58 protein-coding genes, 2 tRNA genes and 1 rRNA gene are annotated in these 57,494 nt (G+C 39.3%); 3 read left to right on the top strand and 58 right to left on the bottom strand.

From position 1 onward, the window contains the following. Window positions 1-478: 478 nt before the first annotated feature. The 16 genes from lysS to spoIIE all read right to left on the bottom strand — a co-directional run bounded on the left by lysS (window position 479) and on the right by spoIIE (window position 17,701). The gene (lysS, locus tag ACQKMR_RS22425) at window positions 479-1,978 is read right to left on the bottom strand and encodes a lysine--tRNA ligase (RefSeq protein WP_427699299.1); all 1,500 of its coding nucleotides are present in this window, start codon (window positions 1,976-1,978) and stop codon (window positions 479-481) included. Window positions 1,979-2,166: 188 nt separating this feature from the next. Continuing rightward, on the bottom strand, window positions 2,167-3,165 hold the full coding sequence (gene dusB, locus ACQKMR_RS22430; protein ID WP_427699300.1) for a tRNA dihydrouridine synthase DusB: 999 nt from the start codon (window positions 3,163-3,165) through the stop codon (window positions 2,167-2,169). A 24-nt stretch (window positions 3,166-3,189) separates the two neighbouring features. Continuing rightward, entirely contained in the window at window positions 3,190-3,402 is a 213-nt protein-coding gene (locus ACQKMR_RS22435; RefSeq protein ID WP_427699301.1) for a helix-turn-helix domain-containing protein, read from the bottom strand. Beyond that, window positions 3,354-3,881, bottom strand: a complete 528-nt coding sequence (gene folK / locus ACQKMR_RS22440; protein WP_427699302.1) for a 2-amino-4-hydroxy-6-hydroxymethyldihydropteridine diphosphokinase — start codon at window positions 3,879-3,881, stop codon at window positions 3,354-3,356. Before folK ends, ACQKMR_RS22435 begins: the two co-directional genes overlap by 49 nt. A gap of 2 nt (window positions 3,882-3,883) precedes the next feature. After that, a complete protein-coding gene (gene folB, locus ACQKMR_RS22445) occupies window positions 3,884-4,243 on the bottom strand; it encodes a dihydroneopterin aldolase (RefSeq protein ID WP_427699303.1) in 360 nt (119 codons plus the stop codon). Next, complete coding sequence (folP, locus tag ACQKMR_RS22450) at window positions 4,236-5,081, bottom strand: dihydropteroate synthase (protein WP_427699304.1); 846 nt, start codon at window positions 5,079-5,081, stop codon at window positions 4,236-4,238. The genes folB and folP overlap by 8 nt, the downstream gene beginning before the upstream one ends. Before the next feature lie 163 nt (window positions 5,082-5,244). Next, on the bottom strand, window positions 5,245-6,171 hold the full coding sequence (gene cysK / locus ACQKMR_RS22455) for a cysteine synthase A (protein WP_427699305.1): 927 nt from the start codon (window positions 6,169-6,171) through the stop codon (window positions 5,245-5,247). A 129-nt stretch (window positions 6,172-6,300) separates the two neighbouring features. Next, complete coding sequence (locus tag ACQKMR_RS22460; RefSeq protein WP_427699306.1) at window positions 6,301-7,197, bottom strand: peptidyl-prolyl cis-trans isomerase; 897 nt, start codon at window positions 7,195-7,197, stop codon at window positions 6,301-6,303. Window positions 7,198-7,216: 19 nt separating this feature from the next. Continuing rightward, window positions 7,217-8,098 carry an Hsp33 family molecular chaperone HslO gene (hslO, locus tag ACQKMR_RS22465; protein WP_427699307.1) on the bottom strand — a complete coding sequence of 294 codons (882 nt, stop codon included), beginning with the start codon at window positions 8,096-8,098 and terminating at the stop codon, window positions 7,217-7,219. Between the two features lie 35 nt (window positions 8,099-8,133). Beyond that, window positions 8,134-8,913 (bottom strand): type III pantothenate kinase, encoded by a 780-nt coding sequence (locus ACQKMR_RS22470; protein WP_427699308.1) that lies wholly within the window; start codon window positions 8,911-8,913, stop codon window positions 8,134-8,136. 180 nt (window positions 8,914-9,093) lie between these two features. Next, the gene (gene ftsH / locus ACQKMR_RS22475; RefSeq protein WP_427699309.1) at window positions 9,094-11,154 is read right to left on the bottom strand and encodes an ATP-dependent zinc metalloprotease FtsH; all 2,061 of its coding nucleotides are present in this window, start codon (window positions 11,152-11,154) and stop codon (window positions 9,094-9,096) included. Between the two features lie 117 nt (window positions 11,155-11,271). Further along, the gene (gene hpt, locus ACQKMR_RS22480; protein WP_427699344.1) at window positions 11,272-11,811 is read right to left on the bottom strand and encodes a hypoxanthine phosphoribosyltransferase; all 540 of its coding nucleotides are present in this window, start codon (window positions 11,809-11,811) and stop codon (window positions 11,272-11,274) included. 32 nt (window positions 11,812-11,843) lie between these two features. Beyond that, complete coding sequence (gene tilS / locus ACQKMR_RS22485) at window positions 11,844-13,238, bottom strand: tRNA lysidine(34) synthetase TilS (protein ID WP_427699310.1); 1,395 nt, start codon at window positions 13,236-13,238, stop codon at window positions 11,844-11,846. A 92-nt stretch (window positions 13,239-13,330) separates the two neighbouring features. Beyond that, window positions 13,331-14,314, bottom strand: a complete 984-nt coding sequence (locus ACQKMR_RS22490; RefSeq protein ID WP_427699311.1) for a protein kinase domain-containing protein — start codon at window positions 14,312-14,314, stop codon at window positions 13,331-13,333. Beyond that, window positions 14,280-15,017 carry a VWA domain-containing protein gene (locus ACQKMR_RS22495; RefSeq protein ID WP_427699312.1) on the bottom strand — a complete coding sequence of 246 codons (738 nt, stop codon included), beginning with the start codon at window positions 15,015-15,017 and terminating at the stop codon, window positions 14,280-14,282. Before ACQKMR_RS22495 ends, ACQKMR_RS22490 begins: the two co-directional genes overlap by 35 nt. Before the next feature lie 209 nt (window positions 15,018-15,226). Next, window positions 15,227-17,701: a stage II sporulation protein E gene (spoIIE, locus tag ACQKMR_RS22500; RefSeq protein WP_427699313.1), complete on the bottom strand. Its 2,475-nt coding sequence runs from the start codon at window positions 17,699-17,701 to the stop codon at window positions 15,227-15,229. A 328-nt stretch (window positions 17,702-18,029) separates the two neighbouring features. Between spoIIE and ACQKMR_RS22505 the strand changes: the two genes are divergently transcribed. Both ACQKMR_RS22505 and ACQKMR_RS22510 read left to right on the top strand, forming a co-directional pair. Further along, a tRNA-Met gene (locus ACQKMR_RS22505) sits at window positions 18,030-18,103 on the top strand. 14 nt (window positions 18,104-18,117) lie between these two features. After that, window positions 18,118-18,189: transfer RNA gene (locus ACQKMR_RS22510), tRNA-Glu, on the top strand. A 196-nt stretch (window positions 18,190-18,385) separates the two neighbouring features. Here the strand turns inward: ACQKMR_RS22510 and ACQKMR_RS22515 are convergent. The 30 genes from ACQKMR_RS22515 to metG form a co-directional block, all read right to left on the bottom strand. Next, the gene (locus ACQKMR_RS22515; RefSeq protein ID WP_053348982.1) at window positions 18,386-18,844 is read right to left on the bottom strand and encodes a S1 domain-containing RNA-binding protein; all 459 of its coding nucleotides are present in this window, start codon (window positions 18,842-18,844) and stop codon (window positions 18,386-18,388) included. Between the two features lie 80 nt (window positions 18,845-18,924). Continuing rightward, window positions 18,925-19,311: an FtsB family cell division protein gene (locus ACQKMR_RS22520; protein ID WP_427699314.1), complete on the bottom strand. Its 387-nt coding sequence runs from the start codon at window positions 19,309-19,311 to the stop codon at window positions 18,925-18,927. Window positions 19,312-19,324: 13 nt separating this feature from the next. After that, window positions 19,325-19,957, bottom strand: coding sequence for a spore cortex biosynthesis protein YabQ (gene yabQ / locus ACQKMR_RS22525; protein WP_427699315.1), 633 nt, complete (start codon window positions 19,955-19,957; stop codon window positions 19,325-19,327). Then, on the bottom strand, window positions 19,954-20,262 hold the full coding sequence (gene yabP, locus ACQKMR_RS22530; protein ID WP_053348985.1) for a sporulation protein YabP: 309 nt from the start codon (window positions 20,260-20,262) through the stop codon (window positions 19,954-19,956). Before yabP ends, yabQ begins: the two co-directional genes overlap by 4 nt. Before the next feature lie 76 nt (window positions 20,263-20,338). Beyond that, a complete protein-coding gene (locus ACQKMR_RS22535) occupies window positions 20,339-20,602 on the bottom strand; it encodes an RNA-binding S4 domain-containing protein (RefSeq protein WP_034316386.1) in 264 nt (87 codons plus the stop codon). 23 nt (window positions 20,603-20,625) lie between these two features. Continuing rightward, window positions 20,626-22,098: a nucleoside triphosphate pyrophosphohydrolase gene (gene mazG / locus ACQKMR_RS22540; protein ID WP_427699316.1), complete on the bottom strand. Its 1,473-nt coding sequence runs from the start codon at window positions 22,096-22,098 to the stop codon at window positions 20,626-20,628. A 4-nt stretch (window positions 22,099-22,102) separates the two neighbouring features. After that, window positions 22,103-23,713 carry a putative polysaccharide biosynthesis protein gene (locus tag ACQKMR_RS22545; RefSeq protein WP_427699317.1) on the bottom strand — a complete coding sequence of 537 codons (1,611 nt, stop codon included), beginning with the start codon at window positions 23,711-23,713 and terminating at the stop codon, window positions 22,103-22,105. Between the two features lie 221 nt (window positions 23,714-23,934). After that, window positions 23,935-24,471: a stage V sporulation protein T gene (spoVT, locus tag ACQKMR_RS22550; protein ID WP_289314085.1), complete on the bottom strand. Its 537-nt coding sequence runs from the start codon at window positions 24,469-24,471 to the stop codon at window positions 23,935-23,937. Between the two features lie 191 nt (window positions 24,472-24,662). Further along, window positions 24,663-28,199 carry a transcription-repair coupling factor gene (gene mfd / locus ACQKMR_RS22555; protein WP_427699318.1) on the bottom strand — a complete coding sequence of 1,179 codons (3,537 nt, stop codon included), beginning with the start codon at window positions 28,197-28,199 and terminating at the stop codon, window positions 24,663-24,665. A gap of 170 nt (window positions 28,200-28,369) precedes the next feature. Beyond that, window positions 28,370-28,600, bottom strand: a complete 231-nt coding sequence (locus ACQKMR_RS22560) for an anti-sigma-F factor Fin (protein WP_427699319.1) — start codon at window positions 28,598-28,600, stop codon at window positions 28,370-28,372. Window positions 28,601-28,698: 98 nt separating this feature from the next. Beyond that, on the bottom strand, window positions 28,699-29,259 hold the full coding sequence (pth, locus tag ACQKMR_RS22565; RefSeq protein ID WP_427699320.1) for an aminoacyl-tRNA hydrolase: 561 nt from the start codon (window positions 29,257-29,259) through the stop codon (window positions 28,699-28,701). 260 nt (window positions 29,260-29,519) lie between these two features. Further along, the gene (locus ACQKMR_RS22570; RefSeq protein WP_427699321.1) at window positions 29,520-30,158 is read right to left on the bottom strand and encodes a 50S ribosomal protein L25/general stress protein Ctc; all 639 of its coding nucleotides are present in this window, start codon (window positions 30,156-30,158) and stop codon (window positions 29,520-29,522) included. A 202-nt stretch (window positions 30,159-30,360) separates the two neighbouring features. After that, window positions 30,361-31,113 (bottom strand): ATP-binding cassette domain-containing protein, encoded by a 753-nt coding sequence (locus tag ACQKMR_RS22575; RefSeq protein ID WP_427699322.1) that lies wholly within the window; start codon window positions 31,111-31,113, stop codon window positions 30,361-30,363. 13 nt (window positions 31,114-31,126) lie between these two features. Next, window positions 31,127-31,906, bottom strand: a complete 780-nt coding sequence (ssuC, locus tag ACQKMR_RS22580; RefSeq protein ID WP_427699323.1) for an aliphatic sulfonate ABC transporter permease SsuC — start codon at window positions 31,904-31,906, stop codon at window positions 31,127-31,129. Then, complete coding sequence (gene ssuD, locus ACQKMR_RS22585) at window positions 31,875-33,047, bottom strand: FMNH2-dependent alkanesulfonate monooxygenase (protein WP_427699324.1); 1,173 nt, start codon at window positions 33,045-33,047, stop codon at window positions 31,875-31,877. Before ssuD ends, ssuC begins: the two co-directional genes overlap by 32 nt. A 13-nt stretch (window positions 33,048-33,060) precedes the next feature. Continuing rightward, window positions 33,061-34,041: a sulfonate ABC transporter substrate-binding protein gene (locus tag ACQKMR_RS22590; protein ID WP_427699325.1), complete on the bottom strand. Its 981-nt coding sequence runs from the start codon at window positions 34,039-34,041 to the stop codon at window positions 33,061-33,063. A gap of 340 nt (window positions 34,042-34,381) precedes the next feature. Further along, entirely contained in the window at window positions 34,382-35,335 is a 954-nt protein-coding gene (locus ACQKMR_RS22595; RefSeq protein ID WP_061440331.1) for a ribose-phosphate diphosphokinase, read from the bottom strand. A 15-nt stretch (window positions 35,336-35,350) separates the two neighbouring features. After that, window positions 35,351-36,724 carry a bifunctional UDP-N-acetylglucosamine diphosphorylase/glucosamine-1-phosphate N-acetyltransferase GlmU gene (gene glmU / locus ACQKMR_RS22600; protein WP_427699326.1) on the bottom strand — a complete coding sequence of 458 codons (1,374 nt, stop codon included), beginning with the start codon at window positions 36,722-36,724 and terminating at the stop codon, window positions 35,351-35,353. A gap of 679 nt (window positions 36,725-37,403) precedes the next feature. Then, on the bottom strand, window positions 37,404-37,700 hold the full coding sequence (spoVG, locus tag ACQKMR_RS22605) for a septation regulator SpoVG (protein ID WP_034316332.1): 297 nt from the start codon (window positions 37,698-37,700) through the stop codon (window positions 37,404-37,406). 198 nt (window positions 37,701-37,898) lie between these two features. Further along, the gene (locus ACQKMR_RS22610) at window positions 37,899-38,273 is read right to left on the bottom strand and encodes a RidA family protein (RefSeq protein ID WP_427699327.1); all 375 of its coding nucleotides are present in this window, start codon (window positions 38,271-38,273) and stop codon (window positions 37,899-37,901) included. Between the two features lie 12 nt (window positions 38,274-38,285). Beyond that, window positions 38,286-39,110, bottom strand: a complete 825-nt coding sequence (purR, locus tag ACQKMR_RS22615; protein WP_427699328.1) for a pur operon repressor — start codon at window positions 39,108-39,110, stop codon at window positions 38,286-38,288. Between the two features lie 61 nt (window positions 39,111-39,171). Further along, window positions 39,172-40,041 (bottom strand): 4-(cytidine 5'-diphospho)-2-C-methyl-D-erythritol kinase, encoded by an 870-nt coding sequence (gene ispE, locus ACQKMR_RS22620; protein ID WP_427699329.1) that lies wholly within the window; start codon window positions 40,039-40,041, stop codon window positions 39,172-39,174. Window positions 40,042-40,353: 312 nt separating this feature from the next. Continuing rightward, window positions 40,354-40,530 carry a small, acid-soluble spore protein, alpha/beta type gene (locus ACQKMR_RS22625; RefSeq protein ID WP_053349002.1) on the bottom strand — a complete coding sequence of 59 codons (177 nt, stop codon included), beginning with the start codon at window positions 40,528-40,530 and terminating at the stop codon, window positions 40,354-40,356. Window positions 40,531-40,681: 151 nt separating this feature from the next. Further along, complete coding sequence (gene veg / locus ACQKMR_RS22630) at window positions 40,682-40,933, bottom strand: biofilm formation stimulator Veg (RefSeq protein ID WP_034316343.1); 252 nt, start codon at window positions 40,931-40,933, stop codon at window positions 40,682-40,684. Between the two features lie 312 nt (window positions 40,934-41,245). After that, window positions 41,246-42,124, bottom strand: coding sequence for a sporulation peptidase YabG (gene yabG, locus ACQKMR_RS22635; protein WP_427699330.1), 879 nt, complete (start codon window positions 42,122-42,124; stop codon window positions 41,246-41,248). Between the two features lie 217 nt (window positions 42,125-42,341). Next, window positions 42,342-43,220 carry a 16S rRNA (adenine(1518)-N(6)/adenine(1519)-N(6))-dimethyltransferase RsmA gene (gene rsmA, locus ACQKMR_RS22640; protein ID WP_427699331.1) on the bottom strand — a complete coding sequence of 293 codons (879 nt, stop codon included), beginning with the start codon at window positions 43,218-43,220 and terminating at the stop codon, window positions 42,342-42,344. Then, a complete protein-coding gene (gene rnmV / locus ACQKMR_RS22645) occupies window positions 43,213-43,776 on the bottom strand; it encodes a ribonuclease M5 (RefSeq protein ID WP_427699332.1) in 564 nt (187 codons plus the stop codon). The genes rsmA and rnmV overlap by 8 nt, the downstream gene beginning before the upstream one ends. Before the next feature lie 290 nt (window positions 43,777-44,066). Then, window positions 44,067-45,221, bottom strand: a complete 1,155-nt coding sequence (locus ACQKMR_RS22650) for a ubiquitin-like domain-containing protein (RefSeq protein ID WP_427699333.1) — start codon at window positions 45,219-45,221, stop codon at window positions 44,067-44,069. Window positions 45,222-45,496: 275 nt separating this feature from the next. Continuing rightward, on the bottom strand, window positions 45,497-46,264 hold the full coding sequence (locus ACQKMR_RS22655; protein WP_427699334.1) for a TatD family hydrolase: 768 nt from the start codon (window positions 46,262-46,264) through the stop codon (window positions 45,497-45,499). A 205-nt stretch (window positions 46,265-46,469) separates the two neighbouring features. Beyond that, entirely contained in the window at window positions 46,470-48,431 is a 1,962-nt protein-coding gene (gene metG / locus ACQKMR_RS22660; RefSeq protein ID WP_427699335.1) for a methionine--tRNA ligase, read from the bottom strand. Between the two features lie 645 nt (window positions 48,432-49,076). Between metG and ACQKMR_RS22665 the strand changes: the two genes are divergently transcribed. Further along, on the top strand, window positions 49,077-49,361 hold the full coding sequence (locus ACQKMR_RS22665) for an AbrB/MazE/SpoVT family DNA-binding domain-containing protein (RefSeq protein ID WP_056525508.1): 285 nt from the start codon (window positions 49,077-49,079) through the stop codon (window positions 49,359-49,361). A 61-nt stretch (window positions 49,362-49,422) separates the two neighbouring features. Here the strand turns inward: ACQKMR_RS22665 and rsmI are convergent, their stop codons facing one another. The 12 genes from rsmI to rrf all read right to left on the bottom strand — a co-directional run. After that, window positions 49,423-50,304 (bottom strand): 16S rRNA (cytidine(1402)-2'-O)-methyltransferase, encoded by an 882-nt coding sequence (gene rsmI / locus ACQKMR_RS22670; RefSeq protein ID WP_427699336.1) that lies wholly within the window; start codon window positions 50,302-50,304, stop codon window positions 49,423-49,425. Between the two features lie 3 nt (window positions 50,305-50,307). Further along, on the bottom strand, window positions 50,308-50,568 hold the full coding sequence (locus ACQKMR_RS22675; RefSeq protein WP_427699337.1) for a GIY-YIG nuclease family protein: 261 nt from the start codon (window positions 50,566-50,568) through the stop codon (window positions 50,308-50,310). Beyond that, a complete protein-coding gene (locus tag ACQKMR_RS22680) occupies window positions 50,555-51,298 on the bottom strand; it encodes a tRNA1(Val) (adenine(37)-N6)-methyltransferase (protein ID WP_427699338.1) in 744 nt (247 codons plus the stop codon). Before ACQKMR_RS22680 ends, ACQKMR_RS22675 begins: the two co-directional genes overlap by 14 nt. Before the next feature lie 179 nt (window positions 51,299-51,477). Then, window positions 51,478-51,816 carry a DNA replication initiation control protein YabA gene (gene yabA, locus ACQKMR_RS22685; RefSeq protein ID WP_207196469.1) on the bottom strand — a complete coding sequence of 113 codons (339 nt, stop codon included), beginning with the start codon at window positions 51,814-51,816 and terminating at the stop codon, window positions 51,478-51,480. 50 nt (window positions 51,817-51,866) lie between these two features. Beyond that, window positions 51,867-52,697, bottom strand: a complete 831-nt coding sequence (locus tag ACQKMR_RS22690) for a PSP1 domain-containing protein (protein WP_427699339.1) — start codon at window positions 52,695-52,697, stop codon at window positions 51,867-51,869. 1 nt (window position 52,698) lies between these two features. Next, window positions 52,699-53,697 (bottom strand): DNA polymerase III subunit delta', encoded by a 999-nt coding sequence (gene holB / locus ACQKMR_RS22695; protein WP_427699340.1) that lies wholly within the window; start codon window positions 53,695-53,697, stop codon window positions 52,699-52,701. A 14-nt stretch (window positions 53,698-53,711) separates the two neighbouring features. Next, window positions 53,712-54,152, bottom strand: coding sequence for a YaaR family protein (locus tag ACQKMR_RS22700; protein ID WP_427699341.1), 441 nt, complete (start codon window positions 54,150-54,152; stop codon window positions 53,712-53,714). Between the two features lie 24 nt (window positions 54,153-54,176). Beyond that, window positions 54,177-54,506 (bottom strand): cyclic-di-AMP receptor, encoded by a 330-nt coding sequence (locus ACQKMR_RS22705; RefSeq protein WP_053349015.1) that lies wholly within the window; start codon window positions 54,504-54,506, stop codon window positions 54,177-54,179. Window positions 54,507-54,616: 110 nt separating this feature from the next. After that, complete coding sequence (tmk, locus tag ACQKMR_RS22710; protein ID WP_427699342.1) at window positions 54,617-55,258, bottom strand: dTMP kinase; 642 nt, start codon at window positions 55,256-55,258, stop codon at window positions 54,617-54,619. Window positions 55,259-55,297: 39 nt separating this feature from the next. Continuing rightward, entirely contained in the window at window positions 55,298-56,752 is a 1,455-nt protein-coding gene (locus tag ACQKMR_RS22715) for an aminotransferase class I/II-fold pyridoxal phosphate-dependent enzyme (RefSeq protein ID WP_427699343.1), read from the bottom strand. Window positions 56,753-56,993: 241 nt separating this feature from the next. Beyond that, entirely contained in the window at window positions 56,994-57,212 is a 219-nt protein-coding gene (locus tag ACQKMR_RS22720) for a sigma factor G inhibitor Gin (protein ID WP_082527567.1), read from the bottom strand. Between the two features lie 208 nt (window positions 57,213-57,420). Then, window positions 57,421-57,494 (bottom strand): 5S ribosomal RNA (rrf, locus tag ACQKMR_RS22725); the annotation flags it as partial.

Genomic DNA, 57,494 nt, shown 5'->3' on the forward strand with positions numbered 1-57,494 from the left:
GGCACGCCGCCAGCGTTCGTCCTGAGCCAGGATCAAACTCTCCGAAGAAATGTTTGACTTGCTCATTTTGCTTTTTTAATAGTGTGTGCTCACTTTAAAAATTTACGTTGGCGCTTTGTTTTGTTCAGTTTTCAAAGAGCAATGTCTTTCGAAACAGCTTATTAATAATAACATTTTTCACTACTCGGAGTCAACAACTTTTTAAAACTTTTTTAAAAGTTTGTAATCCGTTTGAAACTCGTTCGTAACGACAGATATAAATATAACATCATTACGTTAACTGTGCAATACCTTTTATAAAGTTTTTTTGAGATAATATTGTTTTTCTTTCACGCCTTAGTAATCCAATCAATAAACAGCTGTGAAATTATTATTAAAAAACAAAAAAACCGAACTGGGGCTACCCGAGAATCAAGAGCTATGCTCTATGGATCCTCGCGCCCAAACTCGGTTTCCTATTTTTACTCTTCTTATATTATTAGCGATGTCTCATTAACGGGAATAACAGGACGTCACGAATTGAAGGTGAATTGGTTAATAGCATAACTAGTCGGTCAACACCAATTCCCAATCCGCCAGTTGGAGGCATGCCGTATTCTAAAGCTTCCAAGAAATCCTCATCCATTTCATGAGCTTCATCATTACCTTGCTCACGCTCTTTTAATTGAGCTTCAAAGCGTTGACGTTGATCAATAGGATCATTAAGTTCCGTGAAAGCATTCGCATGCTCTCTACCCACAATGAATAGTTCAAAACGATCAGTAAAACGGGAATCTTCCGGATTTTTCTTAGCTAATGGAGAGATTTCTACCGGATGTCCATAAATGAACGTAGGTTGAATTAACTTGTCTTCTACCTTCTGTTCAAAGAATTCATTTACAATATGTCCAAACTCCATGGACTCCTTCACTTCAATGCCATTGTCTTTAGCAAGCTGTTGTGCCTCTTCCTTACTCATGTGAGTCCAGAAGTCTACACCTGTGTATTCTTTTACAGCGTCTACCATGTGAAGTCGTTTCCATTCTGGTTTTAATCCTATCTCATATTCCCCATATTGAATAGTTGTTGTACCTAAAACCTCTTGAGCAATATGAGCAACCAGGTTTTCTGTCAGACTCATAATATCCTTATAATCCGCATAGGCCTCATATAATTCAATTAGAGTAAATTCTGGATTATGTCTTGTAGATACACCTTCATTTCTGAATACACGGCCGATTTCATAAACTTTCTCTAACCCACCGACAATCAGGCGTTTTAGATGAAGTTCAATAGCAATCCTTAAGTTCAATGGCATATCAAGGGCATTATGATGAGTAAGGAAAGGACGCGCAGCAGCTCCACCTGCAACAGAGTGTAATAGCGGCGTTTCCACTTCCAGATATCCATGATCGTCTAAATAACGTCTCATAGCTTGAACAATTCGACTGCGCATGATTAAGGTGTTTTTGCTTTCCTCATTTGTAATTAAATCCACATACCGTTTCCGATAACGTTCTTCGACATCCTTTAGACCATGAAATTTATCAGGTAGCGGGCGAAGCGCTTTGGCAAGGAACACAAAGTCTTTAGCTTTAATAGAAAGTTCTCCAACTTTTGTTTTAAAGATAACACCAGTGACCCCTACGATATCGCCAAGATCCGTTTGATTGAATATCTTGTATGAATCTTCACCAATTTTATCTAAACGAACGTAGATTTGGATTTGACCGCTGATATCCTGAATATGAGCAAATCCCGCTTTCCCTTTCCCACGTTTAGTCATGACACGACCGGCAATCGTAACCTCAATTTCTTTTTCCTCTAGTTCTTCTTTCTCTAATTCACCATATGTACTCACAATCTCCTGAGCGTTATGGGTACGTTCGAATCTACTCCCGAAAGGGTCTTGTCCATTATCAATCATGGCCTGCATTTTATCGCGTCTTACCTGCAGTTGGTCATTTAATTCTTCATGACTCACAAAAATCATCTCCATCTCTATTAATAAAAATCTTATATAATTATTCAGGATTTCTTTTGCATACGTATTTATTCTTACATAAAGTAAAGGAATTCAACAGCTTTTTATCTTAAAATCTTGTTTATGTACATATAAAAACTGCCAGGATTACTGGCAGTTTTAGATAAGCGTATTATAGGAAAACAGGAAGGTAATGTCAAACATCAGACCATTTGGATGTTCTGTTGCTTCGCTTCAATTTCATCAACAAGTCCATAAAGAAGGCTTACAACATCTTCTCTTGTCTCACAATCATTAATGCCTTTACGGGCCTTAGCATTCCCTTTAACACCCTTTAGGTACCAGGAAGCATGCTTGCGCATTTCACGGACAGCAACATTTTCATTTTTCAATGCAATTAGTCGATCCATGTGAAGAATGCAAACATCCATTTTTTCACGAACTGTAGGCTCATCCATCAGTTGTCCTGTTTCTAAATATTTAACAGTACGGTAGATCATCCAAGGATTACCTAGAGCTGCACGGCCAATCATGACTCCATCGACACCAGTCTCTTTTAACATTCTCTCCGCTTCCTGAGGTGTTTCCACATCACCGTTCCCGATAAGGGGAATATTAATGGATTTTTTCACTTCACGAATGATATCCCAGTTAGCTTTTCCTTCATACATTTGAACTCGAGTTCTACCATGGAGAGAAACTGCTTTACCACCTGCACGTTCCACAGCTTGAGCATTTTGAATAGCAAAGATATGTTCCTCGTCCCAGCCCATACGCATTTTAACAGTAACTGGCTTTTCAACAGCATCAACAACCGCTGAAACCATCTCATAAATTTTATTCGGGTCTAGTAACCATTTTGCACCAGCATCACATTTGGTGATCTTCGGAACAGGGCAACCCATATTTATATCAATGATGTCGGCATTTGTATTTTTATCTACAAACTGTGCAGCTTCTACCAATGATTTCTTTTCACCACCAAAGATTTGCAAGCTTAGCGGCTTCTCTCTTTCATCTATATAAAGCATATTCATCGTTTTTGCATTTTGAAGAACGATTCCCTTATCACTGACCATCTCCGCGCAGACTAATCCAGCACCAAATTCTTTAACTGTCAAGCGGAATGCTGAGTTACATACTCCAGCCATCGGTGCAAGAACTACTGGATTCTTCATTTCAATATCGCCTATTTTTAACACCTTGTGACCTCCTATAACATTCTTTCATTTATCCTCAGGCGGTCTAAGCTCCGCAATGGAAACCCGGAGCACATCCGACACTTCCATTAAAAACGACTCTGAAGGATTGCGGTTCCCTCTTTCGACTTCTCCTAGCAAGGAAACAGAAACGCCAATTTCTTTCGCGAACTCTTCCTGGGTAAATCCCTTTAACTTTCGAAAAGCGCGAATACGCCTTCCCCATTTTTCGCCTTCCATAATCGAACTCCTTCTTTATCCGGAATCTGTTCAAGCAGGCCGCTCAAAGGTGTATACATTTGCGGAAGTTTAATTTCAGGGTCCACTTCCATTAAAGGCACGAGCACAAATGCTCTTTCGTGCATCCGAGGATGTGGGACTGAAAGAATCTCTGTCTCAATATTTTCATGATTATATAACAAAATGTCAAGGTCTAAAGTACGGGGACCCCACCTAACTTCCCTTTTTCTTCCTAACTCTTGTTCAATCTGCATACAAGTTTGCAGTAACTCCTCAGGTTTTAAATCTGTTTTCACTTTGAAAACAGCGTTTAAAAAACAATCCTGATCAGTGTACCCGACCGGGTCTGTTTCGTATAAAGACGAGCAGGCAACCAACTCGATGCGTGAGTTTTCATCCAATAATTGGAATGCGCTCTTAAAAGTGACCAGGCGATTTCCTAGATTCGATCCAATTGAAAGGTACGAAATATTTACCACCGTCAGCGCCCTCTTACAATTTCTATAGCAACCGATTCATAGTGCCCTGCTATAGGAGGATCTGGTTTATAGACTTTCACGGTGCACTTCTCAATTGAAGAAAACTTATGAAGTAATTCTGAGGCAATCTTTTCGGCAACGGCTTCCACTAACTTAAACGGCTTCCCTTCAACTACACTTTTACAAACTTCATATAACTCTCCATAATTAATCGAGTCCTCTAGTTCATCACTCTTCCCCGCCTTGGCTAAATCGGCTTCTACAGTCAAATCTACTTTAAACCGCTGCCCAAGCTTCGTTTCTTCCGGAAACACACCATGGTAACCATAAAACTCCATTTTATTCACAAAAATTTTATCCATTGAAATCACCTTTTCCTAAAAGAGCATCCATCATCTTAGCGGTGCGTGCCATTTCCTTAACATCATGCACACGTACCATTTGACAGCCTTGTTGAATTCCATTACAGATTGTGGCAGCCGTACCTTCCACTCGCTCACTAGGCGGCAAATCGAGAACATGTCCAATCATGGACTTTCTTGATGTCGCAAGAAGCACAGGATAACCTAATGATACCAGCTTATCAAGATTCCTCATCATTTCCAAATTTAACTTTAAGTCTTTCGCAAATCCAATGCCGGGGTCGAGAATGATGTTTTCATCCTGAACTCCCGCTTTCTTTACAATCGTAATGCTTTCAAACAAATCTTGAAGGACATCCCGGACAAAATGACGATAATTCATTTTTTCCCGGTTATGCATTAAAATAATCGGCACCTGATACTTTGCTGCAACATTTGCCATCATGGAATCAGCTTTTGCCCCCCAGATATCATTTAATATATGCGCTCCTGCTTTTACTGCTTCCTCTGCAACCCGAGACTTATACGTATCGATTGAGATTGGAACTTGAATATTACGGGAGATTGCCTCAATGATAGGGGCTACTCTCTCTATCTCTTCCTCATCAGAAACCCGCTCATAATTAGGACGGGTTGACTCTCCGCCAACGTCCAAAACATCAGCTCCGTCCTTAACCATCTGTTCAGCATGCTTCAACGCAGCATCTACCCGGTTATATTTCCCGCCATCCGAAAAGGAATCTGGCGTAACATTTAAAATCCCCATAATTAAGGTCTTCTTGCTGTAATCCAATTCAAGTGAACCACACGTAATCTTTAAAGTATCAGCTAATGACATCCAGCGTTCTCCTTCACCAAAAAAATCTATATATACGAGTTTACCTATTTACATAGGTAAAGTGCAAGCTCCTAAGAGAATAGAAAAAAACCTGTTGGTCTTTTCTACAAAAAAGAAAAGCAAAGCCCCTGGAGGAACTTTGCTTCTCGTTTAATGGTTAATCTTACTCAAAGTTATATAACGGCGTACTTAAGTAACGTTCACCATTACTTGGTATGATAGCAAGGACCTTTTTGCCTTTTCCAAGTTTATCAGCTACTTTAATAGCCGCAGCGATGGCACCACCAGAAGAAATTCCACCAAGGATTCCTTCCTCTTTAGCGGCACGACGTGCGTAATCAAATGATTCCTCTGTATCAACCTGTATGATTTCATCGTAAAGTTCAGTATTTAAAATACTTGGAACGAATCCTGCGCCGATTCCTTGAATTTTATGTGGCCCTGGTTTCCCACCAGATAATACAGGAGAATCTGCAGGCTCAACAGCATAGATTTTAATGTCAGGGTATTTTTCACGTAGCACTTCTCCTGCACCTGTAATTGTTCCACCAGTACCGATTCCTGCAATGAATGCATCCAGACCATCGTCACCAAAAGCTTCTACAATTTCAGGACCAGTAGTGTTACGGTGCACTTCAGGGTTTGCTTTGTTTTCGAATTGCTGTGGAATGAAGTATCCTTTTTCTTTAGATAGCTCCGTTGCCTTAGCAATTGCGCCTTTCATTCCTTCCGGTCCAGGTGTAAGAACTAACTCTGCTCCATAAGCACGAAGCAAGTTACGACGTTCCAAGCTCATTGTTTCTGGCATAACAAGGATTGATTTATATCCTTTTGCTGCAGCTACCATCGCAAGGCCTATTCCAGTGTTTCCGCTTGTAGGTTCAATGATCGTATCACCTTGTTTAAGGTCTCCGCTTTTTTCTGCCGCTTCAATCATCGCAAGAGCGATTCGGTCTTTTACACTACTGCCCGGGTTAAAATACTCAAGTTTCAAATAAATATCTGCACTGTTTTCATTTTGAAGCTTGTTTAATTTTACAATAGGTGTTTGTCCAATTAAATCTATCACAGAATTAGCTATACGTGCCATGTTCTCCACTCCTTATCATCCCAATACCGAGTATGTTTATTGGTTTTATTAATTTAAAGTTACCAGTTTTAATAGTTCATTGTCAATGATTATCTACTATATTCTAAATTTTCTTTCACAACTATTGACCTATTTCTGTTCTTTCAATCCATAAAACCATTCTACATCTAATTCGTCCCAAAAAATCTTTCCGGAAACCGGTGCCTGAATCTGTTCAAGAGCTATTTGGCGGTGAATTTGGTCTTTAACTTCATCATACGTATACTGATTGCCCTCTATTTTTTCATGCAGATAGAGAACAGCCCACCCTTCATCTGTTTCTACAGGACCACTCCACTTATTTACCTTTAATTTCTCTGCAGCTTTAATGTATTCCTTAGAAACCTGCTCGTTATCCTGCGATATATATCCCAAGTCGCCCCCTTGATTGGCAGTAAATTCATCAAGGGACTTTTCCATTGCTAAAACAGCAAACGAAACGCCTTTCTCCAACTCATTAATGATTTGATCAGCTTGCTTTTTTGTAGAAGTGGTAATATGAGAAATATGATACGTAGTAGGGATTCGGTAGATATCCGTATTGTTATCATAATATTTCTGCATCGCCTTTTCGGAAACCGAAACGTCCTTGGTGAGCAGCTTCTCAAGCAAGAGACTCGATTGAATTTCCTGCCTCAATTGATCCGTACTTTTATTAAGATTCTGACCTGCAGTTCCATACATCGTTTTCATCATTTTAAGTTCCCGATCAACCTCTTTATCCGAAGTTTTCACTTTGTATTCTTCTGCTGCTTGTTTCACTACCTCTTTATCAACCATTTCCTCAAGGACATCTTCCCCGTATCTCTTTTCGAGTTCATTAATCCATGCTTCCCGGGAAATATCAGTAGACCCAATCTTTGCAACCGTTTCTTCCCCAATAACGGATTTTGAGATGATTAATGGTTTTATGACAAAAATAACGATAGTCAATAGGTTCAACAAGGCAAGGCCGGCAATAATTGCCCGAAGCTTTTGTTTAGGCAAAACCCTTTTCCCCCATCAATTATTTTTTGGTTTCTGCTTCTAGTTCCTCAAGGTCTTCTTTCGAGAACTGGTAGGTCTCATTACAAAAGTGGCATTGTGCCTCTGCATGCCCTTCTGTCTCAATGATATCCCGAATCTCATCTTGTCCAAGACTAATCAATGCATTGGCAATCCTTTCCCTTGAACACTGACATGAGAACTCGACATCCATTTTTTCTAGAATTTTCACATTACCCTCACCTAAAATCTCTGTTAGGATTTCCTCCGGAGTCAGGCCATTTTGAATCATTTTAGAGACAGGAGTTATCGTGCTTAGCCGACTCTCGATTTTAGAAATCGTATCATCTGATGTACCAGGCATTAGTTGAATAATAAATCCACCAGCTGCAAGTATCGAATTATCGGGATTCACCAGTACCCCAACCCCCACTGAAGAAGGCACCTGTTCGGAAGTTACAAAATAATAAGTGAAATCTTCTCCTAATTCTCCCGATACTAGCGGTACTTGTCCTGAAAAGTAATCACGTAGACCAATATCTTTCACAACGGTTAACAATCCATCAGTACCAACCGCTCTACTAACATCCAACTTTCCTTTTTCATTCAAGTCAAAGTGGGTTTGCGGATTTGTCACATATCCCCGAACTTCACCCTTTGCATTACTGTCGACAAGGATTGATCCAATTGGACCTCCGCCTTCGATTTTAATCGTCAGCTTTTCTTCACCTTTTAACATGCCGCCCATCATCACGCCTGCCGTCATTGCACGTCCAAGAGCTGCGGAAGCAGTAGGCCATGTATAATGACGTCGCTGAGCTTCTCCAACTGTATCCGTTGTTGAAACAGCATATGCCCGAACCTGTCCTTCATAGCCTAAAGCCTTTATTAGATAATCCTTCATTTGTTGTGCTCCTTCCATGCTGCGATTTTTCTTGTTTATTTCTTCACTTGCTCACGATTACGTTTATAAATAAGCTGCAATCCTTTTAAGGTCAAAAATGGTTCAACAACGTCAATAACAGTAGACTCATTAGCAATTAAGGTCGCTAATCCCCCAGTCGCTATTACCGTTGGTTCTAGATTACTTTGTGCTTTAATTCGATTTACGATTCCTTCTACCTGCCCAACATACCCATACAAAATGCCTGCCTGCATAGCTGATACTGTATTTTTCCCGATAATCCCATCAGGACGGCTAATTTCTATTCTTGGGAGCTTAGCTGCTTTTGAATAAAGTGCTTCTGTAGAAATGTTAATACCAGGGGCAATGGCTCCGCCCATATATTGTTTATCCTCATTTATATAGCAATATGTCGTTGCCGTGCCAAAATCCACGATAATGAGAGGGCTTCCATATTCCTGAATGCCTGCAACAGCATTAACAATTCGGTCTGCTCCCACCTCACGGGGATTTTCGTATTTTATATTCAATCCAGTTTTTATTCCAGGTCCCACTATAAGCGGTTTTATGCCAAAGTATTTTTTACACATGCGTTCAAGTGCAAACATAATTGGCGGTACAACTGAAGAAATGATAATGCCATCGAATTGATCAAACGAAAGACCTTCATGTTGTAGCAAAGACTTTATGACCATTCCATACTCATCTTCTGTCTTATAACGGCTCGTCTCAATTCGCCAATGATATTTTAAAATATCTTCATCGTATACGCCCAATACAGTATTCGTATTCCCAACATCCAATACAAAAATCATCGTTATCATCACTCCGGTAAATTATTCTCCCACATCATACCACACTGTTATTTCCCACGCTATTAGTCAAACTTTTCATAAGGTAAAAAAATCCCAGCATCTTTTTCTTAAACCTCCATATTTATTTAAGGGTTAAGAAAAGGGTATTTCCGAGGCGGAAATACCCTTTTGAATTAAAACTTAAGACTTTTTATTGTCATCTTCGTTCGGGAAGGAAAGCGGCTGATCTTGAGGTGTTCCTTCTTTGATTGGAGGAGTATTCAATCCTTCCTCTGTTACTTCAAAGTCCTCAGGTCCTCTCTTATCCAATGGATCTAAAAGAGCTTCTTTTTCTTCCTTCTTCGTATTGATGTTTACCTTGACATTCTCATCAGTAGTCAAATTCCCATTCAGAGCCGTATAATCCCGTTCTGGCAATTTACCGTTATGGAACAAACCTTTGATTTGTTCAGCATCAAGTGTTTCTACTTCAAGTAAGGTTTTGGCAACCAAATCAAGTTTTTCACGATTTTCAGTAAGAATTTTCTTACATCTCTCGTACGCTTCTCTAATGATACGTTGAATTTCAAGATCAATTTCATATGCTATTGCATCTGAATAATTTTGATCATTATTGAAATCGCGGCCTAAGAAGACCTGACCTTGTGAATTACCAAATTGAAGAGGTCCAAGCTTACTCATACCATATTCCATAACCATGCTACGAGCTATTCCTGTTGCACGTTGGAAGTCATTATGAGCTCCGGTACTCACTTCACCGAATGTAACTTCTTCGGAAACCCGGCCACCTAAAAGGCCAACAATCTTATCTTTTAGTTCAGGCTCAGTCATGAAGAAACGATCTTCTTTCGGAAGCATTACTGCATATCCACCAGCTTGACCACGAGGGACAATCGTTACTTTATGAACCACTTCGGCATCATCAAGAACCAGACCGATAATAGTATGGCCTGCTTCATGCCATGCTACAATATTCCGTTCTTTTTTAGAAATCACACGGTTTTTCTTAGCAGGCCCTGCAATAACGCGATCTGAAGCTTCATCCAAATCGGACATGTCGATCTTCTTCTTATCTTGACGGGCTGCTACAAGAGCTGCTTCATTTAGTAAGTTTTCAAGATCAGCACCAGAAAATCCAGGTGTACGCTGAGCTATTGCTTTTAAATCGACAGTCTCTGCTAAAGGCTTGTTACGTGCATGGACCTTCAGTACTTCTTCACGGCCTTTAACATCCGGGCGGCCAACCGTAATTTGACGGTCAAAACGTCCTGGGCGTAATAGTGCCGGATCTAATACATCAGCTCGGTTAGTGGCGGCGATAATAATGATACCTTCATTTCCACCGAAACCGTCCATTTCTACAAGTAATTGGTTTAGCGTTTGTTCACGTTCATCGTGTCCGCCACCAAGACCAGCGCCACGTTGACGTCCAACTGCATCAATTTCATCAATAAAGATGATACATGGTGCATTTTTCTTAGCATTTTCAAATAAATCACGAACACGTGATGCACCGACCCCTACAAACATTTCAACGAAATCAGAACCACTGATTGAGAAGAAAGGTGTACCGGCTTCACCAGCTACTGCCCGTGCAAGTAAAGTTTTACCTGTACCAGGAGGTCCCACTAAAAGTACTCCTTTTGGAATACGGGCACCGAGCTCGGCATATTTGCGAGGGTCTTTTAAAAATTCAACGACCTCGACAAGTTCCTGCTTTTCTTCGTCCGCTCCAGCAACATCATTGAAGCGAACTTTTTTCTTATCATCATTATACAATTTCGCCTTACTTTTCCCGAAGTTCATGACGCGGCCACCACCGCCACCTTGAGCTTGGTTAAGTAAAAAGAAGAAGAGGATAAAAATGATTACAAATGGAATAATGGAAGTGAAAAATGTCACCCAGCCACTTGTCTTTTCTGGAGGTTCAACAGTGATGATGTCTTTACCTAACTTAGTTACGGCATCATTAATTCGACTCTGCGAATATTCACTGAATGGTACGTACGTCACAAAGTATTTGTTTTCCTCATAACCTTTGAGCTTCCCTGTGATTTCAAATACACTGCTTTCGGGCTGCATCGTTAGTGATGTAACGTCCCCACTCTCCAAATGCTTATAGAATTCATCTTGGGTCATTTTCTGTGTTGGTTCATTGTTATTATTAAAGATGCTTACAATCCCAATGATGACCAAAAAGATCAGTAAATAAAATATGGTATTACGGAAGATCCGATTCATCCCTTACCTCCTCCCACGGGTAAACAAACTATAGTAAATACTATCATAAAAAATTAATGAATTACAATAATTTAACACCGCTGTTTTTATCTGGTCTTCTCTTTCAAACAGGTACTATTAATTCGAGTAAATTTCAGGCTTTAATATGCCAATATACGGGAGATTACGATATTTTTCTGCAAAATCAAGACCGTATCCGACAACAAATGCGTCTGGTACGATAAATCCAAAATAGTCCGGAGTAATATCTGCTTTCCTGCCAGTTGGTTTATCTAATAAGGTAACGATTTTAATTGATTTTGCTTTTCTATAACGGAAAAGTTCCGCAAGGTAGCTCAGGGTCAAACCGCTGTCGATAATGTCTTCAATAATTAAAATATCACGGCCTTCTACTGATGTATCAAGATCTTTGATGATTTTCACTTCACCAGAAGATACAGTAGAGTTACCATAGCTTGAAACATCCATGAAGTCCATTTCAAGGTGAGTATCCACCCGTTTTAGTAAATCTGACATAAATGGCATGGCGCCTTTTAGCACGCCGATAGCCAACGGAAACTTACCTTGGTAATCAGCTTCAAGCTGTGCTCCTAGTTCCCTGATTTTTTTTTGAAGTTCTTCCTCAGATATTAATACTTTTTCAATGTCATTTTGCATGGTCATTGTAATTAATTGCCCCCCATGAAGAATTAAGCTTTTTTATATTCTAAGTAGATTAAAGATGTTTCATCAGAAATCATATCCGGTTCAACATTCGACTTTTTTAAGCCAGGAAGCCAAATAGCCGTTCCTGTCTGATCGATGATCACCGGCCATACATTTCTTTCTAACAATGGGATTTTTTCATTAATAAAAATCTCCTTCAACTTTTTGCTCCCACCTAATCCCTTAACTGCCATCCGTTCGCCTTCATTCCTAGTTCGGGCAGTCAGCGGAAACTGAACCGCGGATTCGGGAAGAATAAAAGAATAGTTTCCTTTAAGAACGGGAATTTCTTCTTTTATATAGTGCGCTTTAATCTTATATCCATTCGGAAGAATAGTCTCACCGGGAATTTGTAATTTAAGGGAATATTTAAGGCTTTCTTGCTGAAAAAATCTAAAGGTACAAGTTTTATATGATTTTTCCGCAATAAGGCCCTCCGGAAGATGCAATTCTGCAGATGGTTGAGGATTTAAAAACAAAGCTAAAAGTTGGTCAATATGTAATGCTGAAAGCGATGAAGGTCTCTCCAAATAAAGATAGTTTAATATTAGTTGAATCGCTCTTCTTTGTAAAGGTTTAGGCATCGCCAGAACCCTATCAATCTGAATTACTGCGTAATCTTTTTCCTGTTGAGCCCAAACCTCGGGCATTTTGCTTGAAACAAGGTTCTGAAAAAACTCTTCATCTTCATATAGTTCTTCACTAAAGCGTTGAAAATGATCGTGTACCTTTCTATTTTCTTTCTTTAAAAACGGAAGAACTTCATGTCTAAAACGGTTTCTTACATAGTCATCTTTTTCGTTGCTCGGGTCATACCTCGGCTCAAGTTTATGAATACCCGCATATTCAATTATTTCGTCTTTGGTAAGTTCAAGAAAGGGCCTGATTAGATAACCGGTATGAAAATGTCTCTTTAGAGGAATACCTGCTCTGGCCTTACCTGTCGCCCCTCTTGTTAAACGCATGAGCACCGTTTCAATTTGATCATCTCCATGATGCCCTAAAACAAGAGTGGAGGCTTGATGTTTATCCATCATTTCTTCATAGAAAGCAAAACGTAACTTTCTTGAAGTCAATTGGGAGCTTTCTCCTGTCTGTTCAATATAGGATGGTACGTCGATCCTTCTACCCTCAAAAACGATGCCCCACTGTTCACATATTTGTTCGACATATTTATAATCTTCGTAGGATTCATCACCACGGAACATATGGTCAACACTCGCAACAGTTAACTCGTAATGAAAAAGAGGTTGAACTTGCTTTAGAAAATGGAGAAGAACCAATGAGTCAGGCCCCCCCGAAACACCTACCAGCAACTTCGACTTTTCCTGAATCAATTCGTTTCTATAAATTGTCTTAAGAACTTTTTCCTTTAACATACAATCTTCCTTCTTTATGGACAGGTATTAGTTTATACGATTCAAACATGAAGTGGTTTCAAATATTCCATGTTGGTAACGTATTAACTATATCATAACAACTGTTCATATATGTAAAGAACATAGAGTATCGATATTATGGCTACCAGCAAAAAAGTTTCAAAAAAACCTCCCCTCATTTTTTTAGGGTGACTTTGAGATCTTCGTGCTTGTCTCGTTGTAGCTTGCCTTGTCGCAGCTTGACTCGAGGGCTTTTTCTTTAAATGATTTTGATTACTTAACATAGTAACTAGGTCCTCCCGCATTTGTAAGGCTGAATCATACTTCCCGAGCAGTGCTTTATCTAGCATCTTTCTATATGGGTGTAATTCCTTTTTCTGCTTAATCAATTCGTTAAGCTGCCTATACCCCTCCCCTTTCTTATGAAAACGTGCAGGATAGGCAGAATTGATGATTATCATTGCTACCGCGAACAAATCATATTGTGGATCAGCCTTTCTTGACCCAAGTCCCCAATAACCTCTGTCGAAGAACTCGGTGAACTCTTTAACAGATCGACCAATCAAGGTTGTCCCACCTACATCTACACATCGGACCTTGTAGGCTGGGGAGGTCACTATTAAATTCTCAGGTTTTAAATCACCGAATACCCATCCATGTGTATGCAAAGCGGACAAGCTAGTTAATAGCTGAAGCATAAAGACACCAATCCACGATGATCCTTTTTTTTCAATAAAACGCAAAAAATCGTGTCCATGGATATACTCCATAACATAAAAAGGTAGCTGCTTTCCTGTTTCCATAAAGTCGTCCGCTTCCAAAAAGGAAGGTCCAAGGGAAGACCCCTGGACCTTGGAAAAGGATTTTAGGATATTCATCTCTGAAATAATGGACGTCCCATTATCACTGAGCTTAAGCGCATAATGACGATTTTCACTTTCCACCAAATAGACAATCCCGTTAGCGCCACACCCCAATTCCTTGATAATTTTGTACCGGTTTTTATTCCACTTTCCAGTGATTAAGCTGCCAGGAAGGAGTTTACATTGATTCCTCAAAGTATTGTTCATCATCATGTGATAACAATCCCCTCAATGAACGTTTTTTATTAAAATAAGATAGAGCTTCACGAATTGCTGGCCCTGTTGGAGTGAGGCCTCCTGTACTAAGCTTAGGGAAAGTTGCCGTCAAAGCTTCAAGGTTTGGGGTCCAATCAAGCAACTTTTCCACATCATTTCTTTTCCCAGGAAATACGAATACGGAAAAACGGCTGTCACCCATTCTTGCATTCATACTTAGGGAAAGATCTAATAAGGATTCTTTTACAGTAGGCAGCTTATGTTTCATACTCGCACTTGTATCGACAAGAATTAACACTTCAAGCTTGCTAGTTTCCCCAAGCTCATCAACCACCTCCATCACTTCCCCTCGTTTTTCCGGAGGGAGATCTTCCATTGTTCTTGAATCACCTAATATTTGTTGTAGTTCACGATTAATAACTCCCTGTATGGTTTGAGTCATTGCCTTTTGGGTTACCATTTGGACAGTCTGTGACAACTGCTGTGAATAGACAATTTGGCTTACACCACCCCCGGAACCAGCAATCTTTTCAATTTCTTTAAGTCCCTTTTCATCTATCACATCATTTTCCATGACACCTATGACATTGATTGTTATGCCTTGCTCCCGTGCTAATGCAGCCATAGCAGCCGGCTCCTCACCATGATTTGAACAGCCGTCAGTAATAAGCAAAATCTGTCTTAATGTTCCTGCTTTCATGTTTGGCTCTCCCTTCCTTTCAATTTGTTACCATAATTGACTAAAAGGGGATAATTTATACGCCAACAACACATGCAACCAAGTCACATTTCTTATACACTTTGGTAAGGGATCTTTAAATTTGACCAACTATTCCTTTACATAGCAGTCAACAAAACACGTCATCTGTAGACGACCTCCTTATCTTAATTCATGGTTTGGGTCCCTCGTTACTGAGCCTTTTTGCGTTTTGGAGAAACGGGGATGGATGCCCATTTCGGTGTATTATGTTTAATTTTTGAGGTTACTACTGTCATATCATCATCAATGATTCCTTTTGTTCGAATGACCTCTTCTAATATTAAATCAGATATTTCCTGTGGGTCGTCTGTCTCCATTTCCTTAATTTTTCGTTTAAGCCAGAACTCGATATTTTCCACATGAGAGGGACCATCGAACACCCCATCACTCATCATAATTAAGATATCCCCTGCCTTTAGCTCCTCGGATACGACATCAACATCGAAATCCTGGATGATACCCATTGGCAGGTTACTTGATTCAATTTTAATGATTTTATCCCCCCTTTTAATGAAACTTGGTATCGAACATATTTTTAAAAACTTAGCCTTTGCATCCTGAAGGTCAATCATTGCCAGATCAAGAGTTGAAAATATTTCATCGGTCGTGCGTAGGGATAATACGGAGTTTACGGATTTAATGGCTATTTTTTCTTCTATTCCCGATTGTAAAAATTTCTGTAGCAGCTTCAAAGTCTCGGTGCTTTCAAAATGGGCCCTTTCCCCATTACCCATCCCATCACTAATAGCTATTGCAAATTTGCCGCAACCAATTTCCATGGTCGTATAACTATCTCCTGAAACAAGCCCTCCCCCCTTGGCAGCATGAGCCACACCCGTTTCGACCGTGAATTTTTTTGCTGACCTAAATATCACCTCACATTGCCCGTTTGGATAAGTTGCACACTCTTCGGAATGGACAACAATCGTTTCTCCTAAAATGTCGGAAAGCATAGGTGCAATCAACTTCTCACATTCCCCTCTGCCTTGGCAGTATGGGACACTCATCTCTATATCAACACTTCCCTGTTCAAGACTGTATATTTCCACATAACCGATATGCAGGCCAAAATCCTGAATGGCCTCCATAATGGATTCCTCGTGTAAATGATGATTCTTCCTTTCCCTTTGAATTTCTTTCGCGAAATCATCCATCACTGCAGAAACTCCGCGAAGTTGGTCCGCCACTAGTTTCCTGCTTTCTTTCACCTGCCTTTTTAACTTTTGGTTTGCTTCAAAGTAAGTAAGTTCCTGAGAAATTGCCCCAATGACCTGCGGCCCACGGCTACAGTATTTCCCCCATTCTTTTGAAGTTTTTTGGGGGAGCTGTCCATTATTTTCACTTAATTGAAGCATAATCTCCTGCATACCCTCATAGGTTGTATTAAAGTTTTTAGCCCAGCATTGTTCCTTTTTAAAACAGATTTGGCACGTTTTTTCAGTCACATTACTTAAAAAATAATCGAACTCTTTCTCATCCTCTTCCAATCTTCCTCTTTCATCTACTTGGGAAAAGCTATTTGAGAGCGCCTCAAATACATGAGAGAATTGTTCCACTCTTTGGGCGGTAACGTCCCTCACTTTCCGGGCATACTGTTGCTGTTCATCCGAACTCTCTACGGTCCCGGGTATATGCTTGGCTATTTTATTGATTATGGAAGATGGTGTTAATATAAATAACGCCACAGCTATAAGTGATTCATAGAGGGTAACCATAATATTATTAGTTCCCTCTCCGTATAGACCTATTAGTAACGTAGCAATTAACAGGCCTGCCGCAACCCCTATCTTCCTACCCTCCTTCAACAAACCACCGAGGAGGCCCGAAAAAGCGAGAAGGCTCATTTGATAAAGACTGGCTATACTTGCTAAGCTGAATATTAATCCTGTAACAACGCCTACAGTGGAGCCTATAGCGGCCCCTCCCGCCAGCCCGAATAGGAGGACAAGGTATCGTGAAAATATATGATCGAGTGACAGGTCATATATCATCCACCCAATTGTTCCTGTCATCACCGACGCGAGTAGAATGATGATGCTGACGATCTCTTCTGTCTTTAATGATTGTGACTTTGTCCGTATTGATAGCAAAGGGATGGACTGTATGAAAATTAAGGTTAATATCATGGCGAGTCCTGCCTCTACTCCTATCATCATCAGGTCGTACAGCTGAATCGTTCGAAACACAAGATATTGCTCGGCCAGGTTTACCAGGAAGAGTGAAGCAAAGACGTACATCGACATCGTCTTAAATTGCCCTTCTACGGCCGGCTTCTTGATTTTATGAAATAATAGAAGCAGGAACGCCGATGCAAAGATGACTAAACTATTAGAATAGTGAACGGTGAGCCCCCCAGCGATTAAGCCAAACAGTGCGAGTGGGGCTCGGTCACGTCTCATGAGAAAAACGGCTGCGAAAAACGGAAGCCCAAATGGCGCTAACTGCGAAAGAATTAATGCTCGTCCTAATAAAAAACCGATAATGGCTAAAGAGATACCTTTCTTTATAAATATATCATCTGTTTTCGTTTGCAGCTGTTGGATCCAATTGATGGCTCCCTCCTTTGCTTCTTTTAACTGAACATCCCCAAGAGGTTCCATCATAGGTCTTTCTACTTTTTCCATTTCAACACCCCATTCGTATTAGTGATTTTTATTATATAGAGGGCTTAACCATTTTTTTGTCAGAATTTTAAAAACGTAAATGAAAAACGTTCGACGAAATTCTCCTTGAAGAATCATTTGTATACAGGTTTTTATTCCTTTTTTCAAAATACAGAAACAGGCGTTCTTTTTTTTTTGAGGAAAAGCAAAGTTTTTAGGTTATTTTTGTGGAAAATAACACGAATATATCTTTAGAAAATGGAAACCGACAATCTTTCTTTTTTTTTGTTGACAATCTTTCTTCACGAATGTAAGATATAACTTGTGCTTCAGTAGCACTTACCATTATGGCGGCGTAGCTCAGCTGGCTAGAGCGTACGGTTCATACCCGTGAGGTCGGGGGTTCGATCCCCTCTGCCGCTATCTTTTAATATTACGGCCCGTTGGTCAAGCGGTTAAGACACCGCCCTTTCACGGCGGTAACACGGGTTCGAATCCCGTACGGGTCATCAGATATAAAAAAAGCGCCTCAGCACACTCAATCGAGAAAGTGTACATGTGGCGCTTTTTTTATTGGTATTGAAGGCGAAAATAAGGGAAACATTTTAAATATATAAAAGAAGACAAGCCAGCAAGCTTGCCTTTATCTACACTATGAATAATTTCACAGGAAAAGTTGCTAATCTATTATTTTCAGCAGCAGTTTTATCCGCGTCTTCCTCCTCGACCTCCCCGTTTTGTTTCGGTGCTACGTTTAAGGGTTGTTAAGCGGTCTTCACTATCTTTTAAGAATTTAGCCATTTTTTGCTCAAAGTTTTCCTTGGGTTGGAAACTACTACCTTTTGAGCGGAAGTCTTTGGAACGGTTGTCGTTCCCTCTTCCTTGGCGCGGACGCGGTGTGTATGCAGGTTTTTGCTCGCCTTCAGGACGGTCTATCGCTTTTTTAATGGACAAGCCAATTTTGCCATCTTTCTCGACATTGATGACTTTCACTTCAACTGTATCGCCCACTTTTAAATGATCATTAATATCTTTGACATAGTTATCTGCTACTTCACTGATATGGACAAGACCTGTTGATCCTTGAGGGAGCTCTACAAATGCACCAAAATTAGTTATGCCTGTTACTTTACCTTGTAACTTGCTGCCTACTTCGATTGACATAAAAAAAATGTTCCTCCTTAGAAATGTTAAAAAATCTCTTCACACTATATTATAACGAAAGTAAAAAAACAGTGTCAATATTAGTCAATATCTTCCTTTGCTTTTGGAAGATTAAAAATGATTTCACCTTTGTCCGATAAGAAATAATCTCGTCTGGCAATTTTAGCAATATAGTCATCATCATTGAGTTTTACAATTTCTTCTTTAAGAAGGGTTTCACCTTTTTCCAATTTAGCTAACTTTACATCTAATTTTTCCTTCTGCTGTACTTTTTCATCCAGTGCAATATTTTGTGTAATGAGGGTGGAAACAGCCAAAATCAAAAAGATAGCGGCGAAAACTGAATACAGAGTTAATCTACGCATTAGACCTCGCTTCTTTTTTTCAACAGTTTGTACTTTTTTCTCTTGTAGAGCTACGTAGGGATTTTCTATTTTTGCCACTTTCCTCTTCCGAAGGCTACTCATGTTTTATCACTCCTCATTTCTTTTTAGTTCTCCATCTAATTAACATGCTACTTATAGAATTCTTTATTTTCAATAAAATCCCTTTTCCTTTATTATAAAACTTCCCGACGTTTTTTGTAACAAAAACCGGCAATAAATTCCATATCCTTGTTAGTATCCATTTTAAAGGTTTCCAGAAAATATTTAAAATAAAAAGAATTATTTTACCTATCCATTTTAAAAGGACTAAAACAAATTTGCCTATACCTATGATGATGGAAATTGCAGACACTATTATCCATTTTATCGGAAGAAATATCAGCATTTGAACCGATTTAGTTAAAAATCTGGCCACCTTTATTACCAGTAAAATCAAAAACTCTAAAAAGCGTTGATAAACTCCTTTAAAAAGTGCTTGATATGCTGAAAAGCCGCATAATAAGGCCAAAAACAAATATAGGCGAAACTCTCCTTCATTAACTAAGAACAAAACATAAAAAATAAGGAGACCCTGAATAATCCAGAAAAGAAAATCGTGGAGGAAGACAATCCATCTCTTCCTTACTGAACGCTTCAGAAATCGGTTATACGTATCGAGGGCAGCTCCAAAACAACTGCCCATGCCTATCATCGCAAGCAACGTATAAAATTGAATCGTTAAGGTCATTTGAACAGCTTGCCAAAGAAGCCTTTAGCTTTCTCCCCGGATTGCTCATCTAAATATACAAGGTCAAAAATCTTCCCCTTGATAGAAACAATCCCTTTATCGACGTCTAAATTCTTCATTTGCAAGTTCTGACCACGTATAGATAAAAAGCCCATTGACGTTTCAAGTAAAAATTCTTCATTATCAAAACTTTCCACTTGTTTTACTCCAGTAATATCCAATAAACGGCGGCCTTTCATCGTTACATCATGCTCTTGGATTGTTCCCTTTGTGTAACCAGCATTCGGATCAATATATTGGCTCATTTTTTCATCCCTCACAGTACCACTGATTTTGTACAAGTGTATGTCCGTAAGAGGGAAATTAGAACAAAGCCTGTCCTTACTCCTCTGCTAGCTTTTCTTCTTTTACAATTGTATACATATCGGCAGCAGCTTCTTTTTTCGTCGTTTCTTGAATTTTGTCAACGCGTACCGTAACTAACTTTTGACCAAAACGTACGGTTAACTCATCACCATCTTTAACATTCGAACTTGCTTTAGCCTGTTGACCGTTAATTGTAATTCTCCCTTTATCCGCTACTTCTTTCGCAAGGGTACGGCGCTTAATTAATCTTGATACTTTTAGGAATTTATCTAATCTCATCGACATTCAATTCTCTCCCTTAATTAAAGTCCTTTAGCTTTTGCCTCATCCCAAAATGAATCTAGTTCTTCTAATGAATAATCAGCAAACTTCTTGTCTTCCCTTTGAATACACTCTTCTATATATGTAAAACGCTGATGAAACTTCTGGTTTGCTTTGTAGACAGCTTCTTCTGCTTGTATGTCATAATAGCGCGAAATGTTGACAATCGCAAAAAAGAGGTCGCCCAACTCGGACTTTATCCGATCGATATCCGGATTCGAGTTCCGAATCTCATCTTCAAGTTCCTGCACTTCTTCTATAACCTTTTTCCAGGCTTCGGAAACTTCATCCCAGTCAAATCCGACCTTGGCAGCCCTTTTTTGATACTCCTCAGCACGAAGTAAGTTTGGCAGCGATTTTTCTATACCATCTAGAATCGATTGTGGAACATTCTTCTCGCTTCCTTTTTCTTCTTCCTTGATTTTCTGCCAGTTTACTAAAACATCTTCCTCACCGGTCACTTCTACATCTCCGAACACATGAGGGTGTCGTCGAACCATTTTTGCTGTAATTCCTTCGATCACATCATCTATTGTGAACATGCCCTCATCCTCTCCGATTTGCGCATGAAGCATCACTTGAAGGAGTACGTCTCCTAGTTCACCAATCACGCCCTCATCGTCCTCGGCATCAATTGAATCAATAAGTTCGTATGCCTCTTCTATTAAATATTTCTTCAAGCTTTTATGAGTTTGTTTCTTATCCCAAGGACATCCGTCAGGTCCCCTCAGTTCTGCGATGATCCGTCGCAGCTTAGAAAATTCACGATATTGTAATGCTTCTTCTTTAACGGGTGGCACATAGACACTCGTTAAGTTACTTAACTCCATTTGACGGTCCAGTTCATAAAGTGCACATTTCGTTACTTTTTCCTGGCTACTGCCAGCCGCTGTAACGATATATACCTCGTAGTCATCTGGAAGCTTTTCCATCAAAGTCAACTTCACATTGGACGCACTGAACGCGTCATACACCTGCCCGATTATCATATGCTGTCTAATATGCAGATCACTTGGTGAAAGAGCAGTTCCATCAAGAAGCTGAAATCCTTCAATTGGGTCAATTTGAACGGCCTGAAATAACGGATCAAGGAAACTTTGTCCTCCCTCTAGCTTAATGACAATACCTCTAGCTGGACCTTTCTCTAGCAATAGCTGGACCGTTTTTTCTGCAACCATTGGATGCCCTGGAACCGCGTAAAGAACAGAACTTTTTATAGCTTCCTGTAATAATGCTTCTGAAATTTCCTCGTATACCTCTTCAAATTGATCGTGTTTTTCATATACCTTGTCAAAAGCAGTAAACTTGATTCCTTCAATTTTTAAATCCACGATCACCGGATGATCTATCGTCCGGACGAAGCATTCTTTTGTCTCTGCTAATTTCTTGTAAATCCCAAATGGAAGCTGGTCTAAATCGCCTGCCCCAAGACCTATTATAGTAATCTCATTCATGATTTCATTTACTCCTATTCGTTATGATAAATCGTTTAAACTTTGACCCTACAGGTATAAGGGAGAGTTCTTCCTGATCAAATAAACCTGCACGAAAGACAGTAATAACAAAAATAACTGCACCAATTCCCACACCAATCAACGCTTGAATTGTAGCTAACAGTCGGCTTTCATCTGGCAATAACGCTTGAAATACGGTATTGAATAACAAAACGGATATGCCCATGTAGACCGTACTCTTTAAAATTATAAACAGCTGCTTCTTTTCAATTAAAGGTGTCTTTATATGTACTTTCAATACCATATAAAACAATACAGTCATGATTATAAAGGCAAGTACTGTTGCAGAGGCTGCCCCTGCAATTTTGTAACGGGGCACAAGAACAAGGTCCAACGCCCATTTACTGCACACCCCTACAATCGTAATCATCACTGGGGCAATCGAATGCCCTAAACTTTGAATAACAGCCGCTTTCGCCATTATGAGCGATGTAAATAATATCGATAAGGAGAAAATTGCTAAAGTAATTGTCCCCTTGGCGTCAGTAAACAACATATAATTTACCGGTTTCATCGTTACTACCAACCCAATTGCGGCCGCCATTCCAATAGTCATACTTACACGCAGTGCTAATTTTATCTTATTAAGTAACTCCTGTTCATTTTTCCTCTGAACGTATTCGGCAATAACTGGTACAAGTACCAATGCAAAAGAGTTCGCCACGACTGTCCCTAGCTGAAGCAAGGGCTGTCCACGGTCATAAACCCCTTTCCATTCTTTTGCTTCTATTTCTTCCATCCCCGTTTCCCTTAGTAGCGAATACAGGTGCAGTGAATCAACGAACTGAAACAAAATTAGAATAAGGCCCGTGATGCAAAAAGCCAAACCTTGAAAGATCAACGCTTTGGAAATCCTGAAGAAAATTGCCGGTCTCATTTTTATTTCCGAAAAAAGCTTCCATTCTTCTCTTAAGAAAACGAAAGCAAGAAGTATAATCAGCCCTGTTATGCCACCCGTAATCGAACCGAAGACTGCGCCCTTACCGACATCATAATAAGAGTAATTCCAATGCACCAATAGAGTAGACAACACCAGTATTGTTAAAACCCGGATACATTGTTCAGCGACCTGCGAACTTGCCGTAGGGATCATGTCGTTTATTCCTTGGAAATAGCCCCTTAAAACAGAAGAAAGCGGCATTAACAAATAGGAAAAAGCAATGATTTTCAGCAGACCCGATAGTTGCGGGTCTTTCATCATCCCCGCAATCCATTCTGCACCTAGAAACAGTACAATAAACATCATAATCCCTATCGAACATAAGACGACAAACGAGGTCAATAAAATATCTTTAACCGAAAAACTATTATTAGAAGACTCCCGTTCTGCAATTAGTTTAGATATAACAACCGGGAAGCCTAGTGTAGATAGCGTTAAAGCAACACCATAGAACGGATATACCTGCTGATATGTATAAAACCCGATATCTCCAGCTATGTTCTGATAAGGAATGCGATAGGCCGCACTCAAAATCTTTACGATAATTGCGGCTGCACTTAGGATTAACGCTCCCCTGAAAAGTTCATTTGAAGTTTTATTAGGCTTTACAGCCATTTTTTTTCCCCTTTTCACTCATATGTGGTAGTAATTATAGCATAGTTGAGTGGTTGTTTTTCATATCTTAACCATACTGTTAATGATTTTCCAATTCCCACAAAGAGGCTTGGACCACCCGCTTTAAATGTTCCTTTATATTTTTTTGTCTTTATTAAAGAACAAAAAGGACAGCGATTGCTGCCCTTTTTACATCCAAAAATATAATGGCATGTCCTAAACTATTGTTCCATTTGTCTTGCTAGGAAACTTGCTGCTGTTTCAACCGATTTCTGTTCCACTTCGCCTAATGTTCCTTCTTTAGAGAAAATCAAGACGGCACCAATCGGGTCACCACTCGCAATAATTGGAGCTGCTGTATATGATTGAACCTCTTCATCATTCGAATCCACGAAGGAAATCTGTCCATTTGGAGATTCCAGTACGGGATTTCTTTCTTCCATGATCTTTTCTACTAGTTCACTAACACTTTTATTTAAGTATTCTTTTTTAGATCCGCCTGCCACTGCAATGTAAGTATCCCGGTCACAGATCATAACTGGGTTTCCAAGGCTATCATAAAGTGCTTCTGCATATTCTCTTGCAAAATCGCCTAATTCACTAATAGGAGAGTATTTCTTTAAGATGACTTCTCCATCTCTGTCCACAAAAATTTCTAATGGATCACCTTCACGAATGCGGAGAGTCCTTCGAATTTCTTTCGGGATGACAACTCTTCCTAAATCATCAATTCGGCGAACGATACCAGTTGCTTTCATCTAATGTTGCCTCACTTTCCTCTAATTGATTTGATAAATCCTCTTTTCGTAGCAAAATCAACACCAGCTATTGTACTTAGTATTTTTCTAATGGTAAGTTCTATGCACTTTGAAAAAATTTTTCTTTTTGATACACTTTTTTACCTTCACATCTTAAAAAACAGACAATTTCAAAAGGACATTCATTTTCTTTAATTTTTTGTTGCTTGAATTTCTTTTTTTACATGTTGTAGGCCCTTAGCCATCTCAAAGAGGATGTCTAACCACTTGCTTTGTTCTACACCTTTAATGTGTAAGACAAGCTTCATTCGATTGCCATCCATACCAAAGCCAACCATTCGGCCGTACTTCGATCCTAGCTCAAATACCTTTTGTCCATCTATGCCGCTACTTACTTTTTCCCTGAGAAGAATGCTGATTTCCTGCTTCAATTGCTTAATGCTTTCAATTCCAGCTTTTTCAGCATACACCTTCATTTCAGCAATTAGAAATAAATAGGCGACTTCTTCAGGATATTCACCGAATCGATCGAGCATTTCATCTTGTAATTCTTCCACTTCTTCTAGAGAAGTAATACCTCTGAATCTTTTATACATTTCGATTTTCTGATGTCCATCCGCTATGTAGGCATCAGGAATATACGCATCTACTTCAACGTCAATTTCAAGTGAAGCCTTTTCTTCAACTGGTTGATCATTACGTTTCGCCTCAACGGCTTCTTTCAACATTTGCGAGTACAAATCAAAACCGACTGAATCGATGAAGCCATGTTGTTGAGCTCCCAGTATATTCCCAGCTCCCCTGATGGATAAGTCACGCATCGCAATTTTGAACCCTGATCCCAATTCTGTAAATTCCTTAATGGATTGAAGACGTTTTTCTGCTACTTCCGTCAAAACTTTATCTTTTCTGTAAGTAAAGAATGCATATGCTACCCGATTGGATCGTCCAACACGCCCACGCAGCTGATAAAGCTGGGAAAGTCCCATTCTATCTGCTTCATTCACAATAAGCGTATTGACATTCGGGATATCCACACCGGTCTCTATAATAGTTGTACTTACTAAAACATCGTATTCGCCTTCTAAAAATCCAAACATAACGGCTTCTAGTTCCTGCTCTGACATTTGCCCGTGGGCATATGTAACGCGGGCATCCGGCACCAACATGGAAATTTCTTCTGCTTTTCTTGCTATATCTTCTACCCGATTATAAAGAAAATAAACCTGACCATCCCTGGCCAATTCTCGCTCAATCGCTTCTGTTACCAGCGAGCCATTATACTCCATTACATACGTTTGGATTGGGAAACGGTTCTCTGGAGGTGTTTCGATGACAGACAAATCCCGCACGCCAAGCATGGACATATGGAGAGTCCTTGGAATTGGCGTCGCTGTCAAAGTCAATACATCGACATTGGTTTTTAAGCGTTTGATTTTTTCCTTATGTGTTACGCCAAACCGCTGTTCTTCATCAATAATAAGCAAACCTAAGTCTCGATACACAATATCTTTGGATAAAATTCTGTGCGTACCTACAACGATATCCACCGTTCCAGCTTTTAATCCTTTAATCGTTTCCGTCTGCTGCTTTTTCGTCCGAAAACGACTCATAAGCCCAATCGAAATGGGATAGTCCTGAAAACGCTCTCTCAACGTTTCAAAATGCTGTTGGGCAAGGATGGTGGTTGGAACGAGAAAAGCAACCTGCTTGCCATCCATAATAGCTTTAAAAGCAGCGCGAATAGCTACCTCTGTCTTCCCATAACCGACATCACCACATAATAAACGGTCCATTGGCCTTTCACGTTCCATATCTTTTTTAATCTCTACAATAGAACGCAGTTGGTCTTCTGTTTCGTTATAGGCGAATGATGTTTCAAATTCCCTCTGCATATCCCCATCAGGTGAAAAGGCATAACCCTTTGCCGCTTCCCTTTCTGCATATAGCTTGATTAAATCATCCGCAATATTCTCAACAGATGATTGAACCTTGCTTTTAACACGTTTCCATTCCGTCCCACCTAATTTGTAAAGCTTCGGCTCCTTACCTTCGGAACCGACATATTTTTGGACAAGATCAATTTGGTCAACTGGTACATACAGCTTGTCATCCGCCTGATACCGGATATGTAGATAATCCTTATGAACTCCATTGATGGTTAGCGTTTCAATTCCTAAATATTTCCCGATACCATGGTTAACATGAACGACATAGTCACCGATTTTCAGTTCGGAATAACTCTTTATTCGCTCCGCATTTGATAGTTTCTGCCTGCGAATTGATTTTTTAGATTTCTTATTAAATAATTCCGTTTCCGTAATAATACTAAATTTTTGCATAGGTAATTCAAAGCCACTGTTAAGGCTTCCGCGTAAAATCTGTACTTTTCCCGGAAGAATACTGTTCGCATCAAAAAGCTCTGCCGCTTCAATATCATAATCAGCTAGAACCGAATGCAGCTTTTTCACCCGTTCATCATCCTGGCCTAGTATAACAACTGTATACTTTCCTTTTTTCCAACGTTCCAGTTCAGTTTTAAACACATTCATCTGTCCGTGGAAATTTTGCATTTGTTTACTGGCAAAATTCAGGATATTCTGAGGATTTGTATGCGGTACATGCCGTAAAAATAATGAAAGATACACAAACGGCCTGTTTGATTTCATAATTAATTCCTGCATGGGATGAGCCATTTTTATGTCATGGATAATCTGCCCCTGACTTAAAAGGTCTGTATACCATCCTGCCTCTTCCTTTTCCAACGAATCATTAATTTCCTGGATTCTACTGATTTCATCTAAGAAAACTAATCCATTTACAGGTAAATAGTCTATTAAACTAGCGGGTTCCTCATAAGCTAAACTTAAGTATTTAAAGATTTGGTCGGGTTTATTCCCCATTTTCAGCTGTTCAAGTTCCGAGCTGATCGTTTGAACCAGTTGTTCCTTTGTTTTTTCATCTTTAAGTTTCTTCAAACTTTTACTTAATCCGCTTTCGAGTTTCGATATAATTCTTTCAATATGCCTTTTCTCTAGCAAGGCCTCACTAACAGGACCGATTGTCACTTTTTGAAGCTTCTCAATTGATCGCTGATCTTCTGTTGAAAAGGTTCTAATGGAATCTATTTCCGTATCAAATAACTCAATTCGAATTGGATTTGGTTCCGTAATCGGATATATATCGATGATACCGCCCCGGATGCTAAATTCTCCTGGAGAAGCTACCATTTCCGCCCGGTTATAGCCCATTGCAATAAATTGATTAAGTGTTGGGTCAAGTTCAATATCTTCCCCTAGCTTAAAAGTAAGCTGATGCCTCTTCCAAATATCCTTTGGAGGAAGAACACGGCGAACACCAGGAATTGGCGCAATGACAATCCCTTTCTTTCCCTCCGCCCAAAAATTCAATGCCTCTACACGTTGGGCTCTTAATTCCGGACTGGCTACACCCAAATCAGCCGCAATTAACTCATTGGCGGGATATATATATAGTTCGTCCTCTGGGATAAAACTAGATAAATCCTCATGGAATTTTTGTGCTTGCAATAAATTATGGGTTACTAATAAAATCGGCCTGTTCGTCTTTTCATATACGGCCGCCAGCAGAAGTGATCTCGAAGAACCTGTTAGACCAGATACTATTTGTTCCTTAAGTCCCTCATCAATGCCAGCTATTAACGAATGAACATCATCTTGTTTGGAGAATAAGTTTTGCAATCCATTCACAATTTGTCCCTCCTCTCTTAACGTGCGAAAACCGTTTCAAGTCCTTGTATTTTTAACCCGGCATATTCAGCCAAGGTGTCTCTTTATTAACTAGCTCATTCACTATCTTCATATCCTTAAAGCAGAACAAATGGAAAAATGCTTTGGATTTTGTCCAAAGCCCTCTCCCGCTAATGAATAATATAATCGCTTTCATATAATTCTGGGTTTCTTTGCAGCGATTCATGACAATCTTCACATATCGCCCTCACATGCATATCTCCCACAGAATCATAAACGATCATCTCTTGACGCTCTTCATCAGTAAGTTGATTAAAACCTAACTGCTCCGTACTCAGTGCGTGTGCCTCGATTGAGCCTAGCTTAGTTCCACAATGTCGGCAACGATAATGGAGAGCCATTTGGTAACCCCCTATTTTGTAATAGTGTTAGTATGTACAAAAGTAAGGGGGATTTATTCAGCGAAAGATTTTATTCTTTACTTATATCTACTCTTAGCTTATTGGTTATATTCGTTCATGACCTGTATAAATGGTTTTTCCAACCAAGCTTCACAAGAAGCGGCGCTTTTTTCAATCGTAGCCCCGACATGATTCCATTCTTCTTGAGAGAAACGCCCCAATACATAGTCAGGTACTGGAATATGGCCGATTGGGCGACCGATACCTATTCTAATTCGGTTAAAATCTTGTGTACCTAAATGAGAAATTGTAGATTTTATTCCATTATGACCGCCTGCACTTCCTTTTTGACGAAGACGGATTTTTCCTGGCGGTAAATCGAGGTCATCATATATAACAACCACATCCACTATTTCCACCTTAAAGAAATGCATAACAGCCGAAATCGATTCACCTGATAAATTCATGTAGGTTAACGGCTTAAGCAATAAAACCTTTTCTCCCCGTACCATTCCTACACCATAGATTCCCTTATGCTTGGCTTGATCGAGTGAGATCGACCACTTTTTAGATAACTCATCTATTACTTCAAAACCGACGTTATGCCGTGTTTTTTCATATTGTCTACCTGGGTTCCCTAACCCTACAATAATTTTCATGATTCACACTCCGTCATTACCGATATTTAGGGAGTTACGTGTGGACGAAAATTCTAAGATCAGAATGACCCTAGAAAAATAGTACCTCAATTTCAAGCTTACCTGCAAGCGACCGGAGAACTAATTAGAAATAAAGTCTATTTAAAGAAACCTATTCCTAAAAGTTACCAGACCTAAATGGACGCATCCAGAAGTAGAAAAGACGTAACTCATTAAGAGCTACGCCTATTATACCATGACTTACTTGTTTAATCCCGGCATCATGACTCTGGTGAAGCCTTAGTCTCCCTGCCTTCTTCATTATCAGGAATACCGCCATCTTGCTGTTCACCTGTACTAATTTCCTCTTCCTGACGAGGTGCCAATACTGAGGCAACAACTTCTTCACCATCGTGGTTAATTGTAACTTGCTGATTTGTTTGAATGTCAGATATGTAGATTGTATCGCCGACCTGAAGCTCAGTAACGTCAACATTAATGGATTCAGGAATATCATTAGGCTTAGCCGTAACCGTTACTTCATGAAGAGACTGCTGTAGAACTCCACCGTCTTTCACTCCTTTACAGACACCAGTAAGGTTGAGGCGTACTTGTGCCTGTAATTGAGCAGACATATCTACAATTAAAAAGTCAGCATGATAAATGAAATTCTTTATCGGATCCTTTTGGTAATCAGAGAGCATGACTTTAAACTTAGTTCCTTCTAAGTCAAGAGAAATAATACCATTTCGGCCTATTTCTTTTAGTGTTTTTTGAAGTTCAATATTATTGACTGAAATGGCCTTACTGCCGTTTTGATTACCATATACAATAGCCGGGATTTCTCCACTTTCTCTCAAGTTCCTTAAATTAGAATGTTTTAAATCCGTACGTTCTTTTGCAGCTAATAAATTACTCATACATCCTCCGCCTTCCTAAAATATTAATTACAGGTTCACTATAATTAACAGTTCCCTAAATAGCGATGCATTAAACATGAAAGGAATGACAGAAAGCTCTAATATGAACATTAACGTATGATAATCAAAGAAAAATATCGCATTAAATTCTTTTTTTCTCACTCCTTTCAGTATTTTATCACAGGTTTTTCAACACCAGACTTTATGCATGAATCGCCTTTTTTTCTACCTGCTCCTCAACTTGCATGACTCTATTAAGAATTTGGCTAGCCAAAGATGAGTAAAGAATATTGTCCTTTTTCCGTGGCCTTGGTAGATTAATTTCCTTATTCATAACCACTTTGCCTTCTTCAATTAAGATGACTCGGTCAGCCAGTGTAACCGCTTCTTCCACATCATGTGTAACGAGTAAGGCAGTAAAGTCTCTTTTTCTCCATAATTCTTCAATTAACCTTTGCATCTCGATTCTTGTCAAAGCGTCCAGTGCCCCTAATGGTTCATCCAAAAGAAGAATGTCAGGTTCGTTCACCAATGCCCTAGCTAAGGCTACCCTTTGTCTCTGCCCTCCCGATAGAACCGATGGCCATTCATATGCTCTATCTGCCAGCCCCACCTGCTCTAGTAGCTCTATAGCCCTTGGCTTCCAATCCCCTTTTAAACCAACACCAACATTTTGGAGGATTTTTTTCCAAGGAAAAAGCCTCCCATCCTGAAACATCGTGCGGGATGATCGATTCAGTCCGTTTAGTGACTCGCCATCCACCAGTACCTTCCCGTCCGTTGGTTCATCCAGGCCTGCAGCAAGCCGTAGTAGGGTACTTTTCCCGCATCCACTCTTGCCGACAATGGCTACAAATTCTCCTTTTTTAAAAGTAAGGTCTATTCCCTTTAAAACTTCAAAACCTCCAAAACCCTTCCTAATATTCTGCAGCTCCAATGAACTACCACTTTTCATATAAAAAGCCTCCTCATTGGTATGATGGATGCCATTTCAAGCATCTTTTTTCTATTACCTTTGCAAAAACATCTGATATTTTCCCTAATAAAGCATATAAGAGAATACTGAGTACAACGATATCCATTCTCATGAATTCCCTAGCATTCATAGCCATATACCCAATTCCAGAATTGGCGGATATCGTTTCCGCGACTATTAATGTGACCCACATAATCCCAAGCGAAAAGCGGATGCCCACTAAAATGGATGGAAAAGCTGCTGGGAGAATCACATTCCAGAATAAAGAAAAACTGCTTAACCCATAAACCTTCGCAGCTTCAATTAAACCTTTATCGACCGACTTCACACCATGAAACGTATTTAAATAGATCGGAAATAGAACTCCTAAGGCAACTAAGAATATTTTCGCTTCTTCCTCAATACCAAACCAAAGAATTACTAGCGGAATCAAGGCTAAATGCGGGATGTTTCGCAACATCTGAAGCGAAGTATCGAATAATGTTTCAGCAATGGATGAAAGCCCATTTAACATACCAAGTACAAAGCCAATAATCCCACCAATCAAAAAGCCGATTAAGGCACGTTGTGCGCTGATGCCGATATAGTCTATTAGTTCACCTGTTTTCAATAAAGCAATGCCTGCTTGAAGTACTTCAGTCGGTGCAGGTAATATCCGATCCGACAGAATGTCCCACAATGACAGCAACTGCCAAGCTACTAGTAGAAGAACAGGAACAAGCCATGTTATGAAAGGAAACTTATTGAACCTTTTCTTTAACTTTTTCTTCATGTTTATTTTCACTTCCTTTTGTAGGGTAGTGGTTGCTAGCTAATATTTCTCCAAATGGGCTCGTAGCTTTTGACACGGGACCTTGCAGATGTTCAACAGGGAGTAGAGGGAATAATAGTTCCGCCACGCGGTATGCTTCTTCTAAATGAGGATAGCCAGATAAAACAAAGGATTCTACCCCAATTTCTTCATATTCTTTCATTCGTGCAGCAACGTTTTCTGCACTTCCGACTAATGCCGTACCGGCGCCACCGCGCACAAGACCTACGCCTGCCCATAGGTTAGGGCTGATTTCAAGGGAATCCCTACTGCCATTATGAAGTTGGGACATCCTCTTCTGACCAACTGAATCAAACCGCTCGAAAATCCTTTGTGAATTTTCAATCATTTCATCATCTACATATTTAATAAGTTCATCTGCAGCCTGCCATGCTTCTTCTTCTGTTTCCCTTACAATGACATGCATACGGATACCAAATCGGACTTCGCGGCCGTACTCTGCTGCTTTTTTACGTACTTTTTCAATTTTTTCAGCCACTTGTGCTGGTGGCTCACCCCAAGTTAGATACACATCAATATGCTTTCCTGAAATATCTATGGCTGGGTCAGATGAACCTCCAAAGTATAGTGGAGGGTAAGGTTTTTGTACCGGAGGCAACAGAATATTTCCACCTTCAACCTTTAAGTGCTCCCCTTCAAAATCTACCTGCTCTCCAGACATTTCCGCTCTCCAAATATCCAAAAATTCATCTGTTAACCTATAACGATCCGTATGGTTCAGAAATACACCATCACCAGCCAATTCGACAGGATCTCCTCCAGTTACTACATTGATTAAAAGACGACCACCCGACAATCGGTCAAAGGACACAGCCATCCGGGCTGCCAAGGTTGGTGACATTAAACCTGGACGAATGGCTACTAAAAATTTCATTCTTTCCGTTGCAGATATTAATGAAGATCCCACTACCCAGGCATCTTCACAAGACCGTCCTGTTGGAAGTAATGCTCCTTCAAACCCAAGATGGTCAACTGCCTGAGCAATTTGCTTCAAATAAGGAAGTGTAATGGGTCTCCCACCCTTAGTTGACCCTAAATAACGACTTTCTCCATGTGATGGAATAAACCAAAATACTTTCATTTTTATTTCCCCCTTAATTTTTTTTAACATCTATTGATGCATCGAAAACATTTACTTCGGCTGGAATTAATTTAAGATTGTAAAATGTATTAGCAATTTGTTGTTGATCGTTCAGAACCGTTTTTGAAATTTCCTCGAGTCCATATTCTTTTCTTTTTAATGTTTTATCTAATGCCTCAACACTCATCCCAATTTCTGGAGCTAAAAACTCTGCAACATCCCTCGGGTTTTCTTCTATCCATTTATCTACTTTTTTCAGTTCCTCTTTAATAATCTTCAAGACTTCTTTTTTCTCTGCGAATGTATCAGTTGCCAAAAAGAATTCGCGATTCGCCACTAATCTATCTCCATCCTGAATCGTTTTTGTTTCCAGTTCTAGTTCCGCTGCGGATAAAAACGGGTCCCATATTACCCAAGCATCAATCTGATTTCCTTCAAAAGCGGCTCTCGCATCAGCCGGTGGCAAGTAGACGGGCTGAATATCGTCTAGAGTCAGATCGGCCTCCTCTAATGCTTTAACTAATAAATAATGAACATTGGACCCTTTATTCAAGCCTACTTTCTTGCCTTTTAAATCTTCCACTTTCTTTATAGTCGAATCCTTCTGCACGACTATGGCTTCTCCTGTGGGGTTTGCTGGCTGATTAGCCACGTAGACAAGTGGGGCCTTAGCAGCCTGTGCAAATATCGGTGGTGCCTCTCCTGTGTGCCCAAAATCAAGGCTTCCAACATTCAAAGCCTCAAGCAGCTGAGGCCCAGCAGGAAATTCAGTCCACTTAACGGTATAACCTACTTCTTTTAAATGTGTTTCCAGATCTCCTTTTGATTTTAAAATATTTAATGTCCCGAATTTTTGATACCCGATTCGGATAGTCTTATCACTTTCTTTTGCGTCAGCACTCTTTGTACTGCTTTTTTCCTGCCCACATGCTCCTAATACCAGCATAATGATGCTAAGAATACTCAGTATCCACACATTGCGTTTTTTCTCCATACTCTACACCCCTCATTAAACTGATTTGTATAAAATAAAAAGCTCCTTTTCTTCACCAAAAGTACAATAGGTCAAAAAGATGCCTAATGTGAAATGGTAAGTGAAAAGGAGCCTTCGGTAGCCCGATCGGCCATTTAATTTGTGAGCTTTTTTCTTACTCAGAATCAGAAAGAGAGTTTTTTCTTTAGATTCATAAAATATAAATTAAATATGTATACATATTAATATTAGTATTCACACCTGTCAACTAAGAATTAGTGTATTTTTCGGAATAATTCAAATATATTATATAAAAAAACATGGCGGACACTTATGCCCACCATGTTTTCTTTATTTTTTATCAATCAAATAATGTGCTAACAGATTGTTCTTCATGAACACGAATAATTGCTTCCGCAATCAAAGGAGCTACAGAAAGCCCAACAATTTTATCGATTTTCTTGTCTTCAGATAGAGCAATCGAATTTGTTACGACCAGTTCCTTGATAGTTGAATTTTGAATCCGTTCGATGGCTGGGCCTGAAAGGACTGGGTGTGTACAACAAGCATAGACCGCTTTCGCACCATTCTCTACAAGTGCATTAGCTGCAAGTGTAATAGTACCTGCTGTATCGATGATGTCATCAATCAGGATTGCCGTTTTCCCTTCAATATTACCGATGATGTTCATGACTTCAGCCACATTCGGTCTTGGACGACGCTTATCGATAATAGCAATCGGTGCTTTTAAGCGATCTGCCATTTTACGGGCACGCGTTACTCCACCATGATCCGGAGAAACGATGACAATATCACTTAGATCTTTTTCTTTGAAGAAGTCAGCTAAAATTGGAACTGCAACAAGGTGATCAATTAGAATATCGAAGAAACCTTGGATTTGTGGCGCGTGAAGATCCAAGGTGATGACACGATGGGCTCCAGCTGTTTCTAAAAGATTCGCTACAAGTTTAGCTGTAATTGGTTCACGAGCACGTGCTTTACGGTCTTGTCGAGCATAACCATAATAAGGCATTACTATATTGATTGTTTTAGCTGAAGCACGTTTTAGAGCATCGATCATAATTAAAAGTTCCATTAAATTTTCATTGACTGGTTGGCTTGTTGATTGGATTACGTAAACGTCACAGCCACGAATACTTTCTTCAATATTAATCTGAACTTCACCATCACTGAAACTTGTTACGCTACATTTTCCAAGTTCAACACCGATTGCAGCAGCAATTTCTTGAGCTAAATCAAAGTTTGAATTTAAAGAGAATACTTTTAAATTAGGATCTAAATACTGATTTGACATGATGACCTCCGTGGGTTAATTATTAAATTTTAACTTCTTCACATAATCTTCTTTGTTAACTTGACGAGCACGAGCAACAGATAAAGCTTCCTCCGGTACATCTTGAGTGATGGTTGACCCGGCAGCTACATATGCCCCTTTTGCTATCGTTACAGGTGCAACAAGATTTGAATTACAGCCTATAAAAACATCGTCTTCAATCTTCGTCAAATGTTTATTTGTACCGTCATAATTCACGGTAATAGATCCGCAGCCAATATTAACATTCTCTCCAACTTCTGCATCTCCAATATAACTCAAATGAGAGGCTTTGCTTCCTTTACCAAAAACGGTTTTTTTAATTTCGACAAAATTACCGATTTTAACAGAATCCTGAATATCGGATTGAGGTCGAACATGTGCAAAAGGACCGATTTTAACCGAACTTCCAATACTGCTTTCGTGTACAACTGATTGGTGGATCTCAGTTCCATCACCAATTTCACAATCACTGATCTCCGAATTTGGACCAATCAGGCAATCCTGACCGATTATACTTCTTCCTTTAATCAATGACCCGGGATAAATAACCGTATCCTGTCCAATTTTCACATCTGCTTCAATAAACGTTGTAAGTGGATCGATAATCGTTACACCATTTCTCATATGTGATTCATTGATACGATTCCGTAAAGTTTGCTCAGCCTGCGATAAAGCCACTCGGTCGTTTACACCCAATGTCTCATCAAAATCACTTGATTGAAAGGCCGTCACCAATTCGCCTTCTTGCTTTAAAATTTCAATAACATCCGGTAAATAATATTCACCTTGGACATTATCATTTGAAACTTTTTTCAGCGCGCTAAATAATGCCTGGTTATCGAAACAATACGTACCGGTATTTATTTCCTTAACATATCTTTCTTCATCGGAGGCATCCTTATGCTCGACGATTTTCTCAACCATGCCGCTCTCACTGCGAAGAACTCTGCCATAGCCATCCGGGTTATCCGCATATGCTGTCAGAATCGTTGCTTTCGCCTGACTTTGCTCATGTAATGTTATAAGTGCTTCCATCGTCTCTGCTTTGATTAACGGCGTATCTCCACAAATAACAAGGGTAATTCCGCTCTTATCGGATAAAACGTCTCCCGCTTGCATTACAGCATGTGCCGTGCCTAATTGCTGCTCTTGTAATGCATACTTGCAAGAATCCCCAAGCTGTTCTTGAACTTTTTCAGCTCCATGGCCGATAACGGTTACAATATCTTCTATCTGAAGTTTATTGACTTGATCGATAACATGTTGTACCATTGGTTTTCCGCAAACAGGGTGTAAAACCTTGTAAAGCTTAGATTTCATCCTTGTGCCTTGCCCAGCGGCCAAAATTATTGCATAGCGATTACTCATAACAGGCCTCCATTTTCACCTTTTTATCCACTAAAAATATTATCTCAAATAGTGATTCATTTCAAGGTAACAATTAAAAGTACATATTATTGTCAACAGCTAAATCGAGAAAAAGTTCAACTTTCTACCTACTCGCAAACTTTATTTTTGATGTTTTATTATCCTTTAATATTAATTATTTGCCTACAAAAATGAGGTTTTTTCATTATCCCTTTAATGGAAAGTAGTACACAAATGATACCTTCTCACCCTTTCCAATACGTTCCACTCCTTATGTTAAAGCACTGCTACAATTGCATTTTGCCCTATGTAAACATCATTATGAAGCACAGCCACTGTTGTAAACTTTCATTCCGAATCCGAGTTACCTAGTCATTTCACATTCAAACTTTCACATGTTACGTTAATATCTTTATAAAATAGTTAAAATGCCTTTTAACTAAAAAGAATAAAAAATTAGTGTGTCCAAAAAGGTTTAAAAAATAAAAAGAGAGGGTATTTGAAATTTTGAAGATATTAACATATATAATACAAAACAAACTAATAATGGAATAAAAAAGTAATTAAAGTTGCTAAGTAAAGAAACTGTCCTGTTTTGAAAAAAATAAAAAAGAGCACTACTTATGAAGTAGGCTCTAGATGCACGAATTTTAAATTTAAAGATCAAAATTAAGAGTGATTAAGAAGCTCCAGCTCCCGCTTCCTCTAATTCAGTTTCAAGTTCTCCTAATCGATGATATTCTGTCAAGACAGCTTCTTGAATTTTCCCGCGTGTTGAGGAATTGATTGGATGCGCGATATCTCGGAATTCTCCATCTGGAGTTCGTTTACTTGGCATTGCTACAAATAAACCATTATTTCCGTCGATTACACGAATATCATGAACCACAAATTCATTATCCAGTGTAATTGATGCGATAGCTCTCATACGACCATCCGTATTCACACGGCGTAATCTTACGTCAGTTACTTCCATTTAAGCTCACCATCCCTTTTTGTTGTTGTTAAAACTTAAAGTACATATTCAACAAAAAAACGTGAACTCCTTCTATTATCTGTAAGTTTTTTAGAAAATTCAGCCTAGTTTTCAAAAAAAATAAAAATCTCCCTTAAATTCCTTGGAAAATGCCCATGACGAATTCCCCCTAAAAAAGACAAAATAAAAAACGCCCGTTTATTTAACGAGCGCAACCACTTCTATTTCCACTAGTGCATCTTTAGGAAGACGAGCAACCTCTACACAAGAGCGTGCAGGCTTATGATTTGAAAAATATTCCCCATACACTTCATTAATTGAACCGAAATCATTCATACTTTTAATAAATACTGTAGCTTTAATGACTGTTTCTAAAGAGGCCCCTGCTTCTTTCAATACAGCCTGAAGGTTTTTAAACACTTGATGTGTTTGTTCTTTAACATCTCCTGTTACCATTTCACCAGAAGCAGTAAGAGGAATTTGACCTGAACTGAAAAATAACTTATCTACTATCACGCCTTGTGAATATGGACCAATTGCAGCTGGTGCTTCATTTGTATGTATCGTTTTCATGAAAAATTCCCCCTAATCTTTTTTCGTAAGATAATTGCCACGACTGACATTTATTTTCTTATCTCTTTCGACTACCTGAGTCAATTTGATTAATGAAACATAGTCCTCTACAAGACATTCTTCTGTATGTTCGGATTCGACAAGCACGGCAATTCCTGCAACGGAAGCCTTAAATTCATCCAGCAAGCTGACCATACCATTTATCGTACCTCCAGCTTTCATGAAATCATCAACAATCAATACATTCGAACCCTCTACCAGACTTCTTTTTGAGAGCACCATTGTCTGAATTCTCTTTGAAGAACCAGAAACATAATTAATACTCACTGTAGAGCCTTCTGTTACTTTATTATTTCTTCTTACTATGACGACAGGAACATTCAAATAATTTGCCACTGCGTATGCTAATGATATCCCTTTGGTAGCCATTGTCATGATGACTGAAACATTTTTTTTAGCATACATGGAAGCGATTATTCTACCAACCTTATTCACCGTTTGCGGATGTCCCAATATGTCGGTCATATACAGATAGCCGCCCGGAAGTAGCCTTTCAGGACTAGCGATTGTATCACATAGTTCATCTATAAAGGCATTGGCTTCATCTTCCTTGATGGAAACAATATATTTCACTCCACCCGCGGCACCTGGCACGGTCGTTAAAGATCCTATACCGCGTTGTTCAAAGGTATCTTTAATGATTGTTAAATCCTCACTTATCGAAGATTTGGCAGAACTATACCTTTCAGCAAAGTAGGTCAGTGAAACAAGTTCCCCTGGATGTTCTAATAAATAATTTGTCATATCGACTAGCCTCTCGCTGCGACGAAATTTCATTGAAACACCCCCTTTGTAAATTCCGAATATTATATTGCAACTATACCATTAATGTACGTCTCTATTCAAGGTCGTTTCGATCACCTAACAAGCGCACTGCATAGACTTGATCACAAAATCCGCGAAGACCATTATAAATTCTTTGCATGCGGGAATCATGTTCCACCAAACCAAAAACGGTCGGACCGCTTCCGCTCATTAAGACCGAATCTGCTCCAAATGTCTTCATTTGATCTTTAATATTTGCAACCTCGGGGTATAACTGCAACGTCACTTGCTCAAGTACATTCCCCAAACCTTGGCAAACATCTTGATAGCTGCTTTCCTTAATGGCTGAAATCATACCAGGGACATCTGGATGCTCCATTTTTGCAATTTGCAGCCTTTTGTATATATCTGCCGTCGATACACCGATTGTCGGTTTAGCTAAAATAACCCAGCATTTTGGCGGTGCAGGAAGATGCGTGATTTTTTCCCCACGACCTCTAGCCAACGCTGTACCCCCATACACACAAAATGACACATCAGAGCCAATTTCAGCTCCGATTTCCGCAAGCTCATCCATAGAAAGACCAAGCTTCCACAGTCTATTTAAACCTCTTAATGTAGCAGCTGCATCACTGCTTCCACCTGCAAGTCCCGCTGCTACAGGTATATTTTTCTCTATAGTAATAGAAACACCTTTATTAATTCCAAAACGTTCCTTTAGGATAAATGCAGCTTGATAAGCTAAATTCCGATGATCATCCGGAACAAATCGATTATGGGATAAAATCTTAATGTGATTTCCCTTTATTTCTTTTAGTTCAATTCTATCGGCAAGGTCGACTGTCGTCATGATCATTTCTACCTCATGATACCCATCAGGCCGTTTGAAAAGCACATCCAAAGCCAAATTAATCTTAGCCGGGGCTTTTTCCATAAGCTTCAATATGTCCACCTACTTTAACGTTCTTAAAAGTTCTTGTCCTATTTTATCATATTTGTTTATATTCTAAAGGTTTTTTCATCGTAATTTCAATGTATTGAAGTGGAGATTGAACTATAGAGAGGAATAGACACCTATAGGCACATGGAAGAAGGGATCACCCCAAGTGTTAATATGCAGCAAACTTGTACTGACCCATGCATAAAAAAACCAGACTCCATATCTACAATGTAAGCATAAATGAATATGGCTATACATTGTAGAAAGAGTCTGGCCTTATTCATAAGGACAGCATGATTCCATTTAGTGTTTGTCTTACTCTTTATCCACCAATTGACGTTGTGCTTTTTCGACAGCTAATTTTACCATGTTTCCCGCGTCCCGAGCTCGAATTCCTCCCCAGCCCTCTTTCTGGACAACATCGTAAAATCCAAGTTCTTTTGCCAATTCCTCTTTAAAACCTTCTGACATAATCCCCTTTTTTCTACTCAAGCGAAACAACCCCTTTCACATGCTGTCACATGCCTAGTGTTTGCATCATACGTTATTTCATAACATCCTTTTTCATCCTAAACTAGTTAGTATTAGATATTTAACACAAAACAAAAAGCAGCAAACATAATTGTTCGCTGCCTCCTCTAAGTTACATCTCTTGTTGTTTGTTTAAAAATGTTAGTTCCACGGTTTCCGTTAAAACATCCGCATAGCTGTAAGATACTCTTTCAAACGCATTTTCATCTTGGTCGAGCTCAATTACAAAAACAGCCGGATAAGTTTCCGCCAAAGTTCCAAAACGTTCTACAGTCTTTCTTCTTCCACCGTTTGCTTTTAAAAGCAATCTTTTACCTAGGTTTGAATCAAGTGCAGTTTTAATATCAGCTAGAGTTTTTGGCATTTTCGGTCCACCTCACTAAGTTTAGTATATCACAAATTGTAAATATACGCAAACAAAATAATAAATTATATCAGCACTTAAAAATGTAGTCAATATATTTTTACCCGAAATTCGGCAAAATCGCGAACATTTTTATTATATCCTGAAAAATGAGAAAATATGTAAACGAACTATTCATTATAAAAAATGCCGAATTTTCGTAAATAAATCCACTTCTAGGCTCCTTTTATCTAGAAAAAGCAAACTATTTGTTATGATATCCGAATTCTAACAAGATAAAAGCGAGCTGCATTCTTTCAAAATGCAGCTCGTTTATTCTTCCTGAAATGGCTTAAAGGGAAGCCCTGTCCGCAGCACCCCTTTTGTTTCAACTCCACCTAAACCTTTCTCTCCCGTTAACGTATTCCGAAGAACATCCCATACATGGATATGTTCTATAAAAGGGGTAAAGCTCACCTTCCCGACAATATATACTGGATCAAGAGCATGAATATTAACACGTGAAGGTGAGCTTGCGAAATTGGCCCCTGCTTGGATAAGGGATTCAAAATGGGATTGGCAAGCTCCTGCAAATATAATCAATTGATCCAAATGAGATACCTTCTTTCTCGCCTCTCGAACGGTCTGTACAAAGTCCCTTGAGTGACGATAGGCATTGATATCGCTCATTGGTCCTTTAGATTTAGAATAGGCATCATGACCAGTGACAACAAGGATATCCGGCCTGTAATGGTCTAATAAACCCCCTATTCGCCGGGGCATTTCCTTTTCGTTACAATAGACACCATTGACTGGAATACCGAATTTCTGATATAAATCCAGACATTTCCTAAGGTAGGTAGCATCGCCATCCACATGTAGCACCCTGCCTGGTATCTGAAAATATTCGCCACTATAGCGATAGCCATTACTGGATTGATAGCCGCTTTTCTGTTGCTGCAGCTCTATATCCTGTGTTAATAAGCGGTAAGATTGTTCTTGAAGTACCTCATTGGACCTTTGTCGGACATTTCTCTCATTATCATTTATTATCATTAAGTCTTGAAAAGGTGCATCTGCAATCAATCGGATATCTTCCCCATAAAGAATCGCTTCACGTCTTCCATCAATATCACGGATATCGATTACTCGAAACAACACGTCGCATTTATAAGAAACCCGACCAACAATATCGTTTATTTGAATATTCATGGCCTCACCCCATGAGAAGACTTATTTTCAGCCCGCCCTAGATTATTTTCATTCTTAAGTTATGCGAACCATTCTTGAAAGGTGAAAGTAAAGGAAAGGGATTGACTACATATATGTATAGGAAGAAGTAATTTATCCCCCTAAGCTTATCCTTGGAAAAAAAAAGCCGGAAGCTGGGAATAGGCCCGTTCCGACTAAAACTTTGTTAACATATATCTTATTTGAAATTCGGCAATAACGCATCACTTAAGCGGCCAAATTCCTTAATGCTTAGTGTTTCACCACGTCTTGTTGGATCCACTTCTGAAGCTTCGAGAGCAGCAAGGATAAGTTCTTTTTTAGATTTCCCATCTGGCAGTTGACTTGTTAAGTTGTTTAAAATCGTTTTCCGACGTTGCGCGAAGCTAGCCCGGGTAACAATAAATAAGAAATCCTCATCTTGTACTTCAACAATTGGCTTAACACGCTTAGTCAGACGTATTACCGCTGAATCGACATTAGGCTGCGGCATGAAAACCGTTTTCGGCACAATCATTACTGTTTCTGCTTCGGTATAATATTGGATGGCGATCGATAATGAACCATATTCCTTTGTCCCAGGCTTAGCAGCAATTCGATCAGCCACTTCTTTTTGCAACATACACACGATGCCTCTTATGGGAAGGTTTTCAGACAAAAGCTTTAAAATAATAGGCGTTGTAACATAGTAAGGTAGATTTGCAACAACCATCAAGTCTGAGATGTCAGCGAACTCCTCTTCAATGACCTTTTTTACATCCGCTTTTAGAATATCTTCATGTATGATGTTCACATTGTTATAAGGAGACAGTGTATCCGATAAAATCGGCAGCAAACGCTGATCAATCTCAAAGGCCGTGACTTTTTTGCTACTTTTCGCTAGTTGTTCCGTCAATGCGCCTATTCCAGGTCCAATTTCAATTGCGCCGCTTTCCTCGGTCAACTCAGCATGATCGACAATACGTTTCAAGATATTCGTATCAATTAAGAAGTTTTGACCTAAACTCTTTTTAAAAGAGAATCCGTGCTTCTTTAGTATTTCTTTCGTTCTGACAGGGGTTGCAATATCCTTATTCATGTTTTTCCTCCTGATCTATCTGTACAATTGCTTCATAAAAAGCTTCAGTTGATATTTGGAACATTTTTAATCTCTTATATAACTGTTTCCCATTTGTAAAACCAATCTTCAAGATAGAGCCAAGTCTTTCCCTTCGCTCTTTAGCACCTGATCCTCCAATTAAACCTGCATCTATTAAATCCTGCTGTGAGATCTCTTCTGAAGCCTCTTCATCCATTAATTGAGCGTCTTTCAAGGCATTACGAATTGCTTCAGGAGAAGCGTGCTCCACACCTATCCCTCTCCCAGACTTAGGAAGTGCTTCTTTCTTCGTTAAAAAGGCGTGTTTACAGCCTTTTACTTGTTCTGAAATGGTATTCCTGATTTTTTGTCCTGGAAAGTCTGGATCTGTAAAAATAATTACTCCTCGTGTCTCTTGTGCAAGCCTTACCTGCTCAATACAGGATTCATTCACCGCGGAACCATTCGTTTCTATTGTATCAGCATTAACAGCCCTTTTTATCGCTACCGTATCGTCTTTACCTTCTACAACAATAATTTCTTTGATTTTTTTCATATTTTCCTCCATACAGAAAAGCGTAAGCACTTTGATTAGCTCTTGAAAACAGACTTTACTCAGAAAGAAAATAACCCTTTGAGTCATCGTTTTTCATATGAGTTAGAATTTGGAGCTAGACACCATTGCGACCATTGCTAAATAAAAATAATTTTACCGCTTATTGTGAAACCCTATGACTTATTGAATCGTCTATCTTATTAAAACAGTTTTACACTGGGGTTTTCAACAAACGAAAAATAAAACGTCAAAAAACAGGAGACAATTTATCTCCTGCGAGAGAAACCTTATTAGTTCAATACGCGAATCTTCACTTTCTTTACACCCCAGCGATATGCATCATTTTTTGAGGAAAAGAAGACATCTATCCTATTTCCCTTTATCGCTCCGCCTTTGTCAGCAGCTACTGCATAGCCATAACCTTCTACATATACTTTCGAACCCATTGGAATTACACTTGGATCGACCGCTATAATTTTGGCACCAGGATTACTCTTAAGGTCCACGCCCGTTGAAGTAACACCTGAACAGCCCTTACAACTTGCTGTATAAGCTGTTGATGAAACATAAATCTCTTTCCCACTTGTAGAATTAACGTTACTCACTCCGCGTGAAGCCTGAGCAACCGTCGTTTTTGTTCCGACTGTTATAACCTTATCCTGCTTTTTATTTACGACTTTTTCTGAAAGTAATTTTCTTTTGACTTCTTTACCATTTTCCTTAACAACTTCATATTTCTTGGAAATGAGTCCGTCTTTTCCTTCTTTGACGATATTCTCTTTCCCTTTCGATAAGGAGTCATCTTTTTTAGTTATGACAGCAAAGTCCACTGGTTCTTCCACTACATCGGTGACTTTTTCAATTCGAATAACGTTTACCGTATTCTTAGCTTCAACTTTTTCGACTAATCCTGGCTCAACTCGATCCAAATCATTGAGCTTTACACCTTGTTGCTTTAAAAAGTCAGCGACAGTAGCCGAAGTTGACCATACCTGTTTTTCGTTTCCACCTACCACTAAATTTAATGAAAAAGCCTTATCGATGGCAACTTCCATATTCGCTTCCAGCTTCGTATTTTTTGAAGGTGTGATTTTATCCTTCTCATTCACTTCAAGGTCTTGTTCCTTTAAAAATTCTTCCACCGTATCGGCTGTTGACCAAACTTCCTCAGTCTCTTCATCTTGTACCAAGGTAATTTTTTGAGCAGGCTTCCAAACAACTTCTAGATTATCCTCTACCTTACTGTCTCCTGAGGGGTGGACATAGTCCGCTGCTTGTACGGTAATCTCTAAATCTTTTAACATATCATTTACAGTAGCTGCGTGTGTCCGCACTACCTCTTTTTTTCCGTCCAGCATTATTGTAACCGTATGCTTTGTTCCTTGATGGATTAGTATTCCCAGTGCCGTAGAAACAAGAATTGCACTGCATATGGCAATTGCCATTCTCTTCTTCCCTAGCTTGGGAATAAGGTTTTTCATAGTTTTTAATAGAATGAAAAACTCCTCCTTCCTCCCGGTGATTATATAGACATAGTTATCAAGCTGTCAACCCATTCACTTCTCATTCAGGAAATTACTACCTATTATGCATATTCTCTATTGAAAAGGAAAGTGCAAATTCTCGACATAATATGCCTATTATAGGAGTGAGATTTGTAGAAATCTTAAAAAATGCGTTTTTAGTTATCAGACCCCGGGAGATCCTGTCAAAAATGCTGTCAGTTAATGCCGAATAATTTCTTAGCATTGTCCGTCGTTGCTTGAGAAACTTCCTCTACTGAAAGTTGTTTAATTTCAGCTATTTGTTCAGCGACAAGCTTCACATAGGACGGTTCATTACGCTTTCCTCTATAAGGGTGTGGCGCTAAATAGGGGCAGTCTGTTTCGATTAGTAGACGGTCTAAAGGTACGGCAGCTGCCACTTCTTTCGGCTTTTTCGCATTTTTAAAGGTTACAGGACCTCCCAATGAAATATAGAAGTTCATATCAATACATTCCATTGCTGTTTCAGCACTTCCACTAAAGCAATGCATGATGCCTCCTACTTCTGATGCCTCTTCTTCCTTTAATATTTTCACGATATCCGCGGTAGCTTCTCGGTTATGGATGATAATGGGTAGACCTACCTTTTTAGCCAATCGGATTTGCTTCCTGAACACCTCCATTTGGATAACTTTCGGTGATTTATCCCAATGATAGTCAAGTCCCATCTCTCCTATAGCCACAACTTTAGGATGAGAGGATAGTTCCTCAATCCATTTTAAGTCCTCTTCTGTCATATCTATCGCATCTACAGGATGCCAACCGACTGCTGCATACATAAAATCATAAGTTTCTATTAATTCCATTGCTCTAGTTATAGTTGGCCGGTCAAATCCTACGACAACCATGTTATTCACTCCTGCTTCCTGTGCTCTTTGGATGACGTCTTCGAGGTCCTCGTTGAATTGCTCCGCATTTACATGCACATGTGTATCAAATAACATACTTTTCTTCCTTTCTAGCACTATTTTATAAAAAAATGAGAGTTTTATGTTTCACATTTAGGTAACAAAAAGATTACAAATATTCCCTGTATGTATCAACACTAAATGATGACTAAAACATAGGCCCTATAATAAGTTATGTTTTCCAAAAGTATAAAGAAAAAACATAAAAGTGTTTCATATGAAACACTTTTATGTTTTGGGTTTATTTTACCTTCGAACCATTTGGAATGGAGGCATCTATTGTAGCGACAGAGAGGACTCCATCCTGGCTACCTGCCAAAATCATCCCCTGAGAAAGCTCGCCACGAAGCTTAACAGGTTTCAAATTCGTTACACAGATCACTTTTTTCCCTACTAAATCTTCAGGTTTATAGTGTTGGGCAATACCTGAGACAACCTGCCGCTTTTCATATCCTAAATCAAGCTGCAGTTTAAGAAGCTTATCTGCTTTCTTTACTGGCTCTACTTCAATGACCTGAGCTACACGAAGCTCTACTTTTGTAAAGTCATCAATAGTAATTTCATCAACCTCTGGAATAGCCTCTTCTACTTTTTCTGCAACCTTAGGTGTTCCACCCTGCATTTGTTCTTTAATATATAAAACTTCCTCTTCCATGTCTAAACGAGGGAAGATTGGATCTCCCTTAAGCACTTTTGTTTCAGAAGGAATCTGACCGAAGTCCGCTAAGCTGTCCCATGACTTTAAAATTTCATTCTGGATGTTAAGCTGAGCAAAGATTTTTTCCGGTGTTTGTGTCAAAAATGGTTTCAGAAGTATAGCCGTCCTGCGTAAAGATTCTGCCAAATGCACCATAACACTCGCAAGCTCTTCTTTCCTTGTTTCATCTTTTGCAAGCATCCATGGCTGAGTTTCATCGATGAACTTATTTGTTCTGCTGACAAGCTGCCAAATAGATGTTAAAGCAACTGAAAATTCCATGTTCTCCATGGCTTCCTCATACTTGCTCACTGTATCTTGATTCATTTCTAACAGTGCCTTTTCAAACTCATTATTCGAGCCTTTGTAACTTGGAATTACACCGTCAAAATACTTATTGACCATTGCTACTGTTCTATTTAATAAGTTTCCTAAATCATTTGCCAGATCAAAATTGATTCGTTCAACAAATCCTTCCGGCGTAAATACTCCATCTGAACCAAATGGAACTTCACGTAGAAGGTAATAGCGTAATGAATCCAAGCCATATCGATCAATTAATGTAACAGGATTGACTACATTTCCTTTTGATTTCGACATCTTACCGTCTTTCATGAGCAGCCATCCGTGGGCAAAAACTTTCTTAGGAAGTGGCATGTCCAGAGCCATTAACATAATAGGCCAGTAAATCGTATGGAAACGAACAATTTCCTTTCCGACTAGATGCACATCCGCCGGCCAATAATTCAGATATTTAGAATCATTATCCGTTCCATACCCTAATGCTGTAATATAATTAGTCAAGGCATCAATCCAGACATAAATAACATGTTTTGGATTTCCTGGTACTTTGATACCCCAATCGAACGTTGTACGGGAAACAGCCAAATCTTCCAATCCTGGTTTAATGAAGTTATTAATCATTTCATTTTTACGGGATTCAGGTTGTATGAACTCTGGGTTTTCCTCATAAAACTTCAGCAACCGATCTGCATACTTACTCATCTTGAAGAAATAAGACTCTTCTTTTACCTTTTCAACGGGTCTGCCGCAATCTGGACAGTTTCCATTGCTTTCTTCAACCTGACGTTCCGTGAAGAAAGATTCGCAAGGTGTACAGTATAATCCTTCATATTCGTCCAAGTAAATATCACCCTGATCAAGTAGCCTCTTAAAGATTTTGGCTACTACTTCTTTATGGCGATCTTCGGTTGTCCTAATGAAATCATCATAAGAGATATCAAGCTTTTGCCAAAGCTCTTTAATTCCTGATACGATATTATCTACATATTGCTGCGGAGTAATTCCCTCTTCCGCCGCTTTGCGCTGGATTTTTTGACCGTGTTCATCTGTTCCTGTTAAGTACATGACATCAAAGCCACGCATCCTTTTATAACGAGCCATAGCATCCCCTGCCACTGTCGTATACGCATGCCCTATATGTAAATTACCACTCGGATAATATATGGGTGTTGTAATATAAAATGTTTTTAATTTATCCTGCACTTTATTCCCTCCTCAACTTTTAAAAAACTGGCTTTAGGACTTGGCCAAGCCAATGAGACTACTTTAAAACTATTATCTCTATTTTAACTCTATATACTATTCTACGCGACAAGAATCATCAATCAAATCATCTTGGATAATAGAATAAAAATATTATAAGTAGATGCCCCAGTTAAACCTTCGAAATCAGGACACACGCCCCCATACTATGTAAGCATTACCTCTTACCTCAACAAAATATACCTAAAATATATTTTTTGTGCAACAACTCACATATTTTAAAGTCTTTTCCAAGAAAAAAATTATCCTTAATTCAGAACTAATACTTTGAAACTAAATTGAATTTAATCATATAATAGAAAGGCATGTTCTTTGATGCATAGTTTGTCGAATCATGCTGAAGTAAGTAGTTCCTTGTTACTGATTTTATCTTCGCATAAAACAGAATAGTGGATTTTTCTCTTTTCCAGCATTTTTTCTTCCTTAGGAAGAAGCTATACTCTCTTCTTACAGAAAAATGAAAATAAATCATTGACGAATTTGGGAATGGCTGGTATTATAAATTTATAAAAAAATTTGTCGAATATTGGCGAAAAAAATAGAAAAAGGGTACTAGATTGTAATCTGAGAGGAGAATTTTCAAAAATGAAATCTACAGGAATCGTTCGTAAAGTTGATGAGTTAGGCCGGGTGGTTATTCCAATCGAGCTTCGCCGTACATTGGGTATCGCTGAGAAAGATGCTCTTGAAATCTATGTTGATGACGAGCGCATCATCTTGAAAAAATACAAACCAAACATGACTTGCCAAGTTACTGGTGAAGTTTCTGATAATAACCTTACACTTGCAAACGGTAAATTAATTCTTAGTCGTGAGGGTGCAGAATTACTTATCCAAGAAATTCAACAAAACTTTTCAACTTCTAAATAAATGATATAAACAAAAAAACTTCCGATCTTCGGAAGTTTTTTTTATTGCTTACTTAAACATATTATTGCACATCAATGTGGTATGCCTGGTATACGTCTCGTTTTTGTATATTACGGTCTTTTGCGACTTGCTTGATAGCATCCTTGGAGGTAACCTGTTTGGTTTCTATATAATAGTTGACATGGCCGACAATGTCAAAGGCCATCCACCATGCTTCTTCAGGCTCTTCCTCCAACCATTGCGCCCCTTCTATTATCAAACAGAACTCACCGCGTATCTCGGATTCCACTGCCCACGCCAATGCCTCACTTACCGTCCCACGAATAAACTCTTCAAACTTCTTCGTTAATTCACGGCATAAAACAATACGGCGGTCACCTAGAATTTCATGCATATGTTTTAATGTTTCTTTTAAACGATGAGGCGATTCATAGACAATCCATGTCGCTTCCATTTTTTTTAACTTTTCTAGCTCTTGCTTTTTTTCTTTTGCTCCTCGCTGTAAAAATCCATAAAAGTAAAAAGGCTGTGGCACAAGACCCGAAGCAATCAACGCAGTTAGTGCAGCATTAGCACCCGGCAATGGGATGACCTTAAACTGCTCAGCAATTGCATCTTTAACCAGTTCATATCCAGGGTCGGAAATTGTCGGCAGACCAGCATCACTTACTAACGCTATTACTTCTCCTGAACGAAGCCTCTCAAGCATCTGCTTCCCGCTATATTCCTTATTATGTTCATGATAACTAACGATAGGGGTCGAAATTTCAAAGTAATTACATAGTTTTTTCGTGTTTCGAGTGTCCTCTGCAGCAATAACATCCGCTTCCTTTAAAATTCTCAAAGCCCGGAAGCTCATATCCTCAAGATTTCCGATTGGTGTAGGAACTAGATATAGGGCTGGCTCCAATCCTTCTTTTTCAAAACTCTTTTGCTGCCACATAGGTTACTTATCCTCCTTTGCCATCCACTTTTGTTTTTGTTTTCTTGTTAATTGCTTAAACTGGTATTCAGCCTGCATGGCTAATGTCTGAGATTCAAACGTTTCATGATAAATCAGTTCAACCGGGGCACGTCCTCGTGTATACTTCGCCCCCTTGCCTTGATTATGCATGTCGACCCTACGATCTAAGTTATTTGTATACCCTGCATAATAGCTGCCATCCCTGCATTTTAACACATAAAAATAATGCCTACTCTTCTCCATATAAAATCCTTCTGATTTCCGGATTATATTCATTTTGTTCATTATACACAACAAGAGGTGGGAGAATCTTCAAATCAGGGCTTCCGTCCTTTATCCCTTCAATAAGAATCGTATTTGCTTCTTTTGTGCTTTTTGGATAAACAAATTGCAGTCGCTTTGGTTCTATCCGATACACTCTCATTAAATGTAAAATATCCATTAAACGGCCAGGCCTATGAACGAATGCTGCTTTGCCGCCCTGACGCAATAACTGACTTGAGACACGCATTACGTCCTCAAGGTTACACATAATTTCATGCCGGGCAATTGCAAAATGCTCATTTTTATTTATTTCCTCGATGGATGGAGTAGGAAAATAGGGTGGATTACATGTTACCACGTCATATTTACTATACCCTATCTGTTTTGGAATCTCTTTTATATCTCCATGAATCATCTCAATCTGGGAGGATACGTCATTGTAATCTACGCTTCTCTGAGCCATGTCATGTAACCGCTCTTGAATCTCGATACCTGTAATTGTTCCTTTCGTTCTTGTGCTCAACAGCAATGGTATAACCCCATTTCCTGAGCAAAGATCGACAAGTTTTCCTTTTTGAATCGGCACGTTTACGAACCTTGATAATAATACGGCATCTAATGAGAAAGAAAACACCGATGGGCTCTGGATGATTCTTAAATTCTCAGCCAATAGATAATCGAGGCGTTCATCTCCTTTAAGTTCTACCAATGCTGTTACCCTCCTATTTGTGTATAGAAAAAGCATGTTTAGGGCCCATGCTTTAACATTTTCAATCGTACAAAAAGGGTCTGACTCATAGTAAGCGTCAGACCCCGAATCACTATATATTGTAAACGGTCTATCTATCACGTAAAAGAGATGGAACATTCTTTTATATTATTCCATTTTCACTTCTTGTTTAAAAAAGATAAACAGAACAGGCAATCTCCTTCTTTTCGTAAACTTCCAAAATGCAGATTACAAATATGGAAGCCTTCCTGATAGATACGGGCTAGATTATCATAGCCTTCCCCGATATCCATAACCTTTTCCGCACTCGCAGTACGATTTTTTACTTTTTGTTTAACCTTTACAGAAGCAGGTGCACTCTCGACTTCCACAAGGCCTAATCGATGACGCAAGTGCTCGTTTTCCAACTTGAGCGACTGATTTTCCTCGAGAATTTCCGCTAGATTCTGCTTCAATTCACCAAGCTGTTTATATAATTGGCCTATCTGGGTTTCCATATTGGTCACCGACTCAAAAATATCTTTCTTATCCACGCTCTCCCACCACCTTAATAATCTGTGGCTTGAATAGAAACGGCTCCCTCTTTTAGAATCTCATCTAAAGTATACTCTAATACTCTTTCCTGCTCGATTAGTTCAATCTGAAGTATGCGTTCTAGAATATTAAGCCCCACTACCTTGCCTTTGCCACCAGGCGTATTAATCATTTCACCTAAATCAGGAAGCATTTCCTTCGCACTTTCATACTCATCATTTTCATATTTCAGACAGCACATCAATCGACCGCATAATCCTGAGATCTTTGTAGGGTTCAATGATAAATTTTGATCCTTGGCCATTTTGATTGAAACAGGTTCAAAATCTCCAAGAAACGTGGAGCAACATAGCATTCTGCCACAGGGCCCAATGCCCCCAAGCATTTTTGCCTCATCCCTGACCCCAATTTGGCGCAGTTCAATCCGTGTTCTGAATATGGCAGCTAAATCTTTGACTAAATCTCGAAAATCCACGCGACCATCTGCTGTAAAGTAAAACACAACTTTATTTCTGTCGAAGGTATATGACACATCTACAAGCTTCATATCCAACTTATGCTCATCAACCTTTTGACAACATATAGAGTAAGCCTCTTCCGCAGCTGCCTTGTTTTCGTCAACTATTAGCTTATCTTTTGCATCGGCAACCCGAAGTACCTTTTTCAATGGCAGGACAACATCATTTTCATCTACTTGTTTACGGGCTGTAACAACTTTACCGAATTCAACACCGCGGACAGTCTCCACTATTACAAAATCGTCCTTAGGAATAGCGAATTCACCCGGATCAAAGTAGTATATTTTGCCCGCTTTTTTAAACCGGACACCTACAACATCATACAAATCATGATCCCTCCTGCAAATTCAGCACAAGCTGTTCCATTAACAGCTGTGGATTCGTGTTGGACATCAGCTTCCTTTTTGCTTCCAAAATATACCCCATATGTTCAGCGAGGCGTCTCGGAGAAAGATGAAGAGCGTGAGTTTCAAATTCCTTCAGTTTACTTTGAAATACAACAAGGTCCTTCTTGTCCAACTGAATGTATAATAAATCCTTATATATAAGAAGTAACAAATCAAGACCTCTATCAACCTGTTCTCTTTCTTTAAAGTGTGAAAACCAATCCGTCTGAAGGTATAACAAAGCCTTCAAGGAATTCTGTTTTAACACTTCATATAATTTTACCACTATTTTTTGAGCTTGTACAAACCATTCATCATGGCTAAGTTCGATTCCGGCTTCCACATTCTGTGTTAAATGTGAGATTACAGAGGCAAGCTGCGGATCTAAATCCTGTTCTATCAGCTTCCGCTTTACATTCTCCGGGGATAACGGCTTAAAAGAAATCACTTGGCATCTTGATAATATGGTTGGAAGAATTCGCTGAAGCTGTTCGGTCATCAGAATGGCCACAGTATCAGCTGAAGGCTCTTCTAAAAATTTCAATAGACTGTTTGCTGCTCCGACTGACATTTTATCCGCATCGGCAATCATATAAACTTTCCGATCTGCCTCTACACTTTTCTTCGAGAATTCTTCTTGAAGACTCTTAATTTGTTCCTTTTTAATCGACAGCCCATCTCGCTCAATCAAATGAACATCAGGGTGATTTCCACTTGAAATTCGTTTGCAATTCCGGCATTGCTCGCATGGCTTGTAACCTTCTGTCGGGGCCTCACAAAGCAAGCTTTTTGCGAAGGTTTTACTTATATCTTGCTTACCTGACCCTTTTTCCCCTTCAAAAATATAAGCATGAGCCACTCTGTTTTTCGTTATGCTGTTTTGTAGCATCGTCATAACCTGTGGCTGAATTTGCCTCATGTCCTGCCATGTTTTATCCAACACTATCAACTCACTTAAGTATATAAATTAACCAGAAGTCCTTTAATTTCACCAATCATTTCTAATATCTCGAGCGAGCTCTTCTCTTTATTCAGAATTTCCTCGCTTAACTCAACTAATCTCGCATCGATCGTTTCCACGGTTTTCAATGGTCTGCTTTGACCGTATTGGTTCCAGGTCGTAGACTGCTTCAGTTGTAGACCATATTCAACAGATTCTCGGACAAACCGCTTCACTAACGCTTTATATTTCGCCAATTCTCTAAAGGTACGTGACCGAACCAAACGCTGGCCCGCCCCTTCAATATCACCTATTAAACGGTTTAATGTTTGGATTTGCATTTTTTGATCCTGTGTTTGGACCATTTGTTGAAACCTTCCATTGCCTGTTTGAGCCTGTTTGGTATCCTGCCGTGCTTTATCCAACTTAATTGGAATATCGTGGTTGATTTTCATAATGAACCTCCATACAACTAACCGTTAAAATTGTAAAAAGTTTTCAACTGGCAGAACAAATATGGTTGCACCGCCTACTTGAATTTCCACTGGATAAGGTACATAGGATTCGGCATTGCCACCCATCGGTGAAACAGGTGACACTAACTGGGATCGTGATTGACAATTCTGTTTAATAATCTGAATGGCTTGGTCAACACGTGCATCCTCTGTGCCAATCATAAAGGTTGTATTTCCTGATTTTAAAAACCCACCAGTACTGGCAAGCTTGGTTGTCCCGAAATTATTTTCTACTAATTCATTCAGCAGCCGATGACTATCCTTGTCTTGAACGACAGCAATGATCATTTTCATTCTCATCATCCTCCGGTTACTCTGAATTTTCTTAACTCTACTATCTCTATTATAGCAATTAGTCTTTGCTTGGAATAGTGTACGGTTGAATAATATGGAAATCCAAGTGCTTACTGTCCTGTTTTTTCTAAAAACGTAAGTAAGCGGGCTTTTGTTTCCTCAAAAACTTCCTCAATTGTCCGACCCGCATCCACGATAATGAACCGGTCTTTCCATCTATTTATAATTAGCTGATACCCCTCACATACTCTTTTATGAAAATCCATGGCTTCCAGGTCTAGTCGGTTCACTTCCCGGTCCCCGTTGGACTGAATACGTCTCAAACCTTCTTCTGGATCGATATCAAAAAAGAACGTAGCATCCGGCATCATATCTCCAATTGCGAATTTATTGATATTGTACACTTCTTCTATATCTAAGCCCCTAGCATACCCTTGATAAGCCAGCGAACTATCTATAAAACGGTCACACAGAACGATGCCTCCTCGCTCTAGCTCCGGAATGACTATCTCCACTAAATGCTGACGCCTTGCAGCTGCGTATAATAAAGCTTCGGTTCTTGGGTCCATAGCTGTATTGGCTTTATTCAGGATAACCTCCCTAATTTGCTCGGAAATGGGAACGCCTCCTGGTTCTCGTGTTAATAGGACTTGGTAACCTTCTTCTTGAAGAGCCTTACCGAGCATTTGGATAATTGTTGTTTTCCCAGCTCCTTCAGGTCCTTCCATTGTTATAAAAATACCACGGTTCATCGGTGTACCTCCAAGGTTCTTTGTTTGTAGTATATCATTTTAACCAACCTGACCGCTTTCATAAACGATTAGCTCTCCGTTTGAAAGGGAGGAACCGCCATGAAATCTAGATCCCAGTTCAAGCAGTCTTTTTAAGTTGATTATGTGCTTCGAGGTAATCATTTCCCCGGACATAATTAAAGGGATTCCTGGCGGATAAGGGATGACCATCTCAGCGGATACCTCTCCAACTGCTTGACTTAATACTACGGATCTCGATTCCCTTTGACCCATTACAGAATATGGTAGTGCCAGGCTCGTCATTGAATTCTCAGCCAGCCAGCTCACTGCTCGATTAGCCTTACTTCTTCCAGTGTTTTCTTTAGTTACATTTTTTATTTTTTGAACAATTTCATGAAAAGGAAAATAGTGATTTTTCTTTAATAATGGCAATATCATTAACAAATTAAAGGGATCAGCCAGTTCTGAATAAATCCCCTCTGCTTCACACAACTGCTGTAACTCAAACCCACTTAAACCCTTTGTTGATTGAATGACTACTTTTAAAGGGTCTGCTGACGTTCCCGGTGGTGCTTCTAACACCCGTACCGATTGGAGACCTGCTAATTCCCTTCTGAAATCTGATATCCTTTTAATAAGGCAGTTTTGATCTTCTAATGTAAAAGAGGCTAAATAAGCCCTGGCTAAGTCGAGCGATCCCATAATCGGATAAGATGGACTGCTTGATTGGAGCATTTGCAAATAGAATGACACCTTATCTATATCTAATAAGGTTGTATTAATATGGAGATAGGAACCCATCGTCATTGCCGGTAGTGTTTTATGAGCAGAGTGAACAACAGCGTCTGCCCCAGCTAAAATTGCTGTTCTAGGAAAGGGACCTCCTAACTGAAAGTGAGCGCCATGTGCCTCATCTACCAGCACTGGAATTCCTCTTTGGTGTGCACGCCTCACGATTTCCGAAAGATCTTCACCAAGACCATAATAATTTGGATACGTTACAATGATAGCTTTTACATCTGAATGAACTTCCAGTGCTGCTTCAATTAGTTCCGTTCTGACACCACCTGCAACCCCCCATTCATCATAAAAAGTCGGTTGTAAAAAAACTGGTTGTACCTTCGCTAACATCAGTCCATGTAAAATTGATTTATGACAGTTCCTTTGGACAAGCACCTTATCTCCTTCCTGGCAGGTAGCAAGGATCATCGCAAGGTTCCCAACAGTTGAACCATTGACTAGAAAATAACTCTTCTGTACACCATATAAATCAGCGAGCAGTTCCTCAGACCTCAAAATTGCACCTTCAGGGGCATGCAAGTCATCTAAGCCGCTTAGTTCCGTAGCGTCTATTCCCAGTAAGGAGTTATATAATTCTTGGCCTTTATTACTAAACACCCATCCATTTTTATGCCCTGGGACATGCAGAGATATTGGATTCTTTTTATTAAATGCACCCATTGCATCGAACAATGGAGTCTGTAATTGATTCATTTCTCTCTCTTCCCTCAAATCATAGTATTTTTTCATTTTATCAAAAAAGTTCGATTTAATCTCTTATTGAGACGGGCTGGATATCAATTATGTAGGACTACGCTCCGTATATTTGTAATTCTGAAACAAGCACTTGATGGATATGCAACCATTCTTCTAAAGTAAAAAAAGAGCCAGCTAATAAAGAAACACTCCATTTCTTTATTCTCTAACTCTTCAACTTTCTATAAACTACTATTTCTTAAGAACAAATTTCGGGATTGGTGATTTTTCTTAATTGTTTTAAGTAATATTTATACCTAGGATCGTTTGTATCCGTCCCAATCATATCCCTTTCGCATTCCTCACAAATAAAAGTGGTATATAAGTGTATCCCCATACCTTTTATTTGTTCACAAACCACGCACGATTCCCCTGCCGTTGTTTTGGTTGTTGTTGTCCCCAACATCTCCACCTCCATACCTGCATTCTCCCCAAAAACCATAGTTCACATACATAACTTAAATAGTTTAAGAGAACCGGGGCTCCTTTTAACAATGTATGATGAAGGTTTTCAATACGTGTATGTCTCTATAAAAGTTTCCATAATTGATGAACACTTCGTCATTAATGACTTGTTTTTCATTAAACAAAAAAGACCAGCCGGAATGGCTGATCTTTTCAAAATGGCTTGGCGGCGTCCTACTCTCACAGGGGGAAACCCCCAACTACCATCGGCGCTGAAGAGCTTAACTGCCGTGTT

Origin of the sequence: Peribacillus sp. NPDC096540, from assembly GCF_050278525.1 — a bacterium.
GTDB lineage: Bacteria > Bacillota > Bacilli > Bacillales > DSM-1321 > Peribacillus.

Excerpts from the sequence above, each read along its gene's own strand:
- lysS (WP_427699299.1), bottom strand. The coding sequence starts at position 1,978 with ATGGAGATGATTTTTGTGAGTCATGAAGAATTAAATGACCAACTGCAG.
- ACQKMR_RS22435 (WP_427699301.1), bottom strand. The coding sequence starts at position 3,402 with ATGGAAGGCGAAAAATGGGGAAGGCGTATTCGCGCTTTTCGAAAGTTA.
- folB (WP_427699303.1), bottom strand. The coding sequence starts at position 4,243 with ATGGATAAAATTTTTGTGAATAAAATGGAGTTTTATGGTTACCATGGT.
- folP (WP_427699304.1), bottom strand. The coding sequence starts at position 5,081 with ATGTCATTAGCTGATACTTTAAAGATTACGTGTGGTTCACTTGAATTG.
- cysK (WP_427699305.1), bottom strand. The coding sequence starts at position 6,171 with ATGGCACGTATAGCTAATTCTGTGATAGATTTAATTGGACAAACACCT.
- hslO (WP_427699307.1), bottom strand. The coding sequence starts at position 8,098 with ATGAAGGATTATCTAATAAAGGCTTTAGGCTATGAAGGACAGGTTCGG.
- ACQKMR_RS22470 (WP_427699308.1), bottom strand. The coding sequence starts at position 8,913 with ATGATTTTTGTATTGGATGTTGGGAATACGAATACTGTATTGGGCGTA.
- ftsH (WP_427699309.1), bottom strand. The coding sequence starts at position 11,154 with ATGAATCGGATCTTCCGTAATACCATATTTTATTTACTGATCTTTTTG.
- hpt (WP_427699344.1), bottom strand. The coding sequence starts at position 11,811 with ATGCAAAATGACATTGAAAAAGTATTAATATCTGAGGAAGAACTTCAA.
- tilS (WP_427699310.1), bottom strand. The coding sequence starts at position 13,238 with ATGTTAAAGGAAAAAGTTCTTAAGACAATTTATAGAAACGAATTGATT.
- ACQKMR_RS22490 (WP_427699311.1), bottom strand. The coding sequence starts at position 14,314 with ATGATGATGAACAATACTTTGAGGAATCAATGTAAACTCCTTCCTGGC.
- ACQKMR_RS22495 (WP_427699312.1), bottom strand. The coding sequence starts at position 15,017 with ATGAAAGCAGGAACATTAAGACAGATTTTGCTTATTACTGACGGCTGT.
- spoIIE (WP_427699313.1), bottom strand. The coding sequence starts at position 17,701 with ATGGAAAAAGTAGAAAGACCTATGATGGAACCTCTTGGGGATGTTCAG.
- ACQKMR_RS22515 (WP_053348982.1), bottom strand. The coding sequence starts at position 18,844 with ATGTCAATCGAAGTAGGCAGCAAGTTACAAGGTAAAGTAACAGGCATA.
- ACQKMR_RS22520 (WP_427699314.1), bottom strand. The coding sequence starts at position 19,311 with ATGAGTAGCCTTCGGAAGAGGAAAGTGGCAAAAATAGAAAATCCCTAC.
- yabQ (WP_427699315.1), bottom strand. The coding sequence starts at position 19,957 with ATGACCTTAACGATTCAATTTTATACGTTGCTTGCGATGATAGGCATG.
- yabP (WP_053348985.1), bottom strand. The coding sequence starts at position 20,262 with ATGAGCCAATATATTGATCCGAATGCTGGTTACACAAAGGGAACAATC.
- ACQKMR_RS22535 (WP_034316386.1), bottom strand. The coding sequence starts at position 20,602 with ATGAGATTAGATAAATTCCTAAAAGTATCAAGATTAATTAAGCGCCGT.
- mazG (WP_427699316.1), bottom strand. The coding sequence starts at position 22,098 with ATGAATGAGATTACTATAATAGGTCTTGGGGCAGGCGATTTAGACCAG.
- ACQKMR_RS22545 (WP_427699317.1), bottom strand. The coding sequence starts at position 23,713 with ATGGCTGTAAAGCCTAATAAAACTTCAAATGAACTTTTCAGGGGAGCG.
- spoVT (WP_289314085.1), bottom strand. The coding sequence starts at position 24,471 with ATGAAAGCAACTGGTATCGTTCGCCGAATTGATGATTTAGGAAGAGTT.
- ACQKMR_RS22560 (WP_427699319.1), bottom strand. The coding sequence starts at position 28,600 with ATGGCTCTCCATTATCGTTGCCGACATTGTGGAACTAAGCTAGGCTCA.
- pth (WP_427699320.1), bottom strand. The coding sequence starts at position 29,259 with ATGAAAATTATTGTAGGGTTAGGGAACCCAGGTAGACAATATGAAAAA.
- ACQKMR_RS22570 (WP_427699321.1), bottom strand. The coding sequence starts at position 30,158 with ATGAGTAATTTATTAGCTGCAAAAGAACGTACGGATTTAAAACATTCT.
- ACQKMR_RS22575 (WP_427699322.1), bottom strand. The coding sequence starts at position 31,113 with ATGAAAAGTGGTAGTTCATTGGAGCTGCAGAATATTAGGAAGGGTTTT.
- ssuC (WP_427699323.1), bottom strand. The coding sequence starts at position 31,906 with ATGAAGAAAAAGTTAAAGAAAAGGTTCAATAAGTTTCCTTTCATAACA.
- ssuD (WP_427699324.1), bottom strand. The coding sequence starts at position 33,047 with ATGAAAGTATTTTGGTTTATTCCATCACATGGAGAAAGTCGTTATTTA.
- ACQKMR_RS22590 (WP_427699325.1), bottom strand. The coding sequence starts at position 34,041 with ATGGAGAAAAAACGCAATGTGTGGATACTGAGTATTCTTAGCATCATT.
- ACQKMR_RS22595 (WP_061440331.1), bottom strand. The coding sequence starts at position 35,335 with ATGTCAAATCAGTATTTAGATCCTAATTTAAAAGTATTCTCTTTAAAT.
- glmU (WP_427699326.1), bottom strand. The coding sequence starts at position 36,724 with ATGAGTAATCGCTATGCAATAATTTTGGCCGCTGGGCAAGGCACAAGG.
- spoVG (WP_034316332.1), bottom strand. The coding sequence starts at position 37,700 with ATGGAAGTAACTGACGTAAGATTACGCCGTGTGAATACGGATGGTCGT.
- ACQKMR_RS22610 (WP_427699327.1), bottom strand. The coding sequence starts at position 38,273 with ATGAAAACGATACATACAAATGAAGCACCAGCTGCAATTGGTCCATAT.
- purR (WP_427699328.1), bottom strand. The coding sequence starts at position 39,110 with ATGAAATTTCGTCGCAGCGAGAGGCTAGTCGATATGACAAATTATTTA.
- veg (WP_034316343.1), bottom strand. The coding sequence starts at position 40,933 with ATGCCAAAAACTCTAGCTGATATTAAAACTGCACTTGATTCAAACCTA.
- yabG (WP_427699330.1), bottom strand. The coding sequence starts at position 42,124 with ATGAATATTCAAATAAACGATATTGTTGGTCGGGTTTCTTATAAATGC.
- rsmA (WP_427699331.1), bottom strand. The coding sequence starts at position 43,220 with ATGAATAAGGATATTGCAACCCCTGTCAGAACGAAAGAAATACTAAAG.
- rnmV (WP_427699332.1), bottom strand. The coding sequence starts at position 43,776 with ATGAAAAAAATCAAAGAAATTATTGTTGTAGAAGGTAAAGACGATACG.
- ACQKMR_RS22650 (WP_427699333.1), bottom strand. The coding sequence starts at position 45,221 with ATGGCAATTGCCATATGCAGTGCAATTCTTGTTTCTACGGCACTGGGA.
- ACQKMR_RS22655 (WP_427699334.1), bottom strand. The coding sequence starts at position 46,264 with ATGTTATTTGATACACATGTGCATGTAAATGCGGAGCAATTCAACGAG.
- ACQKMR_RS22665 (WP_056525508.1), top strand. The coding sequence starts at position 49,077 with ATGAAATCTACAGGAATCGTTCGTAAAGTTGATGAGTTAGGCCGGGTG.
- rsmI (WP_427699336.1), bottom strand. The coding sequence starts at position 50,304 with ATGTGGCAGCAAAAGAGTTTTGAAAAAGAAGGATTGGAGCCAGCCCTA.
- ACQKMR_RS22675 (WP_427699337.1), bottom strand. The coding sequence starts at position 50,568 with ATGGAGAAGAGTAGGCATTATTTTTATGTGTTAAAATGCAGGGATGGC.
- yabA (WP_207196469.1), bottom strand. The coding sequence starts at position 51,816 with ATGGAAACCCAGATAGGCCAATTATATAAACAGCTTGGTGAATTGAAG.
- ACQKMR_RS22700 (WP_427699341.1), bottom strand. The coding sequence starts at position 54,152 with ATGAAAATCAACCACGATATTCCAATTAAGTTGGATAAAGCACGGCAG.
- ACQKMR_RS22705 (WP_053349015.1), bottom strand. The coding sequence starts at position 54,506 with ATGAAAATGATCATTGCTGTCGTTCAAGACAAGGATAGTCATCGGCTG.
- tmk (WP_427699342.1), bottom strand. The coding sequence starts at position 55,258 with ATGAACCGTGGTATTTTTATAACAATGGAAGGACCTGAAGGAGCTGGG.
- ACQKMR_RS22715 (WP_427699343.1), bottom strand. The coding sequence starts at position 56,752 with ATGAATCAATTACAGACTCCATTGTTCGATGCAATGGGTGCATTTAAT.
- ACQKMR_RS22720 (WP_082527567.1), bottom strand. The coding sequence starts at position 57,212 with ATGGAGGTGGAGATGTTGGGGACAACAACAACCAAAACAACGGCAGGG.